This is a genomic window from Phenylobacterium glaciei, from assembly GCF_016772415.1.
In the GTDB taxonomy this organism is placed as follows: Bacteria; Pseudomonadota; Alphaproteobacteria; order Caulobacterales; family Caulobacteraceae; genus Phenylobacterium; species Phenylobacterium glaciei.
This window is the reverse complement of record NZ_JAGSGD010000001.1, coordinates 499,583-553,653: the sequence shown is the minus strand read 5'-3', so window position 1 is coordinate 553,653 and position 54,071 is coordinate 499,583. Positions and strand designations below refer to the sequence as shown.

General features: G+C 68.5%; 54 protein-coding genes and 1 other RNA gene (2 of these 55 running past the window's edge). 25 read left to right on the top strand and 30 right to left on the bottom strand.

The annotated features are described in order from the left end of the window. The 3 genes from JKL49_RS02745 to JKL49_RS02735 form a co-directional block, all read left to right on the top strand. Positions 1-742, top strand: partial view of a monovalent cation:proton antiporter-2 (CPA2) family protein gene (locus JKL49_RS02745; RefSeq protein WP_215338180.1) — the end only. It extends 1,160 nt beyond the left edge of the window; 742 of the gene's 1,902 nt are visible here — the last part of the coding sequence; its start codon lies off the left edge, out of view; the stop codon is at positions 740-742. Between the two features lie 9 nt (positions 743-751). Continuing rightward, complete coding sequence (locus tag JKL49_RS02740; RefSeq protein ID WP_215338179.1) at positions 752-1,687, top strand: isopenicillin N synthase family dioxygenase; 936 nt, start codon at positions 752-754, stop codon at positions 1,685-1,687. A gap of 437 nt (positions 1,688-2,124) precedes the next feature. Beyond that, positions 2,125-4,605, top strand: coding sequence for an ATP-binding protein (locus JKL49_RS02735; RefSeq protein WP_215338178.1), 2,481 nt, complete (start codon positions 2,125-2,127; stop codon positions 4,603-4,605). Positions 4,606-4,727: 122 nt separating this feature from the next. On the opposite strand, the gene JKL49_RS02730 is transcribed toward JKL49_RS02735, so the two are convergent. Both JKL49_RS02730 and JKL49_RS02725 read right to left on the bottom strand, forming a co-directional pair. After that, positions 4,728-4,874: a hypothetical protein gene (locus JKL49_RS02730; protein ID WP_215338177.1), complete on the bottom strand. Its 147-nt coding sequence runs from the start codon at positions 4,872-4,874 to the stop codon at positions 4,728-4,730. A 69-nt stretch (positions 4,875-4,943) separates the two neighbouring features. Beyond that, positions 4,944-6,548, bottom strand: a complete 1,605-nt coding sequence (locus JKL49_RS02725) for an ATP-binding protein (protein WP_215338176.1) — start codon at positions 6,546-6,548, stop codon at positions 4,944-4,946. 430 nt (positions 6,549-6,978) lie between these two features. Here JKL49_RS02725 and JKL49_RS02720 point away from each other — a divergent pair, with 430 nt between their 5' ends. Beyond that, positions 6,979-7,254, top strand: coding sequence for a YjhX family toxin (locus JKL49_RS02720; RefSeq protein ID WP_215338175.1), 276 nt, complete (start codon positions 6,979-6,981; stop codon positions 7,252-7,254). Positions 7,255-7,259: 5 nt separating this feature from the next. Here JKL49_RS02720 and rsmD read toward each other — a convergent pair whose 3' ends face one another. Further along, entirely contained in the window at positions 7,260-7,874 is a 615-nt protein-coding gene (gene rsmD, locus JKL49_RS02715; protein ID WP_215338174.1) for a 16S rRNA (guanine(966)-N(2))-methyltransferase RsmD, read from the bottom strand. Between the two features lie 107 nt (positions 7,875-7,981). After that, a complete protein-coding gene (locus tag JKL49_RS02710; protein ID WP_215338173.1) occupies positions 7,982-9,544 on the bottom strand; it encodes a pseudouridine synthase in 1,563 nt (520 codons plus the stop codon). Positions 9,545-9,556: 12 nt separating this feature from the next. Between JKL49_RS02710 and tadA the strand changes: the two genes are divergently transcribed. After that, entirely contained in the window at positions 9,557-10,009 is a 453-nt protein-coding gene (gene tadA / locus JKL49_RS02705; protein ID WP_215338172.1) for a tRNA adenosine(34) deaminase TadA, read from the top strand. Continuing rightward, positions 10,006-10,440 carry a DUF6265 family protein gene (locus tag JKL49_RS02700; protein WP_215338171.1) on the top strand — a complete coding sequence of 145 codons (435 nt, stop codon included), beginning with the start codon at positions 10,006-10,008 and terminating at the stop codon, positions 10,438-10,440. Before tadA ends, JKL49_RS02700 begins: the two co-directional genes overlap by 4 nt. On the opposite strand, the gene JKL49_RS02695 is transcribed toward JKL49_RS02700, so the two are convergent. Next, entirely contained in the window at positions 10,426-12,147 is a 1,722-nt protein-coding gene (locus JKL49_RS02695) for an alkyl sulfatase dimerization domain-containing protein (protein WP_215338170.1), read from the bottom strand. The two genes, JKL49_RS02700 and JKL49_RS02695, sit on opposite strands and share 15 nt — an antisense overlap. Before the next feature lie 124 nt (positions 12,148-12,271). On the opposite strand from JKL49_RS02695, the gene JKL49_RS02690 reads away from it, so the two are divergent. Beyond that, positions 12,272-13,150: an SDR family NAD(P)-dependent oxidoreductase gene (locus JKL49_RS02690; RefSeq protein WP_215338169.1), complete on the top strand. Its 879-nt coding sequence runs from the start codon at positions 12,272-12,274 to the stop codon at positions 13,148-13,150. A 37-nt stretch (positions 13,151-13,187) separates the two neighbouring features. Here the strand turns inward: JKL49_RS02690 and JKL49_RS02685 are convergent, their stop codons facing one another. The 5 genes from JKL49_RS02685 to JKL49_RS02665 all read right to left on the bottom strand — a co-directional run bounded on the left by JKL49_RS02685 (position 13,188) and on the right by JKL49_RS02665 (position 17,809). Next, positions 13,188-13,775: a GNAT family N-acetyltransferase gene (locus tag JKL49_RS02685; RefSeq protein ID WP_215338168.1), complete on the bottom strand. Its 588-nt coding sequence runs from the start codon at positions 13,773-13,775 to the stop codon at positions 13,188-13,190. Further along, complete coding sequence (locus JKL49_RS02680) at positions 13,772-14,527, bottom strand: sulfite exporter TauE/SafE family protein (RefSeq protein WP_215338167.1); 756 nt, start codon at positions 14,525-14,527, stop codon at positions 13,772-13,774. The genes JKL49_RS02685 and JKL49_RS02680 overlap by 4 nt, the downstream gene beginning before the upstream one ends. After that, positions 14,524-15,282 carry a sulfite exporter TauE/SafE family protein gene (locus JKL49_RS02675; protein WP_215338166.1) on the bottom strand — a complete coding sequence of 253 codons (759 nt, stop codon included), beginning with the start codon at positions 15,280-15,282 and terminating at the stop codon, positions 14,524-14,526. Before JKL49_RS02675 ends, JKL49_RS02680 begins: the two co-directional genes overlap by 4 nt. A gap of 608 nt (positions 15,283-15,890) precedes the next feature. After that, positions 15,891-16,340 carry a hypothetical protein gene (locus JKL49_RS02670; RefSeq protein ID WP_215338165.1) on the bottom strand — a complete coding sequence of 150 codons (450 nt, stop codon included), beginning with the start codon at positions 16,338-16,340 and terminating at the stop codon, positions 15,891-15,893. A 578-nt stretch (positions 16,341-16,918) separates the two neighbouring features. Continuing rightward, on the bottom strand, positions 16,919-17,809 hold the full coding sequence (locus JKL49_RS02665; RefSeq protein WP_215338164.1) for a transglutaminase-like domain-containing protein: 891 nt from the start codon (positions 17,807-17,809) through the stop codon (positions 16,919-16,921). A gap of 144 nt (positions 17,810-17,953) precedes the next feature. Here JKL49_RS02665 and JKL49_RS02660 point away from each other — a divergent pair, with 144 nt between their 5' ends. Both JKL49_RS02660 and JKL49_RS02655 read left to right on the top strand, forming a co-directional pair. After that, complete coding sequence (locus JKL49_RS02660; protein WP_215338163.1) at positions 17,954-19,543, top strand: flavin monoamine oxidase family protein; 1,590 nt, start codon at positions 17,954-17,956, stop codon at positions 19,541-19,543. 2 nt (positions 19,544-19,545) lie between these two features. Beyond that, complete coding sequence (locus tag JKL49_RS02655) at positions 19,546-19,950, top strand: c-type cytochrome (RefSeq protein WP_215338162.1); 405 nt, start codon at positions 19,546-19,548, stop codon at positions 19,948-19,950. Positions 19,951-20,010: 60 nt separating this feature from the next. Here JKL49_RS02655 and JKL49_RS02650 read toward each other — a convergent pair whose 3' ends face one another. The 3 genes from JKL49_RS02650 to JKL49_RS02640 all read right to left on the bottom strand — a co-directional run bounded on the left by JKL49_RS02650 (position 20,011) and on the right by JKL49_RS02640 (position 22,255). Beyond that, complete coding sequence (locus tag JKL49_RS02650; protein ID WP_215338161.1) at positions 20,011-21,330, bottom strand: acyl-CoA dehydrogenase family protein; 1,320 nt, start codon at positions 21,328-21,330, stop codon at positions 20,011-20,013. An 85-nt stretch (positions 21,331-21,415) separates the two neighbouring features. Then, the gene (locus JKL49_RS02645; protein ID WP_215338160.1) at positions 21,416-21,775 is read right to left on the bottom strand and encodes a VOC family protein; all 360 of its coding nucleotides are present in this window, start codon (positions 21,773-21,775) and stop codon (positions 21,416-21,418) included. A gap of 54 nt (positions 21,776-21,829) precedes the next feature. Next, positions 21,830-22,255 (bottom strand): hypothetical protein, encoded by a 426-nt coding sequence (locus tag JKL49_RS02640; protein ID WP_215338159.1) that lies wholly within the window; start codon positions 22,253-22,255, stop codon positions 21,830-21,832. Between the two features lie 235 nt (positions 22,256-22,490). Between JKL49_RS02640 and groES the strand changes: the two genes are divergently transcribed. Together groES and groL are read left to right on the top strand one after the other, a co-directional pair. Beyond that, complete coding sequence (gene groES, locus JKL49_RS02635) at positions 22,491-22,778, top strand: co-chaperone GroES (protein WP_215338158.1); 288 nt, start codon at positions 22,491-22,493, stop codon at positions 22,776-22,778. 53 nt (positions 22,779-22,831) lie between these two features. Then, entirely contained in the window at positions 22,832-24,478 is a 1,647-nt protein-coding gene (groL, locus tag JKL49_RS02630) for a chaperonin GroEL (protein WP_215338157.1), read from the top strand. Between the two features lie 67 nt (positions 24,479-24,545). Here the strand turns inward: groL and JKL49_RS02625 are convergent, their stop codons facing one another. Together JKL49_RS02625 and JKL49_RS02620 are read right to left on the bottom strand one after the other, a co-directional pair. Next, positions 24,546-24,761, bottom strand: a complete 216-nt coding sequence (locus tag JKL49_RS02625) for a hypothetical protein (protein ID WP_215338156.1) — start codon at positions 24,759-24,761, stop codon at positions 24,546-24,548. After that, positions 24,761-25,114, bottom strand: coding sequence for a phage holin family protein (locus JKL49_RS02620; RefSeq protein ID WP_215338155.1), 354 nt, complete (start codon positions 25,112-25,114; stop codon positions 24,761-24,763). The genes JKL49_RS02625 and JKL49_RS02620 overlap by 1 nt, the downstream gene beginning before the upstream one ends. 60 nt (positions 25,115-25,174) lie before the next feature. Between JKL49_RS02620 and JKL49_RS02615 the strand changes: the two genes are divergently transcribed. The 3 genes from JKL49_RS02615 to JKL49_RS02605 all read left to right on the top strand — a co-directional run bounded on the left by JKL49_RS02615 (position 25,175) and on the right by JKL49_RS02605 (position 27,928). Beyond that, positions 25,175-25,369 carry a tautomerase family protein gene (locus tag JKL49_RS02615; RefSeq protein WP_215338154.1) on the top strand — a complete coding sequence of 65 codons (195 nt, stop codon included), beginning with the start codon at positions 25,175-25,177 and terminating at the stop codon, positions 25,367-25,369. A gap of 80 nt (positions 25,370-25,449) precedes the next feature. After that, on the top strand, positions 25,450-26,088 hold the full coding sequence (locus JKL49_RS02610; protein WP_215338153.1) for an EF-hand domain-containing protein: 639 nt from the start codon (positions 25,450-25,452) through the stop codon (positions 26,086-26,088). A 106-nt stretch (positions 26,089-26,194) separates the two neighbouring features. After that, entirely contained in the window at positions 26,195-27,928 is a 1,734-nt protein-coding gene (locus JKL49_RS02605; RefSeq protein ID WP_215338152.1) for an ATP-binding protein, read from the top strand. 49 nt (positions 27,929-27,977) lie between these two features. Here JKL49_RS02605 and JKL49_RS02600 read toward each other — a convergent pair whose 3' ends face one another. From JKL49_RS02600 to JKL49_RS02575, 6 genes are all read right to left on the bottom strand, one after another. Continuing rightward, a complete protein-coding gene (locus JKL49_RS02600; protein ID WP_215338151.1) occupies positions 27,978-28,817 on the bottom strand; it encodes a TIGR00282 family metallophosphoesterase in 840 nt (279 codons plus the stop codon). A gap of 9 nt (positions 28,818-28,826) precedes the next feature. After that, on the bottom strand, positions 28,827-29,393 hold the full coding sequence (locus JKL49_RS02595; RefSeq protein WP_215338150.1) for a 5-formyltetrahydrofolate cyclo-ligase: 567 nt from the start codon (positions 29,391-29,393) through the stop codon (positions 28,827-28,829). Positions 29,394-29,427: 34 nt separating this feature from the next. After that, a non-coding RNA gene (ssrS, locus tag JKL49_RS02590) (6S RNA) lies at positions 29,428-29,590 on the bottom strand. Between the two features lie 49 nt (positions 29,591-29,639). After that, positions 29,640-31,286 carry a TadE/TadG family type IV pilus assembly protein gene (locus tag JKL49_RS02585; RefSeq protein WP_215338149.1) on the bottom strand — a complete coding sequence of 549 codons (1,647 nt, stop codon included), beginning with the start codon at positions 31,284-31,286 and terminating at the stop codon, positions 29,640-29,642. Positions 31,287-31,401: 115 nt separating this feature from the next. After that, positions 31,402-33,201: a M2 family metallopeptidase gene (locus JKL49_RS02580; protein ID WP_215338148.1), complete on the bottom strand. Its 1,800-nt coding sequence runs from the start codon at positions 33,199-33,201 to the stop codon at positions 31,402-31,404. An 82-nt stretch (positions 33,202-33,283) separates the two neighbouring features. Then, positions 33,284-33,463 (bottom strand): hypothetical protein, encoded by a 180-nt coding sequence (locus tag JKL49_RS02575; protein WP_215338147.1) that lies wholly within the window; start codon positions 33,461-33,463, stop codon positions 33,284-33,286. Positions 33,464-33,811: 348 nt separating this feature from the next. Between JKL49_RS02575 and JKL49_RS02570 the strand changes: the two genes are divergently transcribed. Both JKL49_RS02570 and pbpC read left to right on the top strand, forming a co-directional pair. After that, complete coding sequence (locus JKL49_RS02570) at positions 33,812-38,932, top strand: alpha-2-macroglobulin family protein (RefSeq protein WP_249778011.1); 5,121 nt, start codon at positions 33,812-33,814, stop codon at positions 38,930-38,932. Between the two features lie 280 nt (positions 38,933-39,212). Then, positions 39,213-41,222, top strand: coding sequence for a penicillin-binding protein 1C (gene pbpC / locus JKL49_RS02565; RefSeq protein WP_215338146.1), 2,010 nt, complete (start codon positions 39,213-39,215; stop codon positions 41,220-41,222). Positions 41,223-41,378: 156 nt separating this feature from the next. Here the strand turns inward: pbpC and maiA are convergent, their stop codons facing one another. Beyond that, positions 41,379-42,023, bottom strand: coding sequence for a maleylacetoacetate isomerase (gene maiA / locus JKL49_RS02560; protein ID WP_215338145.1), 645 nt, complete (start codon positions 42,021-42,023; stop codon positions 41,379-41,381). Between the two features lies 1 nt (position 42,024). Then, a complete protein-coding gene (locus JKL49_RS02555; protein ID WP_215338144.1) occupies positions 42,025-42,705 on the bottom strand; it encodes a fumarylacetoacetate hydrolase family protein in 681 nt (226 codons plus the stop codon). Between the two features lie 142 nt (positions 42,706-42,847). Here JKL49_RS02555 and JKL49_RS02550 point away from each other — a divergent pair, with 142 nt between their 5' ends. Both JKL49_RS02550 and JKL49_RS02545 read left to right on the top strand, forming a co-directional pair. Next, complete coding sequence (locus JKL49_RS02550; RefSeq protein WP_215338143.1) at positions 42,848-44,056, top strand: CaiB/BaiF CoA transferase family protein; 1,209 nt, start codon at positions 42,848-42,850, stop codon at positions 44,054-44,056. A gap of 23 nt (positions 44,057-44,079) precedes the next feature. Then, positions 44,080-44,553, top strand: a complete 474-nt coding sequence (locus JKL49_RS02545) for a cupin domain-containing protein (protein ID WP_215338141.1) — start codon at positions 44,080-44,082, stop codon at positions 44,551-44,553. A gap of 12 nt (positions 44,554-44,565) precedes the next feature. On the opposite strand, the gene JKL49_RS02540 is transcribed toward JKL49_RS02545, so the two are convergent. After that, positions 44,566-45,117, bottom strand: a complete 552-nt coding sequence (locus tag JKL49_RS02540; RefSeq protein ID WP_215338139.1) for a TetR/AcrR family transcriptional regulator — start codon at positions 45,115-45,117, stop codon at positions 44,566-44,568. Positions 45,118-45,202: 85 nt separating this feature from the next. On the opposite strand from JKL49_RS02540, the gene JKL49_RS02535 reads away from it, so the two are divergent. Continuing rightward, positions 45,203-45,628 (top strand): PaaI family thioesterase, encoded by a 426-nt coding sequence (locus JKL49_RS02535; RefSeq protein ID WP_215338137.1) that lies wholly within the window; start codon positions 45,203-45,205, stop codon positions 45,626-45,628. A 59-nt stretch (positions 45,629-45,687) separates the two neighbouring features. Here the strand turns inward: JKL49_RS02535 and JKL49_RS02530 are convergent, their stop codons facing one another. Then, positions 45,688-46,518, bottom strand: a complete 831-nt coding sequence (locus JKL49_RS02530; protein WP_215338135.1) for an SDR family oxidoreductase — start codon at positions 46,516-46,518, stop codon at positions 45,688-45,690. Further along, positions 46,515-47,486, bottom strand: coding sequence for an aldo/keto reductase (locus JKL49_RS02525; protein WP_215338133.1), 972 nt, complete (start codon positions 47,484-47,486; stop codon positions 46,515-46,517). Before JKL49_RS02525 ends, JKL49_RS02530 begins: the two co-directional genes overlap by 4 nt. Positions 47,487-47,591: 105 nt before the next feature. Here JKL49_RS02525 and JKL49_RS02520 point away from each other — a divergent pair, with 105 nt between their 5' ends. Together JKL49_RS02520 and JKL49_RS02515 are read left to right on the top strand one after the other, a co-directional pair. Continuing rightward, on the top strand, positions 47,592-48,053 hold the full coding sequence (locus JKL49_RS02520; protein ID WP_215338131.1) for a MarR family winged helix-turn-helix transcriptional regulator: 462 nt from the start codon (positions 47,592-47,594) through the stop codon (positions 48,051-48,053). After that, on the top strand, positions 48,053-48,859 hold the full coding sequence (locus JKL49_RS02515; RefSeq protein WP_215338130.1) for an alpha/beta fold hydrolase: 807 nt from the start codon (positions 48,053-48,055) through the stop codon (positions 48,857-48,859). The genes JKL49_RS02520 and JKL49_RS02515 overlap by 1 nt, the downstream gene beginning before the upstream one ends. Here the strand turns inward: JKL49_RS02515 and JKL49_RS02510 are convergent. After that, a complete protein-coding gene (locus tag JKL49_RS02510; protein ID WP_249778010.1) occupies positions 48,856-50,271 on the bottom strand; it encodes an HWE histidine kinase domain-containing protein in 1,416 nt (471 codons plus the stop codon). The genes JKL49_RS02515 and JKL49_RS02510 overlap by 4 nt on opposite strands. A gap of 199 nt (positions 50,272-50,470) precedes the next feature. On the opposite strand from JKL49_RS02510, the gene JKL49_RS02505 reads away from it, so the two are divergent. From JKL49_RS02505 to JKL49_RS02490, 4 genes are all read left to right on the top strand, one after another. Continuing rightward, positions 50,471-50,794 (top strand): glycine zipper domain-containing protein, encoded by a 324-nt coding sequence (locus JKL49_RS02505; RefSeq protein WP_215338128.1) that lies wholly within the window; start codon positions 50,471-50,473, stop codon positions 50,792-50,794. Next, on the top strand, positions 50,791-51,192 hold the full coding sequence (locus JKL49_RS02500) for a hypothetical protein (protein WP_215338127.1): 402 nt from the start codon (positions 50,791-50,793) through the stop codon (positions 51,190-51,192). The genes JKL49_RS02505 and JKL49_RS02500 overlap by 4 nt, the downstream gene beginning before the upstream one ends. 73 nt (positions 51,193-51,265) lie before the next feature. Then, a complete protein-coding gene (locus JKL49_RS02495) occupies positions 51,266-51,943 on the top strand; it encodes a superoxide dismutase (protein WP_215338126.1) in 678 nt (225 codons plus the stop codon). A gap of 27 nt (positions 51,944-51,970) precedes the next feature. Next, the gene (locus JKL49_RS02490; protein ID WP_215338125.1) at positions 51,971-52,141 is read left to right on the top strand and encodes a DUF1328 domain-containing protein; all 171 of its coding nucleotides are present in this window, start codon (positions 51,971-51,973) and stop codon (positions 52,139-52,141) included. Between the two features lie 213 nt (positions 52,142-52,354). On the opposite strand, the gene JKL49_RS02485 is transcribed toward JKL49_RS02490, so the two are convergent. The 3 genes in view from JKL49_RS02485 to JKL49_RS02475 are tightly spaced (at most 8 nt apart) and all read right to left on the bottom strand, a layout consistent with a single transcriptional unit that may run on beyond the window. Further along, positions 52,355-53,131 carry a metallophosphoesterase family protein gene (locus JKL49_RS02485; protein ID WP_215338124.1) on the bottom strand — a complete coding sequence of 259 codons (777 nt, stop codon included), beginning with the start codon at positions 53,129-53,131 and terminating at the stop codon, positions 52,355-52,357. Further along, the gene (locus JKL49_RS02480; RefSeq protein WP_347340346.1) at positions 53,131-54,051 is read right to left on the bottom strand and encodes a diacylglycerol/lipid kinase family protein; all 921 of its coding nucleotides are present in this window, start codon (positions 54,049-54,051) and stop codon (positions 53,131-53,133) included. The genes JKL49_RS02485 and JKL49_RS02480 overlap by 1 nt, the downstream gene beginning before the upstream one ends. An 8-nt stretch (positions 54,052-54,059) precedes the next feature. Next, positions 54,060-54,071, bottom strand: partial view of a hypothetical protein gene (locus JKL49_RS02475; protein ID WP_215338123.1) — the end only. 306 nt of this gene lie beyond the right edge of the window; only the last 12 of its 318 coding nucleotides appear in the window; its start codon lies off the right edge, out of view — the gene reads right to left on this strand; the stop codon is at positions 54,060-54,062.

Below are 54,071 nucleotides of genomic sequence, written 5' to 3'. Positions count from 1 at the left end.
CCCCCTGGCCTTCCTGGCCTACGAGAAGCTGGTGCTGAACCGCGAAGTGGGACCGGGCGCCGAGCCCGAGCACATTCCCTTCGACGAGGGCGACCCGGAGGTGATCGTCGCGGGCTTCGGGCGGTTCGGCCAGATCGCCGCGCGCCTGCTGATCGCCAACGACTTCAACGTGGTGACCCTGGACTCCAGCATCGAGCAGATCGAGCTGCTGCGGGCCTTCGGGCGCAAGGTCCACTATGGCGACGCCAGCCGCATCGACCTCCTGCGCACCGCCGGCGCCGACAAGGCCCGCCTGCTGATCGTGGCCATCGACGACAAGGACAAGGCCGTGGAGTTGGTGGAAGCCGCCAAGCTGGCCTTCCCCAACCTGACCATCCTGTCGCGGGCCTGGGACCGGCGGCACGCCTATGACCTGCTGGCCCACGGCGCCGACGATGTGGAGCGGGAAAGCTTCGAAGGCAGTCTGGCCATGGGCAAGCGCGCCCTGATGCGCCTGGGCTTCAGCGAGCGGCGCGCCATCGCCGCGGCCGGCGCCTTCCGCAAACTGGACCGCAAGCTGTTCGAGAAGCTGGCGCCGGCCTATGGCCAGGAGGAGAATTACGTCCTGGCCAGCCGCGACTCCACCGAGACCATGGAACGGCTGCTGAACGCCGAGATGCGGCGGGTCGGCGCCGAGGAAGACCTCGACCTCGACAAACTCGCCCCCGCCAGACGGGTGGAGAAGGATCGCCAGCCGGTGTAACAGGCGGACATGACCCAGACCGCCATCACCCCCGTCTCGTTCAAGGCCTTCGGCGCCGACTTCCAAGGCTTCTCCCAGGCGCTGGGCGACAGCTTCGCACGCTACGGCTTCGCGGTGATCTGCGACCACGGCCTGCCGGATAGGGCCGTCACGGCGGCGACCGACGCCACCAAGGCCTTCTTCGCCCTGCCGGAGGACGTGAAGAAACGCTACGTCGTCGGGACCGGCGGCCAGCGCGGCTACACCCCCTTCGGCATCGAGACCGCCAAGGACGCCGCCCACTTCGACCTGAAGGAGTTCTGGCACATGGGGCGCGACCTGCCCCCCGGCCATCCCTATCAGGACCTGATGCCGCCCAATGTCTGGCCGGTGGAGACGCCCACCTTCGTCGCCGACGTGGCCTGGCTGTACGACGCCCTGGACGAACTGGGCGTCAAGGTGCTGGAGGCTGTCGCCACCTATCTGAAGCTGGACCGCCACTTCTTCGATACGACGGTCAACGACGGCAATTCGGTGCTGCGCCTGCTGCACTATCCGCCGGTGCCCAAGGACGGCCCCAATATCCGGGCCGGGGCGCATGAGGACATCAATGTCATCACCCTGCTGCTCGGCGCTGAAGAGGCGGGGCTGGAGGTGCTCGACCGCGACGGCCAGTGGCTGGCGATCAATCCGCCGGCCGGCTCGGTGGTCTGCAACATCGGCGACATGCTGCAGCGCCTGACCAACAACCGCCTGCCGTCGACGACCCACAGGGTGGTGAACCCCGCGCCCGAGCGCCGCGGCTTCCCGCGCTATTCGACGCCGTTCTTCCTGCACTTCAATCCCGACTACGAGATCAAGACCCTGGCCTCGTGCGTGGATGGGCAGCACCCGGACCAGTACCCGACCCCGATCACGGCCGATGAGTTCCTGAAAGAGCGGCTGCGCGAGATCAAGCTGCTGTAGGTCAGCTTCCGTCTCCCCTTGCCGGGTCGAGGTCGCGTCGAACGCACACCAAGCACCGTCATCCTCGGGCTTGTCCCGAGGATCCATAAACACCGTGGCGAAGATAGGTCTCGTCGGCGACTTCCGCGCGATCTGCGGCAAGACGGAGATCATGGATCCTCGGGACAAGCCCGAGGATGACGGTGTGTTTTATGGATAGGTCCATCGACCCCTCATCCGACCCTGCTCCGCCGGGCCACCGTCGCGAGCGAGCCGAGCATGCTCGGCTATGCGGTTCGCAAGCGCGAACTGCCGCTCTCAACCCCACAAGGGGAGAAGGACAGCCGCAAACACCCCCCTAAACCCCACGTAGAAATTCGAAGGCCCGGTTTTTGACGGTCACGGAGATTTAACTCTGTGGACCTCATCGTCCCCGCCGACTGATCGGGGGAAGCATCATGGCCAAAAAGGACGCGGCTTCGCACAGCGAAGCTGAACGTCTGGCCGCCACAGGCGGACTGGATCTCAGCGAATTGAGGCCGACCCTGGCGCGCATCGCGCGCCTGGCCCAGGCCTATGCCCGGTCGCCCAACTGCGACATCGTCCTGGTTGAGGGCGCGCAGACCTGGCACGCCTCGCGGCCCGAAGGCTGGAAGAGCAATGTGCGCAGCGAGGAGTCCTTCGCCGCCGTCATCCTGCAATCGGACGATGTTTTGTGGATCGAGGACGCCAGCGCCGATCCACGCTTCAAGGACCACAAGGGCGTCACCGGCGCGCTTGGCATCCGCTTCTGCGCCGGCGCGCCGATCCGTCTGGCCGATGGCCGGGGCGTGGGGGCTGTCATTGTCTCCAACACCGAGCCCCGCGCCTTTGACCGGGATTTCGCCGACTACCTGATCGACCTGGCGGCCCTGGCCGCCGACGAGTGGAAGCGCCACACCGCCCGCGAGGACCTGGCCAAGGCGGCCGGCGAGGTGGCCGCCGCCCGCAACATGATCTCCGCCTTCGTCCAGGCCGCGCCCGTGGCCCTGTGCATGGTCGACAAGGAGATGCGGGTCATCCAGGCCAGCCCCCGCTGGCGCGCCCAGCGGCAGAGCGAGGACGTCGCCGGCCAGAGCCTCTATGAGGCCTATCCCGACACTCAGCGCTGGGCCCCGGTCTATAACCGCTGCCTCAAGGGCCAGCAGGTGCAGCATGACCGGGTGCCGGTGAACCTGCCCGACGGCCGCCACCTGTGGGCGCGGGTGGAGATCAATCCCTGGCGCGAGGCCGACGGCGAAATCGGCGGCCTGCTGATCATGTCGGTGGACGTCACCCGCACCGCCGAGGCCCTGGAAGAGGCCAAGCGCAACGAGGAACGCCTGAAGCTCGCCCTGGAGATCGGCGAGCTGCGCATGTGGGAGATGGACTGGAAGCGCCGCGAACTGACCGGCGCCGGCTATCAGTCGCCGCAGGCCGGCGAGGTCGACGGTTCGACCTATGAGGAGCTGGACGCCGACATCTGGCGCGCCGTCCATCCCGCCGACCGCGAAGGGGCGACCCGCGCCTGGGACGCCTATATCGAGGGCGGCGCGCCCTTCCGGCAGGTCTACCGCATGCCGCAGATGGATGGCCCCCACCAGTGGCACTATTCCGCCTGCGAGGCGATCCGCGACGAGCGCGGCCGCATCGTGCGGGTGCTGGGGGTGCTGCGCAATATCGACAAGGAAAAGCGCGGCGAACTGGAGCTGGTGAAGGCCAAGGAAGAGGCCGAGACCGCCAACAAGGCCAAGAGCGAGTTCCTGGCCAATATGAGCCACGAGATCCGCACCCCGCTGAACGGAGTGATGGGCATCGCCGGCGCCCTGGCCCGCACCGACCTGACCTCAAGCCAGGCCGAGATGGTCAACCTGATCGAGACCTCGGCCCAGACCCTGGAAGCCCTGCTCACCGACATCCTGGACCTGGCCCGCATCGAGGCCGGCCGGCTGGAGATCCGCCCCGAGCCCTTCGACATGGCCACCTCGGTCAACGCCTGCGCCTCGCTGTTCCATGCGAGCGCGGAGGCCAAGGACCTGAAGCTGACCGTCGAGGTCGATCCCTACGCGCAGGGGTCCTTCCAGGGCGACGCCCCGCGCATCCGCCAGATCCTCACCAACCTGCTGGGCAATGCGGTAAAGTTCACGAGCGGCGGCGAGGTGAAGCTGTCGGTCAAGGCGCGGCGCGACGAGACCTCCACCCACCTGACCTTCGAGGTCTCCGACACCGGTATCGGCTTCGACGAGGAGACCCGCCAGCGGCTGTTCGGGCGCTTCCAGCAGGCCGACGGCTCGATCACGCGCAGGTTCGGCGGCACAGGCCTCGGGCTCGCCATCAGCCGTTCGCTCGCCGAGGCCATGGGCGGAACCCTCTCGGCCACCTCGGCGCCCGGCAAGGGCTCCACCTTCGCGCTCGACCTGGAACTGCAACGCCGGCACGGGGCGGTGGACCTGTGGGGCGAGCACGAGGCGGCCGAGGGCGAGGAGGCCGACCTCGACAGCATGCGGGTGCTGCTGGCCGAGGACCATCCCACCAACCGCCGGGTCGTGGAGCTGATCCTGGGCGCCGCCGGCGTCGACCTGACCTGCGTCGAGAACGGCGCCGAGGCGGTGGACGAGGCCGCCCGCGCGAACTTCGACCTGATCCTGATGGACATGCAGATGCCGGTGATGGACGGCCTGACCGCCATCCGCGCCATCCGCCGCCGCGAGGGCCGGGAAAAGGCTGCGCCCACGCCGATCTACACCCTCACCGCCAACGCCATGCCCGAGCACGCCCAGGCCTCGTCAGAAGCCGGCGCCGACGGCCACATCACCAAGCCCATCACCGCCGATGGTTTGCTCCGCGTGGTGGAACAGGTGTGGACGGAGAAGGCCGGAGCCGGCGTGGCGGCCGATGAGGCGCGGGCGTTGAGGGCCTAACAATAGACCGCTCACCCCGGCGAAGGCCGGGGCCCAGATACATCCGCCGCGTGCCGGATTCGTGGTTCAGGTCGTGACTTACGATCTGGGTCCCGGCCTTCGCCGGGATGAGCGGATTTGGGCTAGCTCAATGCCTTGTCGGCATACGCCCGCATCGCCGTCACGAGATACTCCGTGAAGCCCACGGCGCGTCCCTCGTAGCGCGCGCGGAACATCGAGGCGGTGAACCACGGCCCGGCGGAGCGCTCGGCGCCCAGTGTGGTGTTCACGACGAAGGGGTGAGGCGGGTGAAAATGTCCTTCTCCCCTTGGAGTCTCTATGGTGGAAGCCCTCAGCCCCTAAGCCGCGACCGCGCGCCGGTCGTTGTCCAGGGCCTCATTGATCGCGACCATCAGGCGTTCTGGCTTGATGGGCTTTTCCACCACGCCATTCATGCCCTGGGCCATGTAGCTGACCGCGTCCCACGGATCGGCGTTGGCGGTGAGCGCCAGGATCGGCACCTGCCCGGCCACGCCCGGCAAGGCGCGGATGGCGCGGGTGGCGGCGACCCCGTCCAGGTTGGGCATGCGGATGTCCATCAGGATCAGATCGAAGCGACGCTCGGTGGCGGCGGTCAGCGCCTGCAGTCCGTCCTCGACGCTCTCGGTGGTGGCCCCGAACATGTCGCAGAGGGTCTCGGCCACCAGGCGGTTGGTGGCGTTGTCGTCGGCGATCAGGATGTGGAGCCCCCCCTGCTCCAGGCGCTGCGCCTCCTGCGCCAAGGCGATCTCGCAAGGCGCCGGCAGGTCGAACAGCGGGATGGCGAAGCTGAGACAAAGGCCGCCTGCGGCGTTGCCGGCCGCCCCAATGGTCCCGCCCATCTGGTCCACCAGCTCGCGGCAGATGGAGAGGCCAAGACCTGCCCCGCCCTGTTTCAGGCCCGACTCGGTCTGGCTGAAGGGCTGGAAGATGCTGGCCAGCCGGTCCTCCGGTACGCCCGCGCCGGTGTCGGAGACCTCGCCCTCCACGGCCAGGTGGACGCCGTCGCGGCGGACGCGGAGCGCGACCTCGACGCCACCGCTCTCGGTGAACTTCAGCGCATTGCCGATCAGGTTGTTGAACACCTGCTTGATGCGGATCTCGTCACCCAGGGCCCACTGGTCGGCGGGGCCGTCATAGACGATGTTCAGGGTGAGGCCCTTCAGTTCGGCCCGGGCGCCCCAGAGGGTGGACAGGTCGCCGGTCACCCGGGCCAGGGCGAAGCTGTCCTCGTTCAGCTCCAGCCGGCCGGCGTCGGCCCGCGACAGGTCCAGGGCGTCGGTGAGCAGGCGCAGCAGGGTTTCGCCGGAATCCTGGATGCCGCGCACATAGGGAATGAGCTCGGGCTGGGCGAGCTTGCGCGCCAGGATGTCGGCGATGGCCAGGACGCCGTTCAGGGGCGTGCGGATCTCGTGGCTCATCACCGCCAGGAACTGCGACTTGGCGGTGAGCGCCGCCTGGGCCTCCATCCGCGCCTGGTCCATGGCTGCAGCCAGGGTGGTCATTTCGTCGGCGTGGGCGCGGCTGGCGGCGTTGGTGGCCTGCAGCAGGCAGAGCGCGCTGCCCACCCCCGCATAGAGGCCGCCTTGCGTGACGATGAAGCCGCGCAGCAGTTCCGAGGGCCGCTCGGCCAGGGCCTCGCCGCAGAAGGCCGCCACATCGACAGAGCCCTCCACCACCAGGGGCTCGGGGTTCATCAGCAGGGAGATCGGGCGGCCGGCATAGAGGGCGCGGCCGAACTGGCCGGCCATGGCCAGGAAGAAGGCGGTGCGCTCCACCAGCCCCACCGGCGCGCCGTCGGCGCCGACCACCGCGATGGCGAGGGTATCGGGCTCGGCCTCGAACCGCTCGTAGATCAGGGCGCCTGGGGTGTCGGGGTCGATGGGAAACGAACGTTGGACGAGGTCGAGGAGGACGCCGGACATGCAAGGCCTCGTACTGGGGGTCACCCAGTCCTAGGTCGCGTGAACTAACACAGAGTGAATCTGGGCAGTGATATACTTTGGAATGACTCGATATCGGCGCCTCAGATCTGTCATATGTTTGTCATATTGGATCCCGCGCCAGTATATTCATGCATAGATTGGAGCGCGCCCCTGCAGCCTAGATTGTTGCGCAGACGAGCGCGTCGCCTAGGATAGGGCGGTCTGAACCCAAGGGGAGATTATGTCAGAGACTGTGTTCGGGACCCGGGCCTAACCGCCGACCGAGGTTCCAAGACTTCTTGGATTGAGCGTGACGGGCGTCGAAACCGGCGTCCACTTTCGACTGTCACGCTCCCGATCGGCCCATGGCCCTTCGTCGTCCGCGCCAGCGCGCGGGCGCGCCTTGTCATGCTCAGTTCCGGACAGTCCCTTGAACATTTCCAAAGCGCAGCAACGCACGCTGCACGCCCTGGCCCAAGGCGGCCAGATTCTCCTTGAACGCGACGACCGAGGTCACGTGACCCGGGCCACCTGCATCAGCCGCGATGGCTGGCGGCTCGACGAATGCGATCTCGCCGTCTTCAAAAGCCTCAAGAAGCGACGGCTGATCGCCAGCCGCGATGGCCAGCCCTATCGGGTGACCCGCGACGGTCTGGTGAACCTGCGGGCCCAGCTCGACAACCGGACGTCAGTCCGGGGTTGGTGACGCTTTTACTTGGTTGCGCTTCCGGACGGCGAGCCGGTTTCCACTTCGCCTGGTCGCGCTCCGAGCTTGAGAAAATGGACGCGCGCGGCGCCGTAGTCGCGCGCGGCCAGCACCTCGAAGCCTTCGACGCTGAAGGCCGGTTCGGCCGAGCCGCGCTCGAAGACGATCAGAGCCTCCGGCGCCAGCCAGCCGCCGTCCCGCAGCTTGGCCAGCGCGGTCTCGCCCAGGCCCTTGGCGTAGGGCGGATCGAGGAAGGCGAGGTCGAAGGCCGGGCCGTCGGCGCCTGGACGCTGGCCGAGGTCGATGGCCGAGCGGCGGTGGACGCGGGTGCGGCCAAACAGGCCCATCGCATCGACGTTCTCGCGGATCGCGCCGCGGGCGGCCTCGTCGGTCTCCACGAACAGGCAGAAGGCCGCGCCGCGGGAGAGGGCTTCAAAACCCAAGGCCCCTGAGCCCGCGAACAGGTCGATGGCGCGCAGGTCCCGCAGGCCCCTGGACCAGGCGGCGTGCTCCAGGATGTTGAACACCGCCTGGCGGGCGCGGTCGGAGGTGGGGCGGGTGGCGTCGCCCTGCGGCGTGACGATGGCCTTGCCGCGGAAGTCGCCGGACACGATGCGCATGGATACCCCGGACGGCTGGACGTCTCGGCCAGGAACGCCGCGACACTGGAGGGCCGTTGATGACTTTCGTCACCGTCGAACGCAAGGGATCGCCTAGGCCAAGCGGCTTACCCGCGCCGCTTTGGACCGCCCTTTGGCGGAGGGCCTGGCCGACGAGCGGGCGAGCTTTGCGGCCGTGATGGCGACGGAGTCTGCCCGCGCGGGCCTGAAGGCCGCCCGGCCGCCGGCGGAGATCCAGAACGCTTAGGCTCGCGGACCGCGTCCTGCGCGGCAGGCCGAGCGTCGCGGGTCTTGCCGCCGTCCGGGCGCGGGCCCTTGAAGCGGTCGGGACGGCGGGAGTCGGCCTTGGGGCCTTCCTTGCGCTTGGGCGTCGCGTCCGGCTTGGCGAGGTTGGGGCGAGGACCGGAACGCGGGGCGCCGGGGCGGGGGCCCGTCGCGCGCACCGGGCGCGGCGCGTCGGCGGACGGACCGTCGCGTCGCGGAGGCCTGGCGTCTGTGCGCTCGGGGCGAGGCGCGGCGGCGCGCGGGGCGCGATCCGGGCGCGGCGCCTCTGACCGAGGGGCGTCCGGGCGAGGCGCGCGGGGCTCGGCGCGCTGGGCGGCGAGGCGGGCGTCGGAACGCGGGGCGCGGGCGGGGATGGCGGTGGGACGGACCTGGGCGACGGGGCCGGCCGGCTTGGGCTTGGCCTTGCGCTTGGGGTGCGGGCTCGGCGTGATGGTGGGCTTGGCCCAGCCGGCCTTGTAGACGGTCTTGGGCTTGCCCGGCATGCCGTCGTCGGGGCCGGTGTGGTGGCCGGCGCCCGGCGCCGTGCGGCCGCGGCGCTGGACGTCGCCGCCGGCGTGGGTGGCGATGGGCTTGGAGAACTGGGCGCGGTCGCCGTTGGGCAGGTTTCCGGGCGCGATGTGGTCGGCGAACTGCTCGCGGATGACGCGGGGGCCGACCTCCTCGATCTCCCCGACGGCCAGGGTTCCCAGGGCGAGGGGGCCATAGGACATGCGGATCAGGCGGTTGACGGTGAGGCCGAGCGCCTCAAGCACGCGGCGAACCTCGCGGTTCTTGCCTTCGGCGAGCGTCACGGTGATCCAGACGTTGGCGCCCTGGCCGCCCTCCTTGGCCTTGTCCAGATGGGCCTCGATGGCGCCATAGCTGACGCCCTCGACGGTGACGCCGTTCTTCAGGCTGTCGAGCTTTTCCTGGGTGACGCGGCCCCGGGCGCGGGCGCGGTAGCGCCGCACGATGGCGCTGGCCGGCAGTTCCAGGGCGCGCGCCAGGCCGCCGTCATTGGTCAGCAGCAGCAGGCCCTCGGAATTGAGGTCGAGGCGGCCCACCGAGATCAGCCGCGGCAAGGCCTTGGGCAGGGCGTCGAAGACGGTGGGGCGTTCCTGCGTGTCCTTGTGGGTGGTCACCAGGCCGACGGGCTTGTGGTAGCGGAACAGGCGGGCGGGCTCGGCGGCCTGGACCAGGGCGCCGTCGACGGTGAGCACATCGTCGGCCTCGACCTTGGTGGCCGGCGTCGTCACCTGCACCCCGTTGACGAAGACCCGGCCGGCCTCGATCAGGCGCTCCACCTCGCGGCGCGAGGCCACGCCGGCGCGCGCCATCGCCTTGGCGATACGTTCGCCGCCTTGACCTTCGGGGGTCTCCTGGGTGTCTTGGGGATCGTGGACCATGATCTTCGCACCATGCGCATCGCGCTCGAAGCGGCGCAAGCCGCAGCCGACCGGGGCGAGACCCCGGTGGGCGCCGCCGTGGTCGATCCGGCTACCGGCGAGGTGATCGCCACGGGCGCCAACCAGCCCATCGGCAGCCACGATCCCACGGCGCATGCCGAGATCGTGGCGCTGCGGGCGGCGGCCCAGAAGCTCGGCAACTACCGGCTGACGGGGCTGACCCTGGTGGTCACCCTGGAGCCCTGCGCCATGTGCGCCGGGGCCATCAGCCATGCGCGGATCGGCCGGGTGGTGTTCGGCGCCGACGACGCCAAGGGCGGGGCCGTCGTGCATGGCCCCCGCTTCTTCGAACAGCCCACCTGTCACTGGCGGCCGGAGGTCGTGGGCGGGGTGCTGGCGGAGGAAAGCTCGGACATGCTGAAGGGCTTCTTCCGGGCGCGGCGGAAAAAGGGAGAGCCGACATGATGCTGGCGATGCTGGCGGCGGCGGTGATCGCGGCGCCCGCCGACCTGACCTGGATGGCCGGGTCCTGGACCCACGAGCAGGACGGGGTGGTGACGCGGGAAACCTGGCTGCCGCCGCTCGCCGGGACGATGTCCGGCGCGGGCCAGACCAACCGGCCCGGCAAGCCCGCACGCTCGGAGTTCATGACGATCACCGTGACGCCCGCCGGCCTGACCTTCACCGCCCATGTCGACGGCCAGCCGCCGACCCCCTTCGTGGCGATCCCCAGCGACCCGGGCAGCGCCGTCTTCGAGAACAAGGCCCACGATTTCCCCCAGCGGGTCATGTACCGCCGCTGCGGCGAGAGCCTCTGCGCCGGGATCGAGGGCATGGTCGGCGGCAAGCTGCGCGCCGAGCACTGGACCTATAGCCGCGTCCTAGCCCCGGAATAGATCGAGCACCGCGGCCAGGTCGGCGGGCGCGCCCTTCTCCAGCTTCAGCTTGCCCGAGGCCAGGGCGCCCTGCATCGCGGCGGGCGAGGCCATGGCGGCGACGAGGTCGGCCTTGGCGCCGGCCAGCACGACGGCGGCGTCCGGGGCCATGCCCGTCGAGGTCTCGGCGACGCCCTGGCGGACGCGGATGGTCCAGTCGCCGTCTCCGGTCATGCGCAGGACGAGCGCGGTCGTGGCGTCGGCGGCCTTTTCGGCGTTGAGGCGAACCGGGAAGGTGGCGACGATGGCGCTGGCCGGCAGGCCCACGGCCTGGGCCCCGCCCTGCCGCGCGCCGATGATTTGCTTCCAGCCGGGCGCCTTGCCCGAGAGTTCGGCGGCCTGCTCAAGGTAGTAGTTGCGGCCGTTGGGCGAGACGCTGTCGAAGCCGAGCTGGCGCAGGGCCTTGGCCTCCAGGGCGTCGGCCTCACCCTTCAGCGACGGGTCGGCGCGGCGGACATAGGTCGCCAGTTCCGCCGACCACTTCCAGCGCCCCTCGGTATAGGCGGCCTGCGCCTTGGCGAGCGCGGCGGCGGGACCGCCGGCCAGGTCGGTGATCTCCTTGGCGCGGAGGTCGGGCGCGTCCCTGGACAGCTCGGCGGCGTCGCCGCTGAACCAGCCCATATAGCCAGCGAAGATCGAGCGCACCGACCACTCCACCGTGCCGTAGTGCTCGAACAGGTAGGGGTTGGCGGCCAGGCGGGCGGGCAGCTTCACCTTCTCCACGATCTCGTCCGGCGTCAGGCCCTGGTTCATCCAGCGGACCGTCTGGTCGTGGGTGAAGGAAATGGCGTCGCGATAGTCGGTCAGGGTCGCGGCGATGGCGTCCGCGCCGACGATGGGTCGGGTGTGGGACGGGACCAGGACCTGCGCGTGCAGAGCGCGCATGCGGTCCAGCGAGGCCGCCCACTGAACCGGGTCGCGGTAGCTGGTGCCGCGGATCGTGTAGAGGTTGGGGAAGGCCTTGTAGATGTTGTCGCCGGGGAACAGCACGCGGCGGTCGGGCATCCAGACGAACAGCTGGTCCTCGGTCTCACCGGGTGCGTGCTGCAGGACGAACTTCTCGCCGGCGAGGGTGATCTTCAGCTCCTGGTCGAAGGTCAGGTTCGGGGTGATGAACCCGCCCGACCCGCCGCCGCCGAAGGCCGACAGGTATGGCCCGATGCCGACGCTGACGAAACCGTCCGGCGTCCCCTTGGGCAGGAAGACCCCGTACATGCGGGCGGCGCGGGCCGCGATGGAGGGGGCGGCGACGCCGTTCCACTTGGCGGCCTCCCGCAGCAGGGAGGCCTGGGCGATCACCTTGCCGCCCTTGGCGAGCGGGAAGGCCGAGGCGCCGCTGATGTGGTCGTTGTGGTTGTGGGTGTAGATGATGGCCACGACCGGCTTGCCGCCCGCGCGCGGCTCGAACTCCGCCCAGACCTTCTTCGCCTCCTCCAGGCTGTCGGTGGTGTCGATGATCACCACGCCGCTCTTGCCCACCACCATGATCGAGTTGGCGATGCCGTAGCCGACGGCGGAAAAGACGCCGAGGGCCGGCTCATAGACCTTGGCGGGGGCGAACTCGGCGGTGTGGGCGGCCAGCGACGGCGCGATCCGGGCCGGGGGCTCGTCGGCCCAGGCGGCGGTGGCCAGCAGGCCGAAGGCGGCGACGGTGAGTGCGCGGATCATGGTGTTCCCCCAACCTGACGGCTCTTTGCCCCAGAAACCCCCCTGCCCCGGTGGCGGTCAATACTTGTCAGGTCGCAGCCGCGGTTCGATGATGCGGGATAATTAAATCATAGGGAGAACGACCATGGGACTTCTTGATGGGAAGGTGGCGATTGTCACGGGCGCCGGCGGCGGTCTGGGCGAGGCCTATGCCAAGCTGTTCGCCGCGGAGGGCGCCAGCGTCGTCGTGAACGACCTGGGCGGCTCCCGCGACGGCTCCGGCAATGGAACCAGCGCCGCGGCCCAGAAGGTGGTGGACGAGATCATCGCGGCCGGCGGCAAGGCCGTGGCCAACGGCGACGACGTCTCGACGATGGCCGGCGGCGAGAACATCGCCAAGACCGCGCTCGATAACTACGGCCAGATCGACATCCTGGTCTGCAACGCCGGCATCCTGCGCGACAAGACCTTCGCCAACACCACCGAGGCCGATTGGGACCTGGTGGTGAAGGTGCACCTGAAGGGCACCTACTGCTGCACCATGCCGGTGTGGAAGTGGATGAAGGACAACGGCAAGCCCGGCGCCATCGTCATGACCAGCTCCACCTCGGGCCTCTACGGCAATTTCGGCCAGTCCAACTACGGGGCGGCCAAGGCCGGCATCTACGGCTTCATGCGCGTGCTCTCCATTGAAGGGCGCAAGTACGGCATCCGGGTCATGGGCCTGGCGCCGGGCGCCTTCACCCGCATGACGTCGGACCTGCCCGGCCGCCAGGGCAAGGAGCCGGACGCCATGAGCCTGCCGGAAAACATTGCGCCAGGCGTGCTCTACATGGTCTCCGACCTCGCCGCCGACCATACCGGCAAGGTGCTGGGGGTCTCCTCGCGCGGCGTGCGCGAGATCAAGATGCTGCAGACCGACGGCTTCAACCCGGGCAAGCCCTACACCGCTCAGGACGTCGCCGATCACGCCAAGGAAGTGTTCTTCCCGGCGGCGGAAGAGAAGACCGCGGCCAGCGCGTAGGACTGCGTATTCCTCCCCCGTTCACGGGGGAGGAAGGCTACGCAAACCCCGCCAGCCGCGCGTCGAGGCCGTCCCGCACCGCCGGCCATTCGTCCTTCAGCACCGAGAAGATGCAGGTGTCGCGCACCCGGCCGGTCCAGGTGACGCGGTCCTGGCGCAGGATGCCCTCCAGCTCGCCGCCCAGCTTCAGGACCGCGGCGCGGGAGCGGGCGTTGATGGCGTCGACGCGGAACACCACGCGGCGCGCGCCGTCGCCGAAGGCCTGGCCCATCATCAACCGCTTGGCCGCCGGGTTGACCGCTCCGCCGCGATAGTCCGGGTGATAGTAGGTGCCCCCGATCTCCAGGCTGGCGTTTGGCAGGTCGTAGGACGAGTAGCAGGTCAGGCCGATGCAGCGGCCCTCCACCACCACCGCCCAGTGGATCGAGACGCCCTTGGCCTGGTTGGCGTGCATCCGGGTCCACATCGGGTCGAAGTGCTCGCCGGCCATGGAATAGGGATAGAGGTCGGTCCAGACTGAGGGGTCGGCGTCGCAGGCCTCCCGCAGCTCTTCCTTGTGGGCCTGCGTGAAGGGTTCCAGCCGCACGAAGCGGTTCTCCATCACCCGGGTCGGATCGACTTTCATGAGCCCCTCGCAAACAGGATCGCGGCCTGGACGAGGTACATGGCTGCGATGCCGGTGAAAATCCATCGCCGCCAGGACCGGAAGCCCTGGTCCGTGAGCTTGTCGAGCACCCGGGCGCCGAGGGTCACCCCCAGGACCGCCAGGGCGCAGGCCGTCACCAGCAGCCAGGGTGGGGTGAAGCCGCCGCCGCCGGCCATCAGGATCGCCCCGCCGTAGAACAGCACCTTGGACAGGTGGCTGAACATCTGCAGGGCGGCCTTGGTGGACAGCACCTGGTGGCGGGTCAGGACGCTGCGCACCAGGAAGACGTCGGCCAGGGGTCCGGAGACGCCGGAGGTCAGCGCCATGGCGGTGGAGAGGATCCCCGCCAGCACCGCGTGGGGGGGCCGGGCGGCGTCGAGGGGGATGTACCTCTCCGGCAGCCAGACCACGATCGGTAAGAGGCCCAGCGCCAGGTACACGACGGCCTTGGTGGGGGCGTAGGAGATGAACAGGAAGGCGCCCATCGTGGCCACTGCGCCGATGGCGTAGAAGCCCACCACCCGCCAGACCACATGCTTGAGATGCAGCAGGATGCGCGAGGCGTTGGAGGCCATCTGCACCAGGCCGTGGATGGCCAGGGCGGCGGGCACCGGCAGCAGGGCGGTGAGCAGACCCATCAGGATCAGCCCGCCCGCCATGCCGAAGACGCCCGAGAGGGTGGCGGTGGCCAGGACGCCCGCCAGGATGAGGGCGCCCAGCCAGGCGGTCATCGGCCGCTCAGGAACAGCTGACCCGCCTGGACCAGGTACATGATCCCCACCGCGGTCACGATCAGCCGGGTGTAGCGCTTGAAGTTGATGTCGGTGAGCCTGTCGAGGATGCGCCCCCCTACCACGGTTCCCAGCATGGAGAGCGGGATGGCGGCCGCGAACAGCCAGACCGGCGGCATGGCGGCGCCGTCATGGGTGCGCAGCATCAGCCCGCCATAGACGATGATCTTGGCCAGGTGGGCGAAGACCTGGGTGGCGGCCTTGGTGGCGACAATGACGTGGCGGGTGAGCGCCGTGCGCACGAAGAAGATGTCCAGCAGCGGTCCCGCCACGCCCGCCGTCAGGTTCACGCCGGTGACCATGATGCCTGAGAGCAGGGCTTGGAGCGGCCGGGCGGCGTCCAGCTTGATCCAGTCCTGGGGCAGCCAGAGCAGGCCCGGCAGCAGGCCCATGAACAGGAAGAGGTAGGGCTTGGAGGGCGTCAGCGCGATCAGCGAGATGGCGGTCCCGGCGATCAGCGAGCCCACCGCATAGAGCGCCACGATCCGCCAGTTGACGTGCTGGCGATGCAGGATCGCCCGCCAGCCGTTGGCGACCAGCTGCAGCAGTCCGTGGGTGACGAAGGCCGCCGAGACGGGGAGGACCAGGGCCAGCCCTCCCATCAGGACAAGGCCGCCGGCCATGCCGAACACGCCTGAGAGCGTGGCGGTCACGAACGCCAGAACAAGGATGAAGAGGGCTGCGAGAGCGCTCATGGGGTCGTCCTCCGGTTGCGCCGGCTTCGTCGAGAGGGACACAGGCCCCCTCCGATCGCCGGACAGCTGCGCATCGTGCGCGGAATGTGCGGGTCCGCCCGCTCACCCTCCGGAGGAAGGCGCTGTGCTCTCAGACGTCCGCCGGTCGCGGCGAGGACGGAGCCTGGGGATCACGCAACGGCGGATCGACCCGGCTCTTGGAGAGCGCGGGTTCTCTACACCCGAACAAGCGGAGCCGTCGAGAGGGGCGGGGTGACGCGGGAAATTCCTCCCCCAGATTCACCTGCTGAACAAAGCGGAAGGGCGCCAAGCCTGAACCTGGCGCCCCCACTGAAAAGTCACCGCCTGAAGGCGGCGGCTAATGTCCTCTAACAGCGCGGATGAGGCGGGCGAGAGGTTGGCTTGAACGGACGCGGCGGCTTGCGCTGGTCCGGCTGCGGGCGATGCTTGTCCCGCGATTGGTCGTGAGGGCTCATGCCCATGTCCTTAGGACGGGGTTGATTTTTGAGCCGAATTCCGTAGGATGCGCTTGCTTAGGACGCGTTGGATTCCTTGGGGTCCGACCGGTGATTGGCCCGGCGCAAGTCGGGCCTTTTGCGCGTCTGGGCCTAGTTCAAGAAGGTCTCCTTCGGCTTGTTCCAGCGGCTCGCTGGATCGCGCGGGGGCATGTTCGGGCCTGGGAAGCAATCACTCCCCGTCCGGTCGATCTGCCTACGTCGCGCTAGGCGGGCGATCACGTTGAATGCGCCCGTGGTGTGAGGTGTGAGTGCAGCGTTGAACTCCGCATCGGTCCTAAGCGCCCTGACAACATCAGCGCCAGCAATTCCGGGGTTTGCGTGGACAAGGTCCATGATCGCCTCGCCCATCGGTGAATAGGCATTGCCTGTTTCAGGCAACGCAGCTTCATTGATCTCTCCGGCGTCAACCTTTCGTTTGTGGTCTTCAAAGCTTCCGGGAGAATAATAGCGGCCCTTGTGTCTTATAATTTCGCCAGTATTCTGAATGCGCAGTAATGCGTTGTAGAATCCCTTGTCGCTACTAGCGAACTTGGGGCCCAAGTCACGGTTAGCATTGACAAGAGCCCGAAGTTGGGGTCCGGACAGCCCTTCTCCCGATGCGTAAACCGCAGCTCGAATGAACCGTCGCCACACACCCCGGCCCGGCTCGACGGGGGCGCTTAGGATGAACTCATCGCTCAGCGGGTTCGTCTCGGGCTCCGGCACCTCAACTTGGGGGAGGCTTGGGGCTTCCGGCGTGAGCGACGCGGGGGGAACAGCCGACCAGCCTTCGTCCGCCGCGACGTCATCCAGGAGACTGCGCCCGGCCTCGACGCGTCTTAGCAACCTGTCGCTACGGTCAAACAGGGCTTGGCCCTGTGCCCTCAGCTCAAGAGCTTCCGCCTCCCACCGAACCAAGTCGGCGTTAGTCAGCAACACTTCGGACGCGTGATTCGAAGGGCGATCCATGCCGCTTGGTAGGCCCTCACACCTCACCCCACAAGAGGAGAGTCACACCTACCCCCAAAAAGCGAACGTCCTAGGAACGATTTGGGGGTCGACGTGTCCCGACGCGCAATCAGCCAAGCCGCGCAGTCGATGGGTCATGCACGTATCGAAGCTCCTGCCCGGAGGAGGAGCTATAGGATCGCAGCTTCAGCCTTGGCGGTCTCCGCGACGCGGTCGTGCGGCGGCCGGAGCCGCTCATCGGCCGCCACTAACTCCGCCAGCTCGGCCATCGCCGCCTCGTCCGCGCGGCTGGAGGTGTCGGCCAGCTTGTCGATCAGCGCGGTCTCTTTCATCCCCGCCTCGTCGGTGGCCAGGCCGTACCAGCCCCAGGGGAGGAGCTCGATGTTCTGGAGGGCGGCGAGGTCCTGGAAGATGTCGCCATAGACCTCGACCAGGCCCCACATCTGCGTGCCTGAGACCCCGAAGCCCATGGGGTCAGCGCCCTGGCGGCAGGCGCGCCAGGCGTCGCCGCCGACGAGGAAGCGGTCGCGGGGGACGTCGAGGGGATCGAGGGTCAGGTTGAAGAGCTTGCGCTGCAGGTCGTCGACCTGGCTGTCCACCAGCACCCAGCGATCCCCGTTCCAGTACTCGCCGACCCAGTGGTCGAAGTGCTTGCCCGGCTCGAAATAGTTGGCGAAGCCGCAGCGGACGCGGGCGGGGAAGCCCTTGCGGCGCATGACGGCGGCGAACAGGACGGCGAAGTGGCGGCAGACGCCCACCACCCGATGCTCCGGCGCGCGGGGCTCGGTGATGGGGCGGTCGTGGAGACGCATCGCCTGGCGCAGCAGGGCGGTGGTCCCGTGGATCTGCTTCTCGTCGAACCGGCCCGGCGCCAGGGTGACGCCATAGGCTGCCGCGAGACCCTCATGGATCAGCAGGCCGTGGACGAAGGCGGCCACCGCGCCGACCTCGGCGGGCAGGGCATCGATCTGGTCCTCGAAGCCGTCGAGGCCGGTGAAGACGCCCGGGCTGCGATAGCCGTCGAGGAAGGCCTTGTCGGTCATGTGGCCAGCATAGCCCATGCCCGATCCGTGGCCAGTTTTTCAGCGCCCGCCCAAAGCGGAGGCAGGTCGTCGAAAACCCTCGCGCGCCGGTCCTGGCGGTTGGCGCGGAGAAGCCCGCGTCCTTAGGCCTGGGGCTGTTGAAGAGTTCAGGGAGGGCGCCCCATGGAAGAGGCTGGGAAGACGACGCGGCGGCAGTTGCTGTCGACCATCGGGATGCTGGGCGGATCGGCCCTGATGTACAACATGATGACCACCCTCGGTTACGCCGCCGAGAGCCATTTCAAGGGACCGCCGAACCTGTCGGGGGCGCGCAAGGGCGCCTCGGTGATCGTGCTGGGCGCCGGCCTGGCCGGGATGCTGGCGGCCTATGAGCTGACCAAGGCCGGCTACAAGGTCACCGTGCTGGAATACCAGGACCGCGCCGGGGGCCGGAACTGGTCTCTGTACGGCGGCGACACCCTCACCGAGATGGGCGGGGCGACCCAGAAGGTGGGCTTCGCCGAGGGCAATTTCCTCAATCCCGGACCCTGGCGCATCCCGCACCACCACCGGACGCTGCTGCACTATTGCAAGGCCTTCAATGTCGAGCTGCAGCCCTTCATCCAGTTCAACCACAACGCCTATGTGCACAACACCGACGCCTTCGGCGGCAAGCCGCAGCGGTTCAAGGCGCTGGCCGCCGACTTCGAGGGCAATGTCGCCGAACTGCTCTCCAAGGCCATCGACCAGAAGGGCCTGGACGCCAGCGTCACGGCCGAGGACGCCGCCCGCCTGAAGGAAGCCCTGCGCGAGTGGGGCATGCTCGACAAGGACATGAAGTACGCCAAGAACCTGCTCTCCTCCGAGCACCGCGGGTTCGACCGCTCGCCGGGCGGCGGGGTGGGGGGCGCGCCGAGCCCCTCAGAGGTCTTCGCCCTGAAGGACGTGCTGGATTCGAAGATCTGGAAGAACATGTCGTTCTTCATGAACGAGGAATTCCAGACCACCATGTTCCAGCCGGTGGGCGGCATGGGCATGATCGGCAAGGCCTTCGCGCGTGAGGTGCAGCCGCTGATCACCTACAACGCCAAGGTCACCAAGATCGACCAGGGCAAGAAGGGCGTCGCGGTCACCTATACCGACACCGGGACCGGCAAGGTGACGGAGGCCAAGGCCGACTGGTGCGTCTGCACCATCCCGCTGACGGTGCTGAGCCAGATCGAGAACAACATGTCGGAGAAGATGAACGCGGCGATCGCCGCGGTGCCCTACTCCAACTCGGTGAAGATCGGTCTGGAGATGAAGCGCCGGTTCTGGGAGGAGGACGCGGCCATCTATGGCGGCCACTCCTTCACCAACCAGGAGATCAGCCTGATCTCCTATCCCAACAACAACTTCTTCAAGGACGGCCCCGCCGTGCTGCTGGGCGCCTTCGCCAGCGGGATGGGGGGCTACCACCTGGCTGGCATGACGCCGGAGGAACGGATCGAGGCGGCCTTGGCGCAAGGGTCGGTGTTCCACCCGGAAAGCTATCGCAAGGAGTTCTCGAACGGCGCCTCGGTGGCCTGGAACCGCGTGCCCTGGATCCTGGGCTGCTGCGCCCGCTGGACCGAGGAGACGCGGGCCGCCCACTACCAGGACCTGGTGGCCCTGGACGGCCGCGTGGTGCTGGCCGGCGAGCACGCGTCCTATGTCGGCTGCTGGATGGAGGGCGCCCTGCTCTCGTCGCTGGACGCCATCACCCGTCTGCACAAGCGCGCGCTGGAGGCCTGAGCATGAAGATGATTTCGAAGCTGGGCCTGGTGCTGGCCTTCGTCCTGGCCGCGCCCGCCATGGCCGATGAACCCGGCCCCGGCGGCAGCAAGCCGCCTGTGCCCAAGACCGGACAAGAGGTCTATCAGATGGTCTGCCAGACCTGCCACATGGCCGACGGCAAGGGCGCGGTGGGGGCCGGGACCTTCCCGGCGCTGGCCAACAATCCCAAGCTGAAGACGGCGGCCTATCCCATCGTGATGGTCACCAAGGGCCGGGGCGGCATGCCCTGGTTCAGCGACATGCTGAGCCCCGAACAGACCGCCGCGGTGATCACCTATGTGCGGACCAATTTCGGCAACAACTATCCCGAGCCGGTGACGGCCGAGGACGTCAAACGCCTGAGCCCGCCAGCGGCCGGCCACTAACGAAAAGAGGCGGGGACTTTCGCCCCCGCCTCTCGTCATTTCGTCCGTGTGACGGGGCGACTAGTTCCGGAAGACGGCCGCGTTGGACGGATCGTGCGGCATTTCGCGGTACTGGCGCAGCTCGTTGCGGCCCACGACCATGTGGTGGACTTCATCGGGGCCGTCGGCGATCCGCAGGGTGCGGGTCGAGGTGTACATGCGGGCCAGGGGCGTGTGCTGCGACACGCCGAGCGCGCCGTGCATCTGGATGGCTTCGTCGATGATCTGGCAGACGCGCTCGGGCACCATGGCCTTGACCATGTGGATCCAGACGCGGGCTTCCTGGTTGCCCAGGACGTCCATGGCCTTGGCGGCCTTGAGCACCATCAGGCGCATGGCCTCGATGTCGATGCGGGCGCGGCTGATCTTCTCGATGTTGCCGCCGAGCTGGACCAGCGGCTTGCCGAAGGCTTCACGGGAAAGACCCCGGGTGACCATCAGGTCGAGCGCCTTCTCGGCCTGGCCGATGGCGCGCATGCAGTGGTGGATCCGGCCGGGGCCGAGGCGCAGCTGGCTGATCTCAAAGCCGCGGCCCTCGCCCAGCAGCATGTTCGACGCCGGCACGCGGACGTTGTCGAAGATGATGTGCATGTGGCCGTGCGGCGCGTCGGGATCGCCGAACACGTTCATGGGGCCGACGATCTTCACGCCAGGGGCGTCGGTGGGGACCAGGATCTGCGACTGGCGCAGGTTGGGGGGGCCGTCCGGGCTGGTCTGGACCATGGTGATCATGATCTTGCAGCGCGGGTCGCCGGCGCCGGAGATGTAGTGCTTCTCGCCGTTGATGACGTACTCGTCGCCCACCAGGGTGGCGCGGGTGTTGACGTTCTTGGCGTCGGAGGAGGCGGCGTTGACCTCGGTCATGGCGAAGGCCGAGCGGATCTTGCCGGCCAGCAGCGGCTCCAGCCACATCTTCTTCTGCTCAGGGGTGCCGACGCGCTCGAGGACTTCCATGTTGCCGGTGTCGGGCGCGGCGCAGTTCATGGTCTCGGAGGCCATCGGGTTCTTGCCCAGCTCGACGGCGATATAGGCGTAGTCGAGGTTGGACAGGCCTTCGCCGGTCTCGGCGTTGGGCAGGAAGAAGTTCCAGAGACCTTCGGCCTTGGCCTTGTCTTTGGCCTTTTCCAGGCATTCCAGCTGACCCGGCGCATAGCTCCAGATGTCGGCCTTGCCGGCGCCGAGGCGATGGAACTCCTCGCTCATCGGCTGGACGGTGTCCTTGATGAAGCGGCGCACGTGCTCCAGCAACGGCAGGGCCTTGGCCGACATTCGCAGGTCGTTGAGCTCGTCCATCGGGTTCAGCTTGAAGCTGGACTGGGCCTTGTCCTGGGTCTCGCTCATCGGGTCTCTCCTGCGAATTTGTGGGTTGCCGAAAGCTTTGGCGCACTTTCGGTCAAAATCCAAACAAGCGTTTCAATTTACAGCGTCAGGCCGGCGCGTGGCAGACCGCCTCGATGTTGTGGCCGTCCAGATCCAGGACGAAGGCGCCGTAATAGGTGGGGTGGTAATGCGCGCGCAGGCCCGGCGGGCCGTTGTCGCGGCCGCCGGCGGCCAGGGCCGCGGCGTGGAAGGCGTCCACCGTGGCGCGGTCGCTCGCGGTGAAGGCCACGTGGCAATAGCCCGACTTGTCCCCCTGGCCGATCCAGAAGAACGGGCGGCTGTCGCCGTAGCCGGAGGAACCCGCCATGGAAAACAGGCGGGTCAGGCCCAGCGGCGCGAGCGCCTGGTCGTAGAAGGCCTGGGCGGCGGCGTGGTCGACCACCTTCAGGCTCACATGGTCCAGCATCGGCGTCCCTCCTCAGTCGCCCGAGGTTAGGACGCCGCGCGAGATTGCCAATCCCTACTTCGTGGGCAGCTTGTCGGCGCCGTCGCAGGCGGCCGCCACCAGGGCCTTGTCGTCGGCGGTGTTGGCCTTGGCGGCCTTGGCGGCGCGCCACGTGTCGGCGATCGCCAGGGGCTTGGAAGGCGAATAGGAGCCGATGATCATCAGGCTCTTGGCCTTGCAGTCGATGGCCACCACGCTGCCGACGCCGTCGGTGGCGCCCGGGGCCGAGGGGCCCATGCGGGGGCTGGCGCCCACCTTGCCGATGGCCTGCTGGATCACGACCATGCCGCTGGCGGCGTCGCGGTAGGAATAGTCGGTGTCAAAGGACCACTGCAGGCTCTTATCACTGACGGCGCTGTAGGGTTTCCAGGTCTCGGCCCCGGCGGCGGTGGCGGTGGCGGCGATGGACAGGGCGGTCAGGGCGGCGAGCGCGAGGCGCATGGATAATCTCCTGGGACTTTGAAGTTTCTTCCCTCTCAAGAACCCTTAGCGGCGCGGTCCCTCGGGGGCCAAGCGGATTCGCCCAGACACGCCTTTCGCCTCCAGCCACGCTTGACTTTGGGGGCCCGCAACCCTAACTCCCGCCCGTCGTTAGCACTCAGGGGCTACGGCTGCTAACGGCTGGCCCCTCGTGCGACGCAATCCATTCAACCGTCCCGAACGGAGAGAAAAAGACATGGCGTTTCGTCCCCTGGGAGACCGCGTGCTGATCAAGCGCGTCGAAGAAGTTGAGAAGACCAAGGGCGGGATCATCATTCCCGACACCGCCAAGGAAAAGCCGCAGGAAGGCGAAGTCGTCGCCGTCGGCCCCGGCGCCCGTGATGACAGCGGCAAGATCCAACCCCTGGACGTCAAGCCGGGCGACAAGATCCTGTTCGGCAAGTGGTCGGGCACTGAAGTGAAGATCGACGATCAGGACCTCCTGATCATGAAGGAAAGCGACGTCCTGGGCGTGGTCGAATAACCACCTCCTCCGCTCTCCTCCCTTCCCTAACATTCTGAAAGAGCTGAACAAAAATGGCCGCTAAAGACGTCTATTTCTCCTCCGACGCGCGCGACCGCATGCTGCGCGGCGTCAACATCCTGGCCAATGCCGTCAAGGTGACCCTGGGTCCCAAGGGCCGCAACGTGGTCATCGAAAAGTCCTTCGGCGCCCCGCGCTCCACCAAGGACGGCGTCTCGGTCGCCAAGGAAATCGAACTGTCTGACCGCTTCGAGAACCTCGGCGCGCAGATGATCCGCGAAGTCGCGTCGAAGACCAACGACAAGGCCGGCGACGGCACCACCACCGCCACCGTGCTGGCCCAAGCCATCGTCGTCGAGGGCCTGAAGTCGGTCGCCGCCGGCATGAACCCGATGGACCTGAAGCGCGGCGTCGACAAGGCCGTCGCCAAGGTGCTGGCCGAGATCAAGGCTTCGGCCAAGAAGGTCACCACCAACGCCGAGATCGCCCAGGTCGGCACCATCTCCGCCAACGGCGACACCGAAGTCGGTGAGATGATCGCCAAGGCCATGGCCAAGGTCGGCAACGAAGGCGTCATCACCGTCGAAGAAGCCAAGACCGCCGAAACCGAACTCGACGTCGTCGAAGGCATGCAGTTCGACCGCGGCTACCTGTCGCCCTACTTCATCACCAACGCCGACAAGATGGAGGTCGAACTCGAAGAGCCTCTGATCCTGCTCTACGAAAAGAAGCTGACCTCGCTGCAGCCCCTGCTTCCGGTCCTGGAAGCCGTGGTCCAGTCGGGCCGTCCCCTGCTGATCATCGCCGAGGACGTTGAAGGTGAAGCCCTCGCCACCCTGGTGGTGAACAAGCTGCGCGGCGGTCTCCGCGTCGCCGCCGTCAAGGCGCCGGGCTTCGGCGATCGCCGCAAGGCCATGCTGGAAGACATCGCCATCCTGACCGGCGGTGAGCTGATCAGCGAAGACCTGGGCATCAAGCTCGAAAACGTCGGCCTGGAAATGCTGGGCAAGGCCAAGAAGGTCTCGATCACCAAGGACGACACCACCATCGTCGACGGCGTCGGCGCCAAGGACGCGATCGAAGGCCGTATCAGCCAGATCAAGCGCCAGATCGAAGACACCACGAGCGACTACGACAAGGAAAAGCTGCAGGAACGTCTGGCCAAGCTGGCCGGCGGCGTCGCCGTGATCCGCGTCGGCGGCTCGACGGAAGTCGAAGTGAAGGAAAAGAAGGACCGCGTCGACGACGCCCTCAACGCGACCCGCGCGGCCGTGGAAGAAGGCATCGTCCCCGGCGGCGGCGTCGCCCTGCTGAAGGCGTCCAAGGCTCTGGACGGCTTCAAGGGTGACAACGACGACCAGGAAGCGGGTGTCGCCATCGTGCGCCGCGCCCTGCAGGCCCCGATCCGTCAGATCGCCGAAAACGCCGGCGTCGAAGGCTCGATCGTGGTCGGCAAGGTCATGGAGAACGCCTCCCCGACCTTCGGCTTCAACGCCCAGACCGAAGAATATGTGGACATGGTCGCGGCCGGCGTCATCGACCCGGCCAAGGTGGTCCGCACCGCCCTGCAGGACGCCGCCTCGGTGGCCGGCCTGCTGATCACCACCGAAGCCGCCATCGTCGAGGCGCCCAAGAAGGGCGGCCAGGGCGGCGGCGACATGGGTGGCGGCATGGGCGGCATGGGCGGCATGGACTTCTAAGTCCAAGCCAACCGGCGCTTACGAATTGGGGGCGGGGCCGCGAGGTCCCGCCCCTTTTTCATGCGCGCTATTTGATCTTCAGCCTCTCGAGCAAGGGGCTGAGCTCGCCCTTGATCTCGTAGGCCCCGACGTCCTTGACCATCTGGGGTGTGGCCCACTCCGGCCAGGGTTCGATGATCTCGATGTCGCGGAAGGCGGTGGTGAGCGCGCCCGGAGACTTGGCCTTGATGAAGGCCCACTCGACGCCGAGCTCGCCCTTGTGACGGATCAGGAAGGTGGCCATCAGTCGGCCTTGCCGTCGCCGAGCACGACCGCGCCGATCCAGCTCACCACGCCGACGATGATCGAGGCGAGGATTCCGGAGATCAGGCCCGAGACCATGAAGCCCGGCAGCAGCAGGGCCACCAGCCCGATCATGGCGGCGTTCACCACCAGCAGGAACAGCCCCAGCGTCAGGATGGTGAGCGGCAGGGTCAGCAGGAAGACCACAGGCCGGACGATGGCGTTGACCAGCCCCAGCAGCAGGGCGGCCAGCAGCAGATCCAGCCAGCCGGCATAGGAGACCCCGGGCAGCAGCACCGCGGCCAGCCAGAGGCCGAGCGCCGCGATCAATATGCGAAGGAGGAAGCGGGACATCTCGAAACTCCGGCCTTAAGGACGTGGCGACTCTTTAGCCCCGCCATCCAGGATCGCGCCATGCCCTACGTCAATATCCGCATCACGCCTGGGGCCACCCAGGCCCAGAAGGAAGAGCTGATCGCCGGAACCACCGAACTGCTGGCCAAGGTGCTGAACAAGAATCCCGCCAGCACCTTCGTGGTGATCGACGAGGTCGAGCGGGAACACTGGGGCGTCGGCGGCCAGAGCCTGGCGGCGCGGGACAAGGCCTGACGTTTCACCGAGGTTACAGGGACGGCTTAGTTTGGTCGCAGGCGCTTGGCCTTTAGGTCTCTACGCCTGAAGGGACCTCCATGCGACACCTGCCGCTCCTGCTGATCGCCCTGATCGCCACGCCGGCCTTCGCCCAGCCCCCCGAGGGGGGCCGGCTGTTCATCAGTCCGTCGGGCGAACCGTTCCGGGGTGGCGAGGGGCGCGAGGCCTGGTTCGCCCGCGCCGACGCCGATCATGACGGCGCCCTGACGCTGGCGGAATTCCGCGCCGACGCCATGGGCTTCTTCAAGGTGCTGGACGCCAATGGCGACGGCAAGATCGACGGCTTCGAGAACCAGGCCTACGAGACCAGGATCGCGCCCGAGATCACCCGCATGAGCTTCCCCGGCGAGGGGGGCGGCGAGCGCCACGGCCCGCCCATGGGCGGCGATAACGACGCCAGCCACATCCCGCGCGGCGGCGGCGGGCCCGACAGCGGCCGACGGCCGAGCGGCGGCCCCCAGCATGGCGCGCCCCGCGAGGGCGCGGCCCGCTACGGCCTGCTCAACGAACCCCAGCCGGTGCGCGGCGCCGACGCCGATCTGGACTGGAAGGTCACAGCCGAGGAATGGGCCAAGGCGGCCGGCAAGCGGTTCGCGATCCTCGACGCCGACGGCGACGGCAAGTTGACCCTGGCCACTCTGCCCGCCCCGCCCATGGGCCCGCGCCCACCCCGCTGAGGCGTGGATTTGTCCCACGGCGCCAAAAACGAAGATTTCACGATTGCTGGCCTAGGTTGACCGCGGGGAATTCCACACGTGCGCCGAGGGGGGGCCGGCTGGAACCATGACGCTGCGCGGCCTGCTCAACGAACAGCTCGACATCGTCGCCGCGGAATCGCGGGCGACCCTGTGGATACGCCTGTTCATCACCTTCATCAGCGCGGTGCTGTTCGGCTTCAATTTCGGACCCACGCCCGCGGTCGTCTGGCTTGCGGCCGTCTTCGCCGGCGAGGCCTGGACCTGGTGGGTGACCCGCGACGCGGCGGCGGGCCGCCGCCCTTCCACCGCCACCCGCCTGCTCTATGTCGGCGCCGTCATCGCCGTCAGCCTGACGTGGTCGGCCGCCGCCTGGATGTACTGGCGGACGGGGTCGCAGGCCCTGCAGCTGGTCTGCATCGCCATCTCCGCCAGCCAGATGATCCACGGCCAGTGCTTCGCGTTCCGCTCGAAGCTGGCCCTGGGAATCCTGGCCGGCATTCCGGCGGCGCTCCTGGTGAGCCTGATCCTGTTCGACGGCGGCTTCCACGGCATACCGCTGCTGACCCTGGGGGTGAGCGTAGGACTGGCCGTGCTCTACGTCTTCAATAGCGCCATCGTGAACATGCGCAACGCCGAGGCCCTGGAGGGCGCGCAAGCGGTGGCCGTCGAAGCCAACCAGGCCAAGTCGGCCTTCCTGGCGATGATGAGCCACGAGCTGCGCACGCCGATGAACGGGGTGCTGGGCATGGCCCATGCCCTGAAACAGACCAAACTCGACGACCGCCAGGCCGCCCAGGTGGAGATGCTGGTCCGCTCCGGCGACGGCCTGATGGCCATCCTCAACGACATCCTCGACGTCTCCAAGATCGAGGCCGGCAAGCTGGAGCTGGAGGCGATCGCCTTCGACCTGGGCGAGGTCGTCGAGCGGGTCATGGACCTGTGGCGGGAGACCGCCAGCGCCAAGGGCGTGGCGCTCAGCTTCGAAATGGCGCCCGGCGCGCCCGACTGGCTGGAGGGCGACCCCAACCGCCTGCGCCAGATCATGCTGAACCTGGTGTCCAATGCGCTGAAGTTCACCGCCAGCGGCGAGGTCCGGCTGTCGGTGCGGCCGCTGATGAGTGATCTCAAGGACCGCGCGCGCTTCGAGATCGCCGTCTTCGACACCGGCATCGGCATGACGCCCGAGCAGCAGGCCAAGCTCTTCCAGTCCTTCAGCCAGGCCGACGCCGCCACCACGCGCAAGTTCGGCGGCACGGGGCTGGGCCTGGCCATCTGCCGCCAGCTCACCGACCTGATGGGCGGCGAGATCTCCGCGGAGAGCGAGCCCGGCCGTGGTTCGATCTTCCGCGTCATCCTGGACTTGGCCCGCGCCGATGCCGTCGACCTGGACGAGCCGGAAGCCGAGAGCGAGGGCCTGATGCACCTCAGCATCCTGGTGGCCGAGGACAACCCCATCAACCAGGCGGTGGTCCGCGCCGTGCTGGAGGCCGTCGGCGCGCGTCTCGAGACGGCGAACGACGGCGCCGAGGCCTTGGACATGCTGCGCGAGAAGAGCTTCGACCTGGTGCTGATGGACGTTCACATGCCGCGCATGGATGGCGTCGAGGCCCTGCGCCGTATCCGCGCCGGAGAGACCGGAAACCGCCGCCAGCCGGTGATCGCGCTGACCGCCGACGCCATGCCCGGCGAGGACGAGAAGCTGATGGCCCTGGGCTTCGACGACGTACAGGGCAAGCCGATCCAGCCCCTGGCCCTGATCACCGCCATCCTCGACGCCTGCGCGCCGCGCGACGACGCGGCGAAGACAGAAGCGGCCTAAAATCAGATCGTCATGGCCGGGCTTGTCCCGGGGATGACGATGATGGGTGTTATTCCGCCGCCACTGCGTCCAGCACGGGCACGGTTTCCGAAAGCCGGCCGCCGATGCGGATCGGCTCGACCCGGCGGGCCAGGCCCGTGGCGTCGTCGGTCTCCACATAGACTCCGCAGACCGTGGCCGGACCTTCGGCCGGCTTGTAGCGGCCGCCGGAGATGCGGGTGGTGAAGCGGCGCAGGGGCTCTTCCTTCTGGTTGCCGATGACGCTGTCATAGTCGGCGCAGGCGCCGGCGTCGGTCTGGTAGGCGGTGCCGCCGTTCAGGATCTGGCAATCGGCGGTCGGCACGTGGGTGTGGGTGCCCACCACCAGGCTGGCGCGGCCGTCGCAGAAATGGCCCATGGCCATCTTCTCGCTGGTGGCCTCGGCGTGCATGTCGACGACGATGGCGTCCACGGCCATCCCCAGGGGGCAGGCCTCCAATTCCTTGTCCACAGAGGCGAAGGGGTCATCCAGGCTGTCCATGTGGACGCGCCCCAGGACATTGATCACCAGGATGCGCTGACCCTTGCCGGTCTCGAACATCTGCGAGCCGCGGCCAGGGGTGTCGGCGAACAGCGGATAGTTCACCGGTCGGATCAGGCGCGGCTCGCGGACGATATAGGTGAGAGCCTCCTTCTGGTCGAAGGAGTGGTTGCCCAGCGTCAGGCAGTCGGCGCCGGCGTCGAACAGCTCGCGGGCCGTGTTCTCGGTGATCCCGAAGCCGGAGGCGGCGTTCTCGGCGTTGATGATCACGAAATCCAGGCCAAGCCGGCGGCGCAGGGCGGGCAGGTGGTCGGAAATCCCGTCGCGCCCGGCGCGGCCCACCACATCCCCGAAGAAAGCAAAACGCATGGAAAGTCCTTAGCTGGTCTGGACCTCCATATAGCCGGTTTCGGTGAGGATGGCGTCCAGCCTCTGGTCGTGGGGGTCAAGGTCCATGGGTTCGACCTCCTGGCCGGCATAGGCCAGGCCCAGGACGAAGACCCGCCGGCCGCTGCGAAGGGTTTCCAGCGTCCGGTCATAATAGCCTCCGCCCTGGCCCAGGCGTCCGCCCTTTCGGTCGAAGGCCAGCAGGGGCGTGATCACCAGGTCCGGGTGCAGGCCAGGCGCGGAGGGCGGCGGGGCCGGAACGCCCACCGCGTCCGGAACCAGGAGGTCCCGGGGGTCCCAGGCGCGGAACACCAGGGCCTGCCCGGGGGCCAGCGCCACGGGCAGGGCCAGCATGGCCCCGGTGGCGGACAGACGGCGGATCAGCGGACTGGGGTCGAGCTCCGAGCCGACGGCGTGGTAGCCGCTGAAGGCGGCGAAGGCCGGTAGACGTTCGAGCGGCAACAGGGCCGCCGCGCGCTCGGCGGCGTCGGGCGCGGCGATGGCCAGCGCCTTTCTCAGGGTGCGCAGGCGCGCGCGCAGGTCGGTCTTGGAGATCATCGGGGTCACCCTGCCGCTATACAGGGAAACGGGTGGCGGCGCCGCGAGAGCCGTGAAGGACGGTTAAAACCCCCTCGGACCTGGTATACCAGGTGGGCGCCATATGCCCGGGCCCACGAGCCCGGACAGGGACAGCTCCCGTAGAGAGAATTAAGGTCTCTGGGATTTGTTGCCTTCGACGAGATCCGCAGCAGACCCGCCGGAGACCAAGATAGGCCTCCGGAGGTCAGTTCTCAAGGCGTGCTGTCATTTGCTGAGCCGCAGGTTGTCGATGGAGCCGGCGATGGCGTCGAAAGCGGCCTGCAGATCCGAGACGTTCTGCACGTCGTAGAACTTGTCCGGCGTCGACGCGCAGTCCTGCAACAGTGTCGACGTGCCACTCGTGACCTCGACCCGCACCGTGTAGATGACGATGTCCCGGTTCTTCACCGCCGTGCAGAGCAGCTTCAAGCGGTCGTCGATGGCGCTGGCCCGAACCGCGCCGTCGGTCGAGGTGGTGCCCAGCATGTTCTGCCAGATGTAGCCTAGGCCGCCGTAGAACGAGGCGTTCGACTCGCCGCTCCTGGACGGGTTGTTCATGGTGTTCTCGCCGTCGGTCATCAGAATGATGATCTTGCGGACGTGGGCGGTGCCGTAGGGCGAACCCAGGGTGAACGGGCCGGCCGGGGCCAGGGCGTGCCAGCCCCAGACCAGGCCGAGCGGAATGTTGGTCTCGCCCACCGCCGTCATGCTGGTGATGCCGGTCTTGATGGTGGCGCTGCTGGTGGTGAGCGGGATGACGGGCGCGAGCGTGCAGCCCGCATTGGGGCCGAGCGCATAGACGCCGTAGCCCGAGCTATCGAGGGTCAGGGCTCCGGTGCGCTTCATCGAGCCGCCGGTGTACTTGGCCGTCCGGCGTTCCTTCTGTCTGTCGGTCAGGCCCGAGCCGCCGTCGTCCATATAGTTGTTGTAATGGTTGGCGTCGGGCTCGTCGGGCCAGAAGTAGGGGATGAACATCGAGGCCGGGGTCGTCGAGACCGCGGCGTCTTCCTTGATGTCGTAAGGCTGGGCGCGAGCCTCCACGCAGCCGCTCCAGGACTGGCCGATGGCCTTCATCATGGCGAAGCGGTCGGTCTTGGTGGTGGTGTTGCCCACCGCCGTCTCGAAGATGTCGTTGTTGACGCCCGTACCGTAGTGCGACGAGCCCATCGGGTCGATCCAGGCGGGGATGCCCGTGCCCGTGTGGGTGGTGATGTTGTAGCTGGTCAGCGCCGTGGTGTTCTGCACCCGCACAGTGGTGGAGAAGGGCACCAGGGCGATCTTGAGCGGGTCGACCTGGGTCGAGCGGCTCGAAGCTTCAACCAGCTTGTCGACCATGGCCGACGCGGCGTCCTTGAGGGTGGTGAGCTTGGTGCCCTGCATCGAGCCGGTGTTGTCGAGAACCAGCGCGATCTCCAGCTTGTCCAGCGAGCGCACGACCTCGGAATTGGCCTTCACATTGGCGTGGGTCCAGACGCCGGGCGCCAGCGCCGGGGGTGAGACCTCGGCGTAGCCCACCACCTTGTCGCCCACGAGGGTGAAGTTCGACGCCACCAGGGTCGCACCGGTCGGCAGCACCAGGTTGGCGGTCAGGGCCGCGTCGCCCACGGTGTCCACCGCCGCGGTGGTCGTGCCGGTCGAGCGGGCCGCGAACAGGGTCGCGGCGTCCAGCGCGTCCTGCAGGTTGTTGCGCTGGGTCGAGGCCAGGTAGATGTCGAACAGGCCCAGCATCAAGGGGGCCAGCAGGATCAAGGAGACGGCAAAGAACACCGCCGCGGCGCCGTTCTCGTCCTTGGCGCCTGACACAAGGCGGCGCAGCAGGCGCACGCGCCAGCCCATCCGCCGAGCACCATCTTTGTTGAGTTTCGCGCGCACGCCACGCCCCCGATCGCAGGAAGATCGGGGCAATGTCGCAGATCAGCGTAAACGAAAGAGGCGCCGTGCAGGGTAAACGGCGCCGTAAGGACTCCCACGGCGCCGGCCCATCAGATCACCACCCGCAGTGCTCGCCCTTGTTCTGCTGGATCAGCCAGACATTCAGGGGCTTGAAGTACTCGGTGATGGCGCTGCCGTCGGTGCGGGTCTCGCCCGAATAGACCTTCAGCGTGTCCTGCCAGGGCTGGGAATTGCCCAGCGCCAGCATCGCGTTCAGCTTCTCGCCGACGTCCTTGCGGCCATAGAGCGAGCAACGGTGCAGCGGCCCCTTCCAGCCCATCTGCTTGCAGGCCGCGCGCTGGAACTGGAACTCGTAATTGAAGGCCAGGAAGTAGCGCATGTACGGGACGCTGGCGGCGATGTGGTACTTGGCGGCGGGATCGAAGGCGTCGGCCGGGCGCGGGCCAGGCGGGGCCAGGCCCTGGTACTGGTTGCGCAGCTTCCACCAGGCTTCGTTGTAGTGAGCCTGATCAACCTGGCCTGAGAACACCTGCCAGCGCCACTTGTCGATCATCAGGCCGAAGGGCAGGAAGGCGATCTTGTCGAGCGCCATCTTCAGCAGATAGGGGATGTCCTCCTCCGGGCCCGGGACCTTGTCCAGCAGGCCGATCTGATTGAGGTAGGTGGGGGTGAGCGCCGACATGCCGGCCAGGTCGCCGACCGCCTCGTGGAAGCCGTCATTGGCCGAGCCCTTGAACAGGAAGGGCTGATCCGAATAGGCCCGCTGGTAGTAGTTGTGACCCAGCTCGTGGTGGACGGTGTAGAAGTCCTCGGCGTTCACCTTCAGGCAGGCCTTGATGCGGATGTCGTCGCGGTCGTTCACGTCCCAGGCCGAGGCGTGGCAGGTGACCTCCCGATCCCGGGGCCGCTCCAGCATCGAACGTTCCCAGAAGGTCTTGGGCAGGGGCGCGAACCCGAGCGACGAATAGAAGGCCTCGCCGGTCTGGGTCATCTTCACCGGGGTGTAGCCGTGCTTCACCAGCAGGTCGTCGAGGCTGTAGCTGGAGGCCGCCGTCTTCGGCGCCACCACGTCATAGATATTGCCCCAGGACTGGGCCCACATGTTGCCGGTCAGGTCGGCGCGGATCGGACCGGTGCGGGGCTGGACGGTGTCGCCATACTTGTCGTTGAGCCGGGCGCGCACATAGCAGTGGAGGTTGCGGTAGAAGGGCTCCACCTGGGTCCACAGCCGATCAATCTCGGCGGCGAAGGCGTCGGGGTCCATGTCGTAGTTGGAGCGCCAAAGCGCGCCGGTGTCGGCGAAGCCCAGGCCCTTGGCGCCCTCGTTGGTGAGCGCCGCGGCCTTGGCGTAGTCGGCCTTCATGGGCGGGGCGATGGAGTGCCAGCCCTCCCAGACCGCCTTCAGCTCGGCCGGATCACGGCTCCTGGCCAGGATGTCCTCGGCGTCGTTCAGGGTGAGCGACTTGCCCTGGTAAGGGAACTTGCCGGTGGAATAGGTGGAGTCCAGCTTCGACTGCAGGGCGGCCAGTTCCGCCGCCGCGCCCGGCCGGTCGGGGGCTGGAGAGGTCAGGTACAGCTTCAGCAGCTTCAGCTTGCGCGCCGTCACCGGATCGACGGCGACCCCGTCATACTTCGCGGCCTGCTTGGCGTAGCCGGTGGCCAGCACGTTCTGTTCGGCGCTGGACTTGGCCTCCAGCCACTGGGTGTCCTCGGTGATGTAGGTGGCCCGCACCCAGGAGGCCTTGGAGGCATATTCGTTGAAGCCGGCCAGATCGGCCTCGGCCTTGTCGACAAAGGCCTTGGCCTGGGCGGGGGTGGGTTTCACGTCTTGGGCGGCGGCTGGACCAAAGGCCAGCAGGGCGACCGCGGTGGCCGCCAGCAGTTGGGATCGCATGCGAGGGGTGTCCTTGCGCGGAGGGGGTCGCGACGCATCTGCGCCGCCATGACCGCGATGGGACCTCCCGCGGGGTTAACCGTCAAGCGCTAGGCGCGTATCTCCAGGAGACGCGGCGGATGGTGGCTTCGACGGCGGCCTGGGCGTCGGACTGGCTGAGGTCGAGGCCGGTGGCGACGGTCTCGCCGTCCTCGTCATAGACAGACCACGACCAACCACGCTCGGCATGGGCCAGCGAGTAGGCGAACGGTTGGTCTGTCATGGGCGGCCTCGCTTTGTTGCGTTGCAGCAGGAATGCCTGATCACGACTCCAACGCGCCTTGCTGTCAAGCGGTTGCGCGCGCGACGCAGCGCAGCGTGGATGTAGATTTTTTGTGAAAGGCGGTGCGCCGGCCTCCAGCTCGGGCGTTGCGCGAAAAATCGTCCACGGGAAGACCCCTGGTCACCAGATGACGCCTGCGACGGCGGCGATCGGGGCCCGCTCTCACCCCCGAAGGCGGACCTCAATAAATCCACGCCGAAGGCCCCCGCAACTGGTTGCAACAATTGACCTTGGCGCGCCTTTGCCCTCCCCTCTGCGCGAGACACACTGTCATCTGGGGAGGGCACGATGGCTCCGAGCGACGAGACGCCGACCGAGGGCGCACCTGAGCCCATGCCCCGGCCCGAGCCGGCGCCGCAACGCCCCGCCTCGACTTTCCGCGACCGCCTGAAGGGCTGGACCGACCGCGCGCGGGCCAGCCGCGTGCCAGGCCTGCTGGCCGCAGGCCTGCTGGTGGCCGCCTTCGGCGGCGGCTTCATCGCCGCCAAGGGCATGGATGGCCTGTCCCTGTTCGGCGCCGGCAAGGCCGGTCCCGCCGCCAAGCTGGAGCCGGGCGCCCAGGGCTGGTCCCTGTTCGGCAAGCCCCGGGGCGCCGCCGCGCCGCGCAGGGGCATCCCCAAGCCGGAAGGCTTCGCCGTCTGGCGCTCGCGCATCGACACCTCCAAGCCCGAACCCATGGCCTGCGTCGAGCTGACCCGGCCGCTCGACCCCGCCAAGTCCTATGCCGACTTCGTGCTGGTGGCGCCCGACCTGGGAAGCAGCCCCGCCGTCTCGGTGAAGGGCTCCGAGCTTTGCGTCGCGGGCGTCGGCTTCACCGATCGCCGCGTGACCCTGCTCAAGGGCCTGCCCGCCCGTGGCGGTGAGGTGCTGGCCGCCAACGCCGACGTCGACTTCACCTTCGGCGAAAAGCCCCCTTACGTCGGCTTCGCCGGCGAGGGCGTGATCCTGCCCCGCGAGGACGCCGACGGCATCGGCATCGAGACCGTCAATGTCAGCCGCCTCTATGTCGAGGTCTGGCGCGTGGTGGACCGCAACCTGGTCCGCAAGTCGATCAGCGCGCCCGATCCCACGCCGGAGGGCCAGTATTCCGACGACTACGGCTCCGACAGCCCCGACGACGAGGGCCGCGTAGTCTGGAAGGGCGAGGTGGCGGTCAACGTCCAGAACGCCGGCGACCGCACCACCACCGTCTTCCCCCTGGGCGCCGTGCTCAAGGACATGAAGCCGGGCGGCTATGTCATCAAGGCGCGCGACGCCTCGGGCGGCCGGGCCATCAAGGGCGACGACGGCGAGAACCTCGATCCCAATCCGCCGGCCCAGGCCCGCCGCTGGGTGATGTTCACCGACATGGCGCTGTCGGCCTATGACGGCTCGGAATCCCTCGATGTCGTGGTCCGCTCCCTGAAGACCGCCAAGGTGCTGCCGGGCGTGAAGGTCACCCTGGTCGCCCGCAACGGCGAGGACCTGGCCGCGGCCAGCGCCGACGCCTCGGGCCGGGTCCACTTCGACCACGCCCTGCTGGAGGGCGAAGGCCCGGCCGACGCCAAGATGGTGATGGCCTATGGCCAGGCCGGCGACCTGGCCGTGCTGGACCTCGACCGCGCCCCCGTCGACCTGTCCAAGCAAGGGATCGGCGGCCGCACCTCCGAAGAGAGCCAGGGCGGGACGGCCGGCCGCGCCACCGCCACCGCTGTCGACGCCTATGTCTATGGCGACCGCGGCATCTATCGCCCCGGCGAGACGGTCCACCTCAACGCCCTGCTCCGCGACCGCGAGGTCAAGGCCGTGAAGGACCGCAAGGGTGCCATCGTCGTGCGCCGTCCGTCCGGCGTGGAGTTCAAGCGCTACGCCTTCGACCGCGCCCCGACGGGCTCGGTCGGCGCCGACGTGGTGCTGCCCAAGAGCGCGCCGCGCGGTCGCTGGACCGCCAAGATCGAGATCGATGGCCTGGAAAAACCGGCCGGTGAACTCAGCTTCTCGGTCGAGGACTTCGCCCCGCAACGGCTGGCCGTCACCACCGTCGGCCAGGAATCGGTACCGCTGAAGACTGCCGAGATCCGCAATGTCGAGGTCAACGCCCGCTTCCTCTATGGCGCGGCGGGCGCCGGCCTGCAGGTGCAGGGCGAGGCCCGCCTGAAGGTCGACGCCGATCCCTTCCCGCAGTTCGAGGGCTATGCCTGGGGCGACCAGGTCACCCCCTTCGAGGAGAAGTATCTCGACCTCGGCCAGACCGTCACCGACGGCGAGGGCCGCGCGACCCTGAAACTGTCGGCCGCAGAGGCCGGCGATACCGCCCAGCCCCTGGCCGTGGTGATGACCGCCAGCGTCTTCGAACCCGGCGGCCGTCCGGTGCGCGAGGGCCTGAACCTCAAGGTCCGCACCAAGCCCCTCTATCTGGGGGTCAAGGTCGACCAGGGCGACACCGGCGGCAATGGTGATCCCACCATAGCCCTCAACATCATCGCCGCCGACGCGGCCGGCAAGCGCACAAGCGCGAACGGCGTGGCCTACAGCCTGATCGCCGAGAACTGGGACTATGACTGGTTCCAGCAGGACGGCCGCTGGCAGTGGCGCCGGACCAGCCGCGACGTCGTGGTGCAGAAGGGGGCGCTGAACGTCGGCGCCGGGGCTCCGGCCCGCATCGCACGCCGTCTCGGCTGGGGCGACTATCGGCTGGAACTCACCGGGCCGGGGGGCGTGAAAAGCGTCATCCGCTTCGCTTCGGGCTGGGGCGCGCCCGCCAAGGACGTGGAGGCCCCCGACTTCGTGCGCGTCAGCGCCGGGGCCAAGGCCTACGCCCAGGGCGACACCGTCGAGATCACCCTCAAGCCCCCCTATGCGGGGGAGGCCCAGATCGCGGTGGCCACCGACCGGCTGATCGACTTCAAGACCGTCACCGTCGGCAAGGAGGGCGCCACCGTGCGCCTCAAGACCAACGGCGCCTGGGGCGGCGGGGCCTATGTGCTGGTGAGCGTGGTGCAGCCCCGCGATCCGGTGGCCGCGCCCAAGCCGCGCCGGGCCCTGGGCCTGGTCTATGTCCCCCTCGACCCCAAGGACCGCAAGCTCACCGTGGAGCTCAACACCCCGGTCAAGGTGGACTCCAAGACCCTGCTCAGCGTGCCGATCTCCATCAAGGGCGCCGGGTTCGGCGGCCGGGCCCACGTGACGCTCGCGGCCGTGGACGAAGGCATCCTGCGGCTGACCAAGTTCGACAGCCCCGACCCCGTGAAGTGGTACTTCGGCAAGAAGGCGCTGACCCTCGACTACCGCGACGACTACGGTCGCATGCTCGATCCCAACCTGGGCGCCCCGGCCAACGTCAACTTCGGCGGCGACGAGATCGGCGGCGAGGGCCTGACCGTCACCCCCATCAAGACCGTCGCCCTGTGGTCGGGCGTGGTGGAGACGGGCCTCGACGGCAAGGCGGTGATCAAGTTCCCGGCGCCCGACTTCAACGGCGAACTGCGGCTGATGGCCGTGGCCTGGACCGACACCGCCGTGGGCTCGGCCTCCAAGCCACTGACCGTGCGCGAGCCGGTGGTGACCGAACTGTCCCTGCCGCGCTTCCTGGCGCCTGGGGACAAGGCCTTCGCCACGCTGGAACTGCATAACCTGGAGGGCAAGGTCGGCGAATATGTCGCCCAGCTCACCTCGTCGGGCGGCATCCTGGCGCCGTTCAAGAAGGCCTATCAATTGGCCCACAACCAGAGGGTCGCCGAGCGGATACCCTTCGACGCCCCCACCCGCGCCGGCATCGGCAAGGTCGGGTTCACCGTCACCGGGCCGGGCTTCACGACGGCGCGGGACTATCCGATCCAGACCCGCCTGGGCTGGAGCCCGATCACGCGGACCACCATCGAGCTGCAACGGCCGGGGACCAGCTACACCCCCACGGCCAACCTGCTGTCGGGTCTGGCGGCGGGCGATGCAACCCTGCAGGTGAGCTACTCGCCCTTCCGGGGCTTCGACCCCGGGCCGATCGCGGTGGCCCTGTCGCGCTACCCCTACGGCTGCACCGAGCAGACCATCTCGGCGGCCTATCCCCTGCTCTACGCCCAAGAGGTCACCGCCGATCCGAAGGTGAAGCGCTCCTCGGCGGCGCTCGCCGGCGCCGTGGGACGCCTCCTGGACCGCCAGACCCTCGACGGGGCCTTTGGCCTCTGGCGGGTGGGCGACGGCGAGGCCGACGCCTGGCTGGGCGCCTACGCCACCGACTTCCTGATCGAGGCCCAGCGTGCCGGCGTGCCCGTGCCGCAGCAGGCCGTCGACCGCGCGCTGTCGGCCATGCGTCAGGTCTCGCGGCCCGACGGCTGGGTGTCGATCTCCTACCGCACGGAATATCCCGAGTGGTGGGCGGGCTCGCCCGAGGCCTCCAAGAAGGCCACCGAGACCATGCGGAGCCGCGCCTCGGCCTACGCCCTCTACGTCCTGGCCAAGGGTGGACGCGGTGACCTCGGCCGCCTGCGCTGGTGGCACGACGTGCAGATGAAGAGCGAGAAGTCGCCGCTGGCCAAGGCCCAGGTGGGCGCGGGGCTCGCCCTGATGGGCGACCACGCCCGGGCCCGCTCGGCCCTGCGCCAGGCCATCGCCGGTCTCGGCTATCGCGAGGACAGCGACTGGTATCAGAGCCCGCTGCGGGATCTGGCCGGGGTCATCGCGCTGGCCTACGAGGCGGGCGAGAGCGGCATGGCGCGAGGGCTGCAAGGCCGGCTCGAGAACGCCGTGAAGGACCCCGACAGCCTCAACACCCAGGAACAGGCGCGCCTGCTGCAGGCCGCCCACTTCATGCTGAAGGCGGCGGGGCCGATCAAGGTGACCGCCACCGGCGCCATCCCGCTGAGTTCGGCGGGCGGGGCGCCCCGCTGGGCGGTGGGCAAGCTGGCGGGCGCCAGCTTCGTCAACGGCGGCAATGCGCTGTGGCGGACGGTGACGGTGACGGGCACGCCCATCGCCGCGCCTCCGGCCAGCGAGAGCGGCCTGTCGCTGTCCAAGCGGCTGGTGGGCTTCACCGGCGGCGCGGTCGATCCCCGAGCCCTGCGCCAGGGCGACCGGGTGATCGTGCTGGTGAGCGGACGGTCCAGCCAGGCCCGCTCCATGGCGCTGGTCATCGACGATCCGCTGCCGGCCGGCTTCGAGATCGAGACCGTGCTGGGACCCGACGACGCCCAGAGCGGGCCGTTCAAGTTCCTCGGAACGCTCTCGACCGCCGATGTGCAGGAAAGCCGCGACGACCGCTATGTCGCGGCCATGGATCTGGCGGGGAAGGGCACTTTCGCCTTCGCCTATGTCGCCCGCGCGGTGACCGCCGGCGACTTCCTGCTGCCGGGCGCCCAGGCCAAGGATATGTACCGTCCCGCGCTGAACGCCCGCACGGCGGCGGACCGGACGACGATTTCGCCGGGGCCGTAGTGGTTTCGATCAGTAGCGTAAGCCCTCTCCCCTTGCGGGGCCGAGGGCGGCGGTTCGCCAAATCGTTGGCGAACCGCATAGTCGGGCTTAGGTGGCCCGGCTCGCCCTCGGCGGTGGCCGTCCGGAGGACGGTCCGGTGAGGGGTCGCGCCGCCCTCGACGCGCTGTTGGCGAGGGTTCGACGGAAAGGTCTGAGCGACCCCTCATCCGACCCTGCTTCGCAGGGCCACCTTCTCCCGCAAGGGGAGAAGGGGAAGATTCGCCGCCTCACCCTGGCGCTCATGGCCCTGCTCGCCGTGGAGACGGGGGTCGTCGCCCTGGACGCCCTGCTGCCGCCGGACCTTTCCCGCGCCAAGCGGTCCTCGCCAGTGGCCCTGGACCGGCGCGGCGCCTGGCTGCGGGCGCTGCCGGTGGAGGACGGGCGGTGGCGGATCCGGGCGGACCTCCAGCGCACGGACAAGACCTTTCAAAAACGGCTGGTGGCCGTGGAGGACGCCCGCTTCTGGCTGCACCCTGGCGTCGACCCCATCGCGGTGATCCGGGCGACGGGGTCGGCGGTCGCCCATGGCCGCGCCACCTCCGGCGCCTCGACCCTGACCATGCAGACGGTACGCCTGCTGGAGCCCCGGCCCCGGACGCTCGGCGCCAAGCTGATCGAGATGATCCGGGCCGTGCAGATCGAGGCCCGCTATTCCAAGCGTGAAATCCTGGCCCTCTACCTCACCCTGGCGCCCTACGGCGGTAATCTCGAAGGCGTGCGGGCCGCCAGCCTCTCCTATCTCGGCCATGAACCGGAGACCCTGACCGACAGCGAGCAGGCCCTGCTGATCGCCCTGCCGCAGTCGCCGGAGGCCCGCCGCCCCGACCGCCGCCCCGACGCGGCCCGCGCCGCCCGACGCGAGGTGCTGGACAAGATGGTCCGCGCCCGCCGCATGACCGAGGTGGAGGCCAGCGAGGCCGACGGCGAGCCCCTGCCCGGCCGCGCGCCCTTCCCCGCCATGGCCTGGCATGTGGCGGGACAGCTGGCGCGCGCCGCGCCCGCCTCCCAGGCCTCGGTGGTCTCCACGATCGACGCCGGCCTGCAGTCGCGGCTGGAGCCGCTCGCCGCCGCCGTGTCACGCGCCCAGGGGCCGGAGGACACCGCCGCCATCCTGGTGGTGGAGATCAAGAGCCGCGCCGTGCGCGCCGCCGTCGGCTCGGGCGGCCTGGACCGCCCCGGCGGCTGGATCGACATGACGCGGGCCATCCGCTCGCCGGGTTCGTCGCTGAAGCCTTTCATCTACGGCTTCGCCTTCGACGACGGCATCGCCGCGCCCGACACCGAGATCAACGACGCGCCGCGCCGCTTCGCCGACTACCAGCCGGAGAACTTCGACCGGGTGTTCCACGGCAAGGTGACCGCCCGCGAGGCCTTGTCCCACTCCCTGAACGTGCCGGCCGTCGAACTTCTGGAGAAGGTGGGCCCGTCCTCCTTCGAGGCCCGGCTGGCGGCGGTGGACGTGACCCTGGTGCGCCCGCGCCGCCAGCTCCGCACGCCGGGCCTGGCCATAGCCCTCGGCGGCGTCGGGATCAGCCTGCGCGACCTGGCGACCCTCTACGCGGCGCTGGGCGACGGCGGCGTGGCCAAGCCGCTCGCCTGGACCGAGGCCGAGGCCAGGAAACGCCCGCACCAGGGCGGCGACCGGCTGATGCGATCGGCGGCGGCCAGCCAGGTGCTGGACATCCTCCGCGAGACCCCGCCGCCGGCCGGCTCAAGCCCGGCGGTGCTGACCAAGGGCCGGCCGCTGATGGCCTTCAAGACCGGCACCTCCTACGGCTTCCGCGACGCGGTGGCGGCCGGCGTGGTGGGCAAGTACGTGATCCTGGTCTGGACCGGCCGGGCCGACGGCGGGGCGCGGGGCGGCCTGACCGGGCGCGACGCGGCGCTGCCCCTGCTCTTCGACGTCGCCGACCTGCTGGACGCGCCTGCCGCCGCCCCGCGCCCCATCGCCCCGAGGGCCGCGCCGACGGCGTTGCAGAGCCTGGACACCGTCTCCGAAGGTCCGCGCCTGATCTTCCCGCCGGACGGGTCGGCCGTACAGGTGGAGAGCTTCGGACCCAGGTCTCGCGGCCTGGTCCTGGCCGCCGGCGGCGAGGGCCTGTCCTGGTACATCGAGGGCGAGCCCCTGGACCGCGATCCCGTCTCCGGCCGCGTGGTCTGGCGCCCCAAGGGCCCGGGGTTCTACCGCCTGATGGTCATCGACGCCGAGGGGAGGAAGGTGACGGCAAGGGTGCGAGTCAGGGGGAACTAGCCCGCACAACTCCCACCCCGAGGATCGTCATGGCCGGGCTTGTCCCGGCCACCCATGATCTCGGTGCTCCAGCAAGTCGCCGCGACGCCCGCCACGCGCTCTACGGCGAGGCGGAGATCATGGGTCCCCGGGACAAGCCCGGGGATGACGAACATATTAGCTAACCGCGTCCGGCTGGTTCTCGGGGAGGGCGGCGATGAAGGCTGGGTGTTCCTTCGAGCGCTGACCGACGGCCTGGATGGCCGGCCAGGCGTCCAGCTCCACCTTGTAGCGGGCGGCGGAATAGATCTGCGGGATCAGGCAGCAGTCGGCGATGGTGGGCGTGTCGCCGAAGCAGAAGCCCTGACCATACTTGGCGATCATCGGTTCGAGCGTGTTGAAGCCGTCGACGATCCAGCGCTCGGTCCACTTGGCGCGGCGCGGGGCGGCGACGTCCATGGCCTCCAGAGCGCGCTGCACCCGCATGTTGTTCAGGGGATGGATGTCGCAGGCGATGATCCCGGCCATGGCGCGGACCCGGGCGCGGTCCATCGGGTCCTTGGGCATCAGGGCCGGCTCGGGATGGATCTCGTCGAGATATTCCAGGATCGCCAGGCTCTGGGTCAGGACGTCGGTCCCGTCGCCCAGGTCCAGGGTCGGCACCAGGCGCTGGATATTGACCGCCCGATAGGCCGGCTTGTGCTGGGCGCCGGCCACCAGATCGACCGGCTCATAGGCGTAGTCGAGGCCCTTCAGGGCCAGGCCGATGCGCACCCGGTAGGGGGCGGTGGCCCGCCATTGGGAATAGAGGGTCAGGCTCATCTCAGCCCACCGTGAAGCTGAGGGCGCCGACGCCCTCGACGTCGCCCTCGATCTTGTCGCCGGCCACGATGGCCGCGACGCCTTCAGGGGTGCCGGTGAAAATCAGGTCGCCGGGGGCCAGGGTCCAGAGCTTGGAGGCCTCGCTGATGATCTCGGCGACGTTCCAGATCATGTCGGCCACGACGCCCTCCTGTTTCACCGTCCCGTTCACCGAGATGGCGATACGGCCCTGGGGCGCGGGGCCGGTCCAGGGCTTGATGGCGGAGATCGGGGCCGAGGCGTCGAAGGCCTTGCCGGCTTCCCAGGGCTGGCCCTTGTCCTTGGCGGCGTTCTGCAGGTCCCGGCGGGTGAGGTCGACGCCGACGGCGTAGCCGTAGACCAGGTCGAGCGCGCTCTCGACGGGGACGTTCGAGCCGCCGCCCTTCAGCGCCACCACCAGCTCGATCTCGTGGTGCAGGTTGCCGGTGCGCGGCGGATAGGGGACGGCGTCGCCGGGGACGACTATGGCGTCGGCGGGCTTGGCGAAGAAGAAGGGGGGATCGCGGTCGTCGCCCCCCATCTCGCGGCGGTGGGCGGCGTAGTTGCGGCCCACGCAATAGATGCGGCGGACGGGGAAGAGGGCGCTCGAGCCCTCGACGGGAACGCAGGCCTGGGCGGCGGGAGCAAGGACGTATTCGGTCATGAGAGCCGCCTTACGCCCCCACCCGCAGGAAGGGAACCCCGCGCGGGCGGGCGATGGGAGCCCGGTCGGCGAGATTGACAGACGCGGGGTCAGGCGGGTCCAACGGGTCGGCCATCCAAGCCGACCTGCCCGGAGACCCCAAATGACCCAAACCGCCGCCGAAGGCCCGCTGAAGGACCTCGTGGTCATCGAGATGGGCACCCTGATCGCCGGGCCCTTCGCCGGCCAGATCCTGGGGGACTTCGGCGCCCGGGTGATCAAGATCGAGGATCCCAAGACCGGCGACCCGATGCGCCAATGGGGCCGCAGCCTGCCCCAGGGCCTGTCGCCCTGGTGGCCGGTGATCGGGCGCAACAAGCAGTCGGTCACCCTGGACCTGCGCACGCCGCAGGGCCGCGAGATCGCCGGGGGCCTGATCGCCAAGGCCGACATCCTGATCGAGAACTTCCGGCCCGGCACCATGGAGAAGTGGGGCATGGGCTATGAGGCGCTGTCGGCCATCAATCCCGGGCTGATCATGGCCCGCGTGTCGGGCTTCGGCCAGACCGGCCCCTATGCCAGCCGCGCCGGCTACGGCCTGATCGGCGAGGCCATGGGCGGCCTGCGCCACGTCACCGGCGAGCCCGACCGCCCCCCGGCCCGAGCCGGCATCTCCATTGGCGACAGCCTGACGGCCATGCATGCGGTGATGGGCATCACCATGGCCCTGCACCACCGCGCCAACACCGGCCGCGGCCAGATGCTGGACGTGGCCCTCTATGAGAGCGTGCTGGCGGTGATGGAGAACCTGGTCACCGAGTACGACCTCACCGGCTATGTCCGCGAACGCTCAGGCTCGATTCTGCCCGGCATCGCGCCGTCGAACGTCTATCCCTGCGCGGAAGGCGAGATGATCCTGATCGGCGGCAATGGCGACACGGTCTTCGCCCGCCTCGCCGAGACCATGGGACGTCCCGACCTGGCCAAGGACCCCAAGTTCATCGACCACGCGTCTCGCGGCGTGAACCAGGGCGAGCTGGACGACCTCATCGCCGACTGGACCCGAGGCTTCACCCTGCCCGACCTGCTGGCCCTGCTGGAGGCCGACGGCATCCCCTGCGGCCGGGTCTTCCGGGCCCCCGACATGCTGGAGAACGAGCAGTACAAGGCCCGCGACACCATCGTGGAGACCGACCACCCGGTGTTCGGCAAGATCAAGATGCAGGGCGCCTTCCCCAAGATGTCGGAGACCCCCGGCAAGGTTCGCTGGCCGGGGCCCACGCTCGGCCAGCACACCGACGAGGTGTTGACGGGATTGGGGGGTCTGGGCGCTGAGAAGGTGGCGGAGCTGCGGTCCAAGGGCATAGTCTAGGGCCTCAGCCGGAGACCAAGCCGATGTCCGACATTCCCGAGGACGCCTGGAAGCATACCGGGGTCCGCGTCGTCCTTGGCGATCAGCTCGACACCAACACCCCGCAGACTCCGGGGATGGACCGGGCCGCCGCGATCAACTTCGCCCGCGTCGGAGCCCAGAAACTCTGGGCAGGGACCGTTCACATCCATGCCGACGCCAAGACCGGCGCCCATCACCACGGGCCGCTGGAGAGCGTCATCTATGTGCTGAAGGGCCGGGCCCGGATGCGCTGGGGCGAGAAGCTGGAATTCACCGCAGAGGCCGGCCCCGGCGACTTCATCTATGTGCCGCCCTATGTGCCGCACCAGGAGATCAACGCCTCGGCCGACGAGACCCTGGAGTGCCTGCTGGTGCGCAGCGACAGCGACGCCGTGGTGGTGAACCTGGACATCGAGCCGGTGGAGACGCCGCAGGGCGTGGCCTGGATCGACCCGATCCATAAGGCCCCCGGCTGAGCCGGCGCCGACCTAGGCCGAGTAGCTCTCCACCAGTTTCACCAGGGCGTCCTCCAGCCCAGGGTCGGTGAGCACCGGCGAGCCCTCCAGCACCGCGGCGCGGATCACCCCGATGACCGCGCGGCTGATCACGAAGCGGTCCAGGCGGTCGCCGGGATGGCGTTCGATCAGCCGGTTGGTGGTCTTCTCCTCGGCGGGGATGAGCTCGGTGGCCAGGATCGCTTTGAGGCAGGCCCGCCGCGTCGCCGGGCGATCAGCCAGGATGGCGATCTGGACGCGGATCGCCAGGCGCGCCGAGGAAACCCCCTCCGGCCCCGCCGCGGCGATCAGGGCCTCACGCACCTTGGCGTTTTCGGCGAGCGCCATGGCCACCAGGATCGAGCGCTTGTCGGCGTGGTACTGATAGAGGGTGCCGATGCTGATCCCCGCCCGCTCGGCGATGGCGTTGGTGGTGAGCGCGCCCTCCCCCTGCCCCTCCAGAATCTGAGCCGTGGCCTCGAAGATCGCCGCCTGGGTCGCCACCGCGCGGGCCTGTCTCGGTTGCCGGCGTTGGGATTGCGCCATGGGCGTGAGGGTCTCCTGCGAAGGCGAGTAGCCGAACCTGAGCTTAGCTCGGATTGTCGGCGCCTCAACAGTGGAGGTGTACGAGATGACCTGGGCGATCGAACGGCTGGACGCGTTGAAGGCGGGGAACATGGAGGTCCCGCCGGTGGTGGCGACCCTGAAGATGGGCACCCTGGAGGACTGGGGACCGGGCTGGGTGCGCAAGACCTGGACGCCCTCGCTGGAGATCCTCAACGGCGACGGGTCGATGTTCGGCGGCTACCTGGCGGCGCTCGCCGACCAGATCCTGACCTTCGCCGCCATGACCGTGGTCCCCGACGAGAACCACTTCCGGACCATCAATCTGCAGATGTCCTTCGTCCGTGTCGGCCGCGCCCATCCCCTGGTGATCGAGGGCCGGGTCACCGCCTCGACCCGGCAGCTGATCACCGTGGAGGCCGACTTCCGCCGTGAGGACGGCGAGCTGATCGCGCGGGCCGCCGCCCAGCAGATCCTGCTGCCCAAGCGCTAGGGCTCTTTTGCTTGGCGCGCTTTCGGACGGCGAACCGGCGACCACTTCGCCTGAAAGCGCTAGGAGGTGAGGCCCAGACGCTTGCCGACCATGTTGTCCACCATCCGCCGGGGCAGGTTGGCCATCATGAAGGTCATCACTGGATTGGGGGCCACGGTGTAGCGGACCTTGGGCTTGGCGGTGGTCAGGGCCTTGGCCACCGCCTCGCCGATCACCTCGGGCGCCAGGCCGGCGGCCCCGCCGGCGGTCATGAAGGCGTGGACCTTCTGCAGGGCCGGATAGAAGGGGGTGTCGCGATAGGGCTCGATATCCTCAGGGCGCGCCTTGCCCCAGATCGGCGTGGCCACCGCGCCCGGCGCCACCACGATCACGTCGACGCCGAACAGCATCAGCTCGCGGCGCAGGGATTCCGACAGGCCCTCCAGGGCGAACTTCGAGGCGTTGTAGGGGGCCATGAAGGGGGAGCCGTTCTTGCCCCCCACCGAGCTGATATTGACGATCCGGCCCGCCGGTTCGCCCTTCAGCAAGGGTGCGAAGGCCTGGGTGGTGGCCACAACCCCCGTGAGGTTGACCTCGATCTGCTGACGGAAGTCGGCGATGGGCAGATGCAGCAAGGGGCCGGCCACGGCCACGCCGGCATTGTTGACCAGACCCATCAGCGGTTCGCCGTCCAGGGCGACCCGCACCTGCTCGGCGGCGGCGTGCACGGCGGCCTCGTCGGTGACGTCGAAGATCAGGGGTGTGAAGCGGTCGCCGAACTCCTGTTTCAGGCGGTCGGCGTCCGCGGCCTTGCGGACGCTGCCGAATACCCGAACACCCCGTTGAATGAGCACCTTGGTGACGCCCCAGCCGATGCCGGTGGAAACACCTGTGACGACGACGCTTCTCATGCTCGCAACCCCAGTTGATCAATCTGTGTGACTTCGGCCTCACTCAATGGGCCGGCAGCCTCCGCCGCAAGGGCGGCCGTCAGTTCCGCCCGGTTCTTGACCCCCAGCACCAGGGTGTCGACGCCGGCCATGCCCAGCGCGTAGCGATGGGCGACGACCGCTGGGTCGGCCCCCCAGGACGCGCAGAGGACCCGGTAGGGCTCAGCGCGCTGATAGTCCCGGGCATCTGGATGGTTGGGCGACAATTCTCGATCCATCTGAGCCGTCAAGGCGCCGGCCTGGACCGCGCGGATTCCCATGACCCCGAGACCACGGGCGTTGGCCGCCGCCAGGACCGTGCGGGGCTCTGCAGGTTCCGCGAAGCGGCGGATGCCGCCGGCCGAGTCCATCAGATTGGTGATCACCTGGACCACCGCAGGTGTCGGACTGTGGTCTATGGCGGCCAGCACCGACTTAGGGACACCGATCCCGGTGATGCCCCAGGCCCCGATGCGTCCCTGGGCGACCAGACGCTCAAATGCCGGAACCACCTCATCGACATAGAGCGACCAGGTGGTGGAGAAGGCTGCCCGCCGCGCGTCGCCGTGGGCATAGGCATAGTCGTCCGGGGCGATGCTGGAATGCAGGAAGAAGACGTCGGCACGCTCCAGGCGCATAGCCGCCAGGCTGGTGGTGAGGGAGGCTTCAAGCCGCGCTGCAACCTCGGCGGCCGGCGGCGATCCAAGGTCGCACTTGGAGGTGACCCTCACATGGGCGGGGAGCGCCCCCTGGAAGGTCTCGCCGATGATCTGTTCGCAGTTGAGATACATCGGTGCGGTGTCGATCAGGTCGATGCCGCCGTCGACGGCCGCCCTCAGTGTGGCGGCGGCCTCACCGCGACTGGTCTCGCCCCAGACCTGGCCGATACCCCCTCCGCCCAGGGTCAGGCGACTGACCGACCCCAGGCTTCCCAGCGATTGGCTTTTCAACGCGCCCCCTCCGTATTATTCCGATTATCGGAATATCCGGCTTTCGGAGCTTATGTCAAGGTGAAGCGGTTTCCCCTCGACCTGTTCGCAGATTAGGCTGGGCCGATGACTCGCGACCTTCCGGCAGCCGTGACCCAGGACGATGGGCAAGCCAAGGCCCTGACCGACGCCATTGCGGCCCTAATGCGCCAGTTCAAGCTGGAGCCCGGACTGTTGGCGGGCAGCGCCTATGGCGATCTGCACGCCAATGATGTCGGCCTGCTCTCGGTGCTGGGGGAGGCGGGCGACTGGACGGTCCGCGGTCTGGCCCAGGCATTGAGTGCGCCGGACTCCACCATTTCCTCGGCGCTGGACCGGCTGGAGAGCCGTGACCTGGTGGCCCGGCGCCGTCGCACCAGTGACCGTCGGGTGATGCGCGTCGAACTCACCGCAGAGGGTCTGGACCTGATGCTGCGATTACGGGCTGCCCAGTTGAACAATTCACGCAACATGCTGGCGCGCCTGTCGCCGCAGGACCGCGCCGACCTGATCCGTCTGGTCAGCGCCGTCAGCCAGGGAAAGAGCTGATGCCCACCGCGAAGGCCAATGGAATCAACCTCTACTACGAACAGGCGGGCTCGGGCCCGCCCCTGCTGTTCATCTCGGGCACCGGCGGCGACCTGCGCAACAAGCCCAACCAGTTCGACGGGCCGTTCCCGAAAGCCTTCGACATGGTCTCCTACGACCAGCGGGGCCTGGGCCGGTCGGCCAAACCCGACACCGCCTACACCATGGCCGATTATGCCGACGACGCCTCCGCCCTGATGGGCGAGCTGGGGATCGAGAAGGCCCACGTGATCGGCGTCTCCTTCGGCGGCATGGTGGCCCAGGAGCTGGTGTTGCGGCACCCGCACCGGGTCGACCGCCTGGTCCTGGCCTGCACCTCGCCGGGCGGCGCGGGCGGGGCCTCCTTCGCCTTCCACGAGATCGGCCACCTGCAGGGCGAGGCCCGCGCCAAGCATCTGACGCCGATTTCCGACACCCGCCGAGATGACGCCTGGGCGACGGCCAATCCCGACACCTACAAGCAGATCATCGCGATGAGCTCGGCCGATCCCTATGCCGACGAACCCGGCCACGAGATGGGCGCCCGGCGGCAGCTGGAGGCCCGCGCCCACCACGACACCTGGGACCGCCTGAAGCAGATCGAGGCGCCGACCCTGATCGCCGCCGGCCGCTATGACGGCATCGCCCTGCCGCAGGCGCAGGAGAACCTGGCCAGCCGCATCAAGGGCTCGACCCTGCGCTTCTTCGAGGGCGGCCACCTGTTCATGATCCAGGACCGCACGGCGACGGCGACCATGATCAAGTTCCTGAACGGCGAAGAGGTTTAGGCCGCGTGGAGCAAGGCTGACACCGCCGCGGCCACCTGGGTGACGTCGTAGGGCTTGCGAATGATTGGGGCGTCGAAGCCCAGGGGCGCACCGCCGGTGTCGCCGTAGCCGGTGGCGAAGACGAAGGGAATGCCGCGCGCCGCCAGGGCCTCGGCCACCGGATGCACCGACAGGCCGTTGAGGTTGGCGTCCAGCACCGCAGCGTCGATATGGCCGTCCAGCAGGGCCATGGCCTCGGCCAGCTCATAGGCCGGTCCCACCACCTCGGCGCCGGCGTCGGAAAGGCCGGTCTCCAACTCCAGGGCCAGCAACACCGCGTCCTCGACGATCAGCACCCGGGAGCCGCGCAGGTCAGTGGGACGGTTGGTGGCCGGCGTGGTCTCAAACACCCGCACCGCCGGGGCGTCGGGGACGTTGTCGGGGCGGTCCACCAGGGTCTGGGCGCCGGCCGTGACCCTGACTCTGACACCTGAGGCGCGGAATTCAGGGACCACCTCGCCGTTCAGCTCGCGCCCCGTCACCTGGGACAGCAGGGTGGACCCGAAGCCCTTGTGCCCGGGAACGCTCACCGGCGGTCCGCCGCTCTCGTTCCAGATCAGTTCGAATCCGCCACCTCGCAACCGGGTCCAGCGCACGTCGACCCGGCCGGTGTCGGTGGAGAGCGCCCCGAACTTCACCGCATTGGTGGCCAGTTCGTGCAGGGCCAGGGACAGGGCGTTGGCGGCCCGCGGCGTCAGGAACAGCTCAGGTCCCTCCCAGCGGGTCTGGCCGGGCGCGATGCCGCCGAGCTCGGCGGCGGCCAGGTGGGCGATCCCCGCACCCCGCCAACGGGCGGCGGTCAGCAGCTCGTTGGCCGACCCCATGGATTTCAACCTACCCGAGAAATTGGACAGGAAGCTTTCGAGCGAGGTTGTGCGCTTGGCGGTCTGGTAGGCGAGCGACTGGACCGCGGCGAGCACGTTCTTCACCCGGTGGTCCACCTCGGCCATCAGGGTCCGGCGCTGGTCCTCCTCGACACGGCGGTCGGTGATGTTCTGGACGACCCCGCAGATCGAGGTCACCTCGCCCTTGGCGTTCAGCACCTGGATGCCGGCGGCCCGCAGCCAGGTGATTTCTCCGTTCGGCCCCGGACGCAGGCGATACTCGGCCTCGTAGCGGCCCTCCGTGCGCAGCCCCTGCTGGATTTTCTCGCTCAGGGCGTCGCGGTCGTCGGGATGGACGAGCTGCTGGATTTCCTCAGCGTCGCGGACCGGGGTTTCGCCGGCGGGCAGGCCGGTGATCGCCGCCATACGGTCGCTGACGACAAAGACGCCGCGAACCATGTCCCACTCGAACTCACCCAGACGCGCAGCCTGCAGCGCGAGATCGAGGCGCTTGCGGTCCAGGTTCAGGCCGTTGGCCTTTTCGCTCATGGGTGGGATCATAGATCGGTGTTTGCCCCGACGCGACAGGAACCATGGGTTGAGCCTCCGCTTTTGCGACACAACTCGATCAAGCGGAGCCGCTTTGCGCGAAGGCTGGAACCGGCCTAAGATGGTCGGCGTTGAGGCTCTGCTTCCCCATGTCCGCAAGGCTTTGCGGGGTCAGTCCTAATTTTCTGGAGATTCTTCAATGCCCGCGAACGCCGTCGAACGCACCGCCGAGGAAGCCAAGGCCGCCGCCAACTCCGTGGCCGAGGCCGCAACCCAGCTGGCCAGCCAGGCCGAACGCAGCTTCGCCGAAGCCGCCAAGCGCTTCGAGAAGGTCGTCGCCGAGGGGATGGAACAGGTCCGCGCCCAGAGCCGCACCTATGCCGACAACGCTGGCGAGCATCTGGACGAAGCCCAGCGCTATGTCGTCGAGCGGGTCCGCGAAAAGCCGCTGATGGCCGCCGGCACCGCACTCGGCGTCGGCCTGCTGGTGGGTCTGCTGCTCGCCAGCGGCCGTAACCGTTGATCTTCAAGAAAGCGCTTCTCTACGTCTCGGCCGTTTCCGCGCTCGCCGCGGCGGCGGTCGTTGTCGTCGTAGCCCTGGCGTTCGCGCTCTACGCCGCTGTCCTGCCGCTGGTGGGGCCCGCCTGGGCCGCCGCCTCGGTGGCCGGCGCGGCCGCGGGGCTGATGGTCCTGTGCGCCCTGGTCCTGCTGATCAAGGTCAACCCGCCCAAGTTCGGCAAACAGCCGCAGGAGCGCGACGTGCTCACGCGGCTGATCGATCTTGCAAAGGACAAGCCCATCGTTGCGGCCAGCGCCATCATCGCTGGCGCCGCGGTGGCCCTGAAGAACCCCAAGATCGTCGCCACACTGTTGGCGACGGCCATGGCGACGCGTCCGTCGAGCACGCCCAAGAAAAAGTAGCGAACCCGACACGGGGTTGAGGGGTTTCGGAAGGGACGGGCGCATCGCGCCCTCCAAAATCCGGAACCCCGCCATGTTCGAACTGCCGCCCCTGCCCTACGACCACGCCGCCCTTGAGCCGGTGATCTCGCGCGCCACGATGCATCTGCATCACGAAAAGCATCACCAGAAGTACATCACCACGCTCAACGCGCTGTTGGTCGAGGCCGGGACCACGCCCGAGTGCCTGGAAGCGGTGGTCCGCGACGCCTTCGGCGACGACTCGGCGACAAAGCTCTTCAACAACGCCGCCCAGGCCTGGAACCACACCTTCTTCTGGGCCGCCATGAGCGCCCGCAAGCAGAAGCTGGAGGGCGCCCTCATCCAGGCCGTGGCCCGCGACTTTGGCGGCGTCGACGCCCTGAAGGCGGCCTTCGTCAAGACCGGCAATGAGCACTTCGGCTCCGGCTGGGTCTGGCTGGCGGCGGAGGGTGACTCCCTGAAGGTGCTGGCCACCCATGACGCCGAGGATCTGCTGATCCACCGGGGCATGACGCCCCTGCTGGTCTGCGACCTGTGGGAACACGCCTACTATCTGGACCACAAAAATGACCGCGAAGGCTTCCTGGCCGCCTGGTTCGACGCCCTGCCCAACTGGAGCTTCGCCGAGAGCCAGTACGCCGCCGCGCGCGGCGAGGAGAAGGCCTGGGCCCACCCGGCGCCGGTCGATTCACCGGCGGGAACGGCTGCGCTTGACGCACGTTCGAACTAGGTACGCCAACCAACCGGAGCTTCCCCCATGCTGAGCTGGGCCCTGACCTTCCTGGTGGTCGCCTTGATCGCCGGCCTCCTCGGTTTCACCTCCATCGCGGGCGCCGCGATGGGTGTCGCCAAGATTCTGTTCTTCGTCTTCCTGGTGCTGTTCGTGGTCAGCCTCGTCATGCACCTCGTCCGCGGGCGAAGCGTCTAGAGCCTGATCCGTTGAGGTGGAATCGCTTCGCGATTCTGCCGATGCGGTGAATCAGGCTCCAGATATAAGCGAGAGCATGATTCACGCTTCAGCCGGGACCGCTACGCGGTTCCGTCTAAAACGATCATGCTCTAGCTACGCTTACGGAACGAACATGACAAACGCGCCTCTGACTCGGTCGGGGGCGCGTTTTACTGTGTGGAATGGGAAGGCTTAGCGCCGACTCAGCGACCAGACGCGCTCTGACTCGAACTTCGATCCGGTCCAGGCCAGCGCCGTGACCCGCATCTCGGCGGCGTCGGTCTCGATGATATTGAAACCCGGCGGAACGCCGCGCTCGCGAATGGAGAGCGTGCCGGCGCCGGCCGCATAGGTTTTTCCGTCGCCATAGCCGTAGGGCCAGGTGAAGGGGGCGTGGATATGGCCGGTCAGCACCAGGTCGACGCCGGCCTCGGCGAAGGCCTTGGCGGCGGCCTCCCCGCGCCAGACCTTGCCGGTCATGGGGCCGCCCAGCATCTCGGTGAGCGGGTGGTGGCAGACCACGATCTTCAGGGCCTCGGCCGGCGCCGCGGCGAACCAGGCCAGGGCCTCCTCCACCTGATGCTCGGAGATCTGGCCCTTGGACCAGTTGGCCCGGGGCTGCACGCCGCGCGCGGTGTTGACGCCATAGACCGCCAGACCGGGCGAGAGGTGCGTCTGGAAGCGGGCGCGGCCGATGGCCCGCTCATAGCGGGCGAAAGGGGTGAACAGGCGATCGTGCCAGGCGAGATACGGCGCGTCGTGATTGCCCGGCGTCACCAGCCGGGGTTCGGGCAGCTGCTTCAACCAGGCCGCAGCAGAGGCGAACTCACCCTTCTCTCCGAACCGGGTCAGGTCGCCGGAGACCACCACCAGATCCAGATGGTCGGCGGCCAGGCATTGCGTCGCCGCGGCCACAGCCTCGGCGTTCTCCCCGCCGAAGTGGATGTCGGAGAGGTGGGCGATCCGCATCAGGCCCTGACCTTCAGCGTCTTCTCGACCGACGTCTCGGGGGTGTCGGGCTTGGCGGCCTTCGGCGGCGCCAGGATGCGGGTCACCTTGTTTTTCCAGGTCACCTGAACATTGGCCTTCAGCCGCGCAGGCTCGCCGTCCAGCACCGCTGGAATTCCGTCGGAGGCCCAGACCCGCGCCTGGCGGCAGGCGATGGCCTGGACCGCGGGATCGTTGCGCCAATCGCCTATCACGCTGTGCAGGCCGATGCGCAGGGCCTCGGCCACCCCTGCGGGGTCCAGGGCCGCGGCCTCCAGGAACTGGTCGTCGTCATCGAGGGCGCGCGAGGCGATAGGGCACATGAAGGTCATGGCCTCGGCCTTGCCGCGCGGCCCGCCATCGAGGCTATAGCGCAGCCGGCCCGAGAAGGCGCGGCGCCAGGCGCGGCGCGCCCGGTGGAAGGCGATCAGCGGCCGGCCCTCGCGCACCGCCTCGCGGGCGGGCGCCAGCAGGGCGCCGGAACCCAGGATGGCGGCCACCAGGAACAGCCGTCCGTCCACCAGACCGCCGCCCAGGGGGCGTTCCTCGCCGTGTTCCAGGGTGTCGCGCAGCGCCTGTTTCCAATCGGTGGTCCCATAAACCGCCTTGGGCAGCATGTTCATGGTGCCCCCCGGCAGTGGCGCGATCATCGGGCCCTTCATGCCGCACAGCTCAGCCGCGGCGCGGGCCGTGCCGTCGCCGGCCAGGATCACCAGCAGGTCCGGCGAGCGGTCGATAGCGGCCTGCAGGCAGCCCGAGAGGTCGCCATTCTCAGGCACGCAGACATTCGTCTTGCCGCCGAACTCGGCCAGGATGGCGCGCGCTTCGTCAGGCGCGCCCGCGCTGACACTGCCCGAGGCGGTGTTGGCGATCAGTTCGATGCTTCGAATCTTGCCCCCCACGACGGTCCTCAGCTCTCGGT

Excerpts from the sequence above, each read along its gene's own strand:
- JKL49_RS02540 (WP_215338139.1), bottom strand. The coding sequence starts at position 45,117 with ATGGCGCAATCCCAACGCCGGCAACCGAGACAGGCCCGCGCGGTGGCG.
- groES (WP_215338158.1), top strand. The coding sequence starts at position 22,491 with ATGGCGTTTCGTCCCCTGGGAGACCGCGTGCTGATCAAGCGCGTCGAA.
- JKL49_RS02595 (WP_215338150.1), bottom strand. The coding sequence starts at position 29,393 with ATGATCTCCAAGACCGACCTGCGCGCGCGCCTGCGCACCCTGAGAAAG.
- JKL49_RS02575 (WP_215338147.1), bottom strand. The coding sequence starts at position 33,463 with ATGACAGACCAACCGTTCGCCTACTCGCTGGCCCATGCCGAGCGTGGT.
- JKL49_RS02690 (WP_215338169.1), top strand. The coding sequence starts at position 12,272 with ATGGGACTTCTTGATGGGAAGGTGGCGATTGTCACGGGCGCCGGCGGC.
- JKL49_RS02535 (WP_215338137.1), top strand. The coding sequence starts at position 45,203 with ATGACCTGGGCGATCGAACGGCTGGACGCGTTGAAGGCGGGGAACATG.
- JKL49_RS02735 (WP_215338178.1), top strand. The coding sequence starts at position 2,125 with ATGGCCAAAAAGGACGCGGCTTCGCACAGCGAAGCTGAACGTCTGGCC.
- JKL49_RS02550 (WP_215338143.1), top strand. The coding sequence starts at position 42,848 with ATGACCCAAACCGCCGCCGAAGGCCCGCTGAAGGACCTCGTGGTCATC.
- rsmD (WP_215338174.1), bottom strand. The coding sequence starts at position 7,874 with ATGCGCATCGTGTCCGGCGACTTCCGCGGCAAGGCCATCGTCACGCCG.
- JKL49_RS02610 (WP_215338153.1), top strand. The coding sequence starts at position 25,450 with ATGCGACACCTGCCGCTCCTGCTGATCGCCCTGATCGCCACGCCGGCC.
- JKL49_RS02615 (WP_215338154.1), top strand. The coding sequence starts at position 25,175 with ATGCCCTACGTCAATATCCGCATCACGCCTGGGGCCACCCAGGCCCAG.
- JKL49_RS02700 (WP_215338171.1), top strand. The coding sequence starts at position 10,006 with ATGATGCTGGCGATGCTGGCGGCGGCGGTGATCGCGGCGCCCGCCGAC.
- JKL49_RS02710 (WP_215338173.1), bottom strand. The coding sequence starts at position 9,544 with ATGGTCCACGATCCCCAAGACACCCAGGAGACCCCCGAAGGTCAAGGC.
- JKL49_RS02640 (WP_215338159.1), bottom strand. The coding sequence starts at position 22,255 with ATGCGCCTCGCGCTCGCCGCCCTGACCGCCCTGTCCATCGCCGCCACC.
- JKL49_RS02580 (WP_215338148.1), bottom strand. The coding sequence starts at position 33,201 with ATGCGATCCCAACTGCTGGCGGCCACCGCGGTCGCCCTGCTGGCCTTT.
- JKL49_RS02490 (WP_215338125.1), top strand. The coding sequence starts at position 51,971 with ATGCTGAGCTGGGCCCTGACCTTCCTGGTGGTCGCCTTGATCGCCGGC.
- JKL49_RS02620 (WP_215338155.1), bottom strand. The coding sequence starts at position 25,114 with ATGTCCCGCTTCCTCCTTCGCATATTGATCGCGGCGCTCGGCCTCTGG.
- JKL49_RS02665 (WP_215338164.1), bottom strand. The coding sequence starts at position 17,809 with ATGGGCTATGCTGGCCACATGACCGACAAGGCCTTCCTCGACGGCTAT.
- JKL49_RS02520 (WP_215338131.1), top strand. The coding sequence starts at position 47,592 with ATGACTCGCGACCTTCCGGCAGCCGTGACCCAGGACGATGGGCAAGCC.
- JKL49_RS02555 (WP_215338144.1), bottom strand. The coding sequence starts at position 42,705 with ATGACCGAATACGTCCTTGCTCCCGCCGCCCAGGCCTGCGTTCCCGTC.
- JKL49_RS02485 (WP_215338124.1), bottom strand. The coding sequence starts at position 53,131 with ATGCGGATCGCCCACCTCTCCGACATCCACTTCGGCGGGGAGAACGCC.
- groL (WP_215338157.1), top strand. The coding sequence starts at position 22,832 with ATGGCCGCTAAAGACGTCTATTTCTCCTCCGACGCGCGCGACCGCATG.
- JKL49_RS02600 (WP_215338151.1), bottom strand. The coding sequence starts at position 28,817 with ATGCGTTTTGCTTTCTTCGGGGATGTGGTGGGCCGCGCCGGGCGCGAC.
- JKL49_RS02545 (WP_215338141.1), top strand. The coding sequence starts at position 44,080 with ATGTCCGACATTCCCGAGGACGCCTGGAAGCATACCGGGGTCCGCGTC.
- JKL49_RS02655 (WP_215338162.1), top strand. The coding sequence starts at position 19,546 with ATGAAGATGATTTCGAAGCTGGGCCTGGTGCTGGCCTTCGTCCTGGCC.
- JKL49_RS02625 (WP_215338156.1), bottom strand. The coding sequence starts at position 24,761 with ATGGCCACCTTCCTGATCCGTCACAAGGGCGAGCTCGGCGTCGAGTGG.
- JKL49_RS02675 (WP_215338166.1), bottom strand. The coding sequence starts at position 15,282 with ATGAGCGCTCTCGCAGCCCTCTTCATCCTTGTTCTGGCGTTCGTGACC.
- tadA (WP_215338172.1), top strand. The coding sequence starts at position 9,557 with ATGCGCATCGCGCTCGAAGCGGCGCAAGCCGCAGCCGACCGGGGCGAG.
- JKL49_RS02740 (WP_215338179.1), top strand. The coding sequence starts at position 752 with ATGACCCAGACCGCCATCACCCCCGTCTCGTTCAAGGCCTTCGGCGCC.
- JKL49_RS02570 (WP_249778011.1), top strand. The coding sequence starts at position 33,812 with ATGGCTCCGAGCGACGAGACGCCGACCGAGGGCGCACCTGAGCCCATG.
- JKL49_RS02495 (WP_215338126.1), top strand. The coding sequence starts at position 51,266 with ATGTTCGAACTGCCGCCCCTGCCCTACGACCACGCCGCCCTTGAGCCG.
- JKL49_RS02660 (WP_215338163.1), top strand. The coding sequence starts at position 17,954 with ATGGAAGAGGCTGGGAAGACGACGCGGCGGCAGTTGCTGTCGACCATC.
- pbpC (WP_215338146.1), top strand. The coding sequence starts at position 39,213 with ATGGCCCTGCTCGCCGTGGAGACGGGGGTCGTCGCCCTGGACGCCCTG.
- JKL49_RS02650 (WP_215338161.1), bottom strand. The coding sequence starts at position 21,330 with ATGAGCGAGACCCAGGACAAGGCCCAGTCCAGCTTCAAGCTGAACCCG.
- maiA (WP_215338145.1), bottom strand. The coding sequence starts at position 42,023 with ATGAGCCTGACCCTCTATTCCCAATGGCGGGCCACCGCCCCCTACCGG.
- JKL49_RS02530 (WP_215338135.1), bottom strand. The coding sequence starts at position 46,518 with ATGAGAAGCGTCGTCGTCACAGGTGTTTCCACCGGCATCGGCTGGGGC.
- JKL49_RS02685 (WP_215338168.1), bottom strand. The coding sequence starts at position 13,775 with ATGAAAGTCGATCCGACCCGGGTGATGGAGAACCGCTTCGTGCGGCTG.
- JKL49_RS02725 (WP_215338176.1), bottom strand. The coding sequence starts at position 6,548 with ATGTCCGGCGTCCTCCTCGACCTCGTCCAACGTTCGTTTCCCATCGAC.
- JKL49_RS02605 (WP_215338152.1), top strand. The coding sequence starts at position 26,195 with ATGACGCTGCGCGGCCTGCTCAACGAACAGCTCGACATCGTCGCCGCG.
- JKL49_RS02680 (WP_215338167.1), bottom strand. The coding sequence starts at position 14,527 with ATGACCGCCTGGCTGGGCGCCCTCATCCTGGCGGGCGTCCTGGCCACC.
- JKL49_RS02510 (WP_249778010.1), bottom strand. The coding sequence starts at position 50,271 with ATGAGCGAAAAGGCCAACGGCCTGAACCTGGACCGCAAGCGCCTCGAT.
- JKL49_RS02505 (WP_215338128.1), top strand. The coding sequence starts at position 50,471 with ATGCCCGCGAACGCCGTCGAACGCACCGCCGAGGAAGCCAAGGCCGCC.
- JKL49_RS02645 (WP_215338160.1), bottom strand. The coding sequence starts at position 21,775 with ATGCTGGACCATGTGAGCCTGAAGGTGGTCGACCACGCCGCCGCCCAG.
- JKL49_RS02695 (WP_215338170.1), bottom strand. The coding sequence starts at position 12,147 with ATGATCCGCGCACTCACCGTCGCCGCCTTCGGCCTGCTGGCCACCGCC.
- JKL49_RS02515 (WP_215338130.1), top strand. The coding sequence starts at position 48,053 with ATGCCCACCGCGAAGGCCAATGGAATCAACCTCTACTACGAACAGGCG.